This is a genomic window from Rhodoferax sp. MLSD5-FHT05B10 (assembly GCF_058793415.1).
Map to the genome: position 1 here is coordinate 445,920 of NZ_JBXAFT010000002.1, position 55,635 is coordinate 501,554.

Consider the following 55,635-nt stretch of genomic DNA (forward strand, 5'->3'; position numbering starts at 1 on the left):
GGCTTCTCGTAGAACTCGCGGGCGCGCAGGTCGGTCAGCAAGCCCAGTTTTTCGATGGTGCGCTTGAAGCGACGCAGGGCTACGTCAAACGGCTCGTTTTCTTTTACACGGATGGTTGTCATTACGTAATGTTGTCCAAAATGTGCTGATCAAGATTCACGGGGGGAGATCGGGCCCCACATGCCTCGCTCAGCGGTGTTCCCCGTCTTAACTAGTATTGGCCGACGGGGTATTGCCAGAAAAGCCTTGGATTATAACGTTTTTGGGGCAACATTCAAACGCGCCCGCCCGGCCAGACGCTAAACGCGGTCGGCGGCTGCGGGCGCCCCCAACTTGGCCGCCAGGCCCTGCGCGCAGGCGTAGCCGCTGGCCCAGGCCCACTGGAAGTTGTAGCCGCCCAGCCAGCCGGTCACATCCACCACCTCGCCAATGAAATACAGACCGTTCTGGCGCGACTCCAGGGTCTGGCTGGACAGCGCGGTGGTGTCCACGCCGCCGGCCGTGACCTCGGCCTTCTTGTAGCCCTCCGTGCCGGTGGGGGTGAGCTCCCAGCGGTTCAGGCGTTCGGCCAGTGCGGCCAGCGCCTTGTCGGAGGCTTCGTTGACCGGGCGTTGCCAGTTGTGCCCCAGGGCCGCGCCCTGGGCCACCCAGGCGTCGGCCAGCCGCGCGGGCACCAGGGCCGCCAGTTCGTTGGCGATCAGCTTGCGCGAGCGGGCTTTGGCCTGCTGCAGCCACTGGGCGGCATCCTGTCCGGGCGCCAGGTTCAGGCGGATGGGCGTGCCCTCCCGCCAGTAGCTCGATATCTGCAGCACGCCGGGGCCGCTCAGGCCGCGGTGGGTGAACAGCAGGTCTTCCAGGAAGGCCACTTTGTCCTTCTTGCTGCCGGTTTCAATCTGTACCGGCAGGGACAGGCCCGACAGCTGGGCGAACGGGGCCCAGGCGTCGGCATCAAAGGTGAGCGGCACCAGTGCCGGGCGGGGGGGAACGACGGGCAGGTCGAATTGCCGGGCAATGCGCCAGCCGAAGTCGGTGGCGCCAATCTTGGGAATCGACAGGCCGCCAGTGGCCACCACGACGGCGGCGCACTGGATGGTCCCGTGGCTACTATCAATTTCATAGCTACCTGCGCTGTTTCCATGAGGGTTTGTGGCCAGATAGCGTATGGATTTCACGCTGCACGGCTGCCAGCGCGTGACGCCACCGGCGGCACACTCGGCCAGCAGCATCTGCACGATGTCTTCGGCCGAACGGTCGCAGAACAGCTGGCCCTTGTGCTTTTCGTGGAACGGGATGTGGTGGCGTTGCAGCAGGGCGGTGAAGTCGCCCGGGGTGTAGCGCGACAGGGCCGAGCGGCAAAAGCGCGGGTTCTCGCCGAGGAAGTTGGCCGCCGTGGTGTCCTTGTTGGTGAAGTTGCAGCGCCCGCCGCCCGAGATGCGGATCTTCTCCGCCACCTGGTCGCTGTGGTCCAGCACCAGCACCTTCAGACCCAGCTGGCCCGCCACACCGGCACAGAACAGGCCGGCGGCACCAGCGCCCACGATCACCACGTCAAACTTTTGCATGGGCTGCAGTGTAGGGGCATCCGATGGCCTGAATGTTGCTTGGAAGGAGTTGTTCGAACCCCGAGATTGCCGCCATGCATGAGACCCCTTCCGTTTACCTGAGCCAGCAAAGGCCGGCACACCAAGCCGACATGGCGCCGCAACTGCGGCCCCTGCTGGGCCGCGCGCTGTGCCTGGACGCCGTGGAGAAGGCGGCGGCGTTCGGCCGCTGGTGGCTGGATGTGCAGAGCGCGCAAATGGTGCTGTCCGTGGTGGCGGCGGATTTCCTGGATGTTGAAAGCGGTTGGCACGGCACGTTGGAGAGTGGTTTTGCGCAGGTCGTGCCCGAGGATGTGCGGGTGCTGATGGCGGCGCTGGCGCAGGCGGGTGTGGTGGGGCAGCAGGTCGATTGCACGTTCCGCATCCTCAACGCGGAAACGGGTTTGCGCTGGCTGCGCATTGCCTCGTTGTCGCCCTGCGTTTCGGCGCAGGCCGTGCAGACGGGGGTGCTGATCGACGTCACAGCGTCCCGGCACGCCGCGATGCGCGAACGCTTCAGTTTCGAGTCCACGCAATTTCTGGTCGCCACCCACACTGTGGACGATGCTGTCAACAGGACCATCCGGCTGGTGTGTGAAAACCTGGGTTGGGAGTGGGGCGCCTACTGGTCGCTGGAGCAGGACCCGGCGGGCGGACACCAGCTGGTGTGCAGCCATTTCTGGCATGACCCGGCGTACGCGCTGCAGGCATTCACCCAAGACAGCCGCGCACTGCGCGTGGTGCCCGGGCAGGGGCTGGTGGGTGATGTCTGGGCCACGGGCCGTGCGGCCTGGGTTGATGGCATGGCGCACGACCGCAATTTTCTGCGTGCTGCCAGTGCGTTGGAGAGCGGTTTGCAGTCAGGGTATGCGTTTCCGGTTTCGTACGTGATGCCCGATGGTCGCCGTCACAGCCCCGGTGTGCTGGAGTTCTTCAGCAGCCTCGCACGCCAGCGGGAGGCGCAATTGCCCAGCCTGGCGGGCGCGATTGGTGGCCTGGTGGCGCAGACGGTGCAGCGTCTGGAGCAGCAGGAGACCATGCGCCTGCTGGCGCAGGCGGACGACCTGACCGGCCTGAACAACCGCAGCTATCTGCACCAGCTGCTGGATGCCACCTGCCTGAACGCGCGGGCGACTCAACAGTCGTTTGGCGTGATGTACATCGACCTGGACCGCTTCAAGCTGATCAACGATGCGTTTGGTCACGACGCGGGCAATGCGGTCTTGCGCGAATTTGCCCGGCGCCTGCAAAAGCTGGTGGCAAAGGGCTGCCACGCGGGGCGGCTGGGTGGCGACGAGTTTGCGGTGGTGACGACACCGATGGCCCCGGCCAGCCTGATGGCCCGGTTGCGTACGCTGGCCGATGACGTGCTGCTGGCCGCGCGCGCGCCGTTTCATTTTGGCAACCATGCGCTGACGGTGTCGGCCAGCATCGGCATCAGCGTGTATCCCGACCACGGTCTGACGACGCAAGCGCTGCTGCGCGGCTCTGATGCGGCGATGTACCGGGTCAAGCGAAGCGGGCGCAACGCCATGGGGTTCCTGGAAAGCGCCTCCACGGTGCTGGAGGCCCAGCAGTCGTCTCTGGTGCAGCAACTGACCATGGAAGCGGAGTTGCATCAGGCGCTGGTGGAAGAGGAGTTTTTCCTTGAGTACCAGCCGGTGTTCGATAGCCTTCAGGAGCGGGTTGTGGCCGTGGAGGCCCTGATTCGCTGGCGCCGGGCCGATGGCGAGGTGGTGCGGCCGGACGTTTTTATTCCGATCGCCGAGCAGAGCCGGCTGATCGTGCAGATCGGGCGCTGGGTGGTGGAGCGCGCGTGCCGCGATCTGGCGCAGTTGCACCGCTCGGGTTTCCCGTCGTTGCAACTCAACGTCAACATGGCGGCTTCCGAGTTTGTCAGTGCCAGCCTGCCGGGAGAGCTCGCTGCGGTGGCCGAGGCCCACGGTATTGCCACGCACCACCTGTGTCTGGAGTTGACGGAGAACATGGTGATGACGCAAGCCGACAAGGTGATTCCGGTGATGCGCGCGCTGCGCCAGCGGGGCTTCAAGATCAGCCTGGACGACTTCGGCATTGAGCACTCGTCCCTGTCGCGGCTGAAGAACCTGCCGATTTCTTCCGTGAAGATTGACCGCTCATTTGTCAACGGTTTGCCACAGGATAGGGGTGATGCCGCCATCGTCCGCACCATTCTCGATCTGGGGCGGAACATGAAATTGCAGGTGATTGCCGAAGGCGTGGAAACCGATGGCCAGCTGAACTTTCTGCGGCAATTCGGCTGCGGCTACATCCAGGGCTTTGTGTTCAGCCGACCCCTGCCACTGGAGACCCTGGTGTCTGTGCATGGGCCCCAGGGGCCGGCGCGCCACAGCGGGCCTTGACGGCCCTCCTGGCCTCGGGGTCAGGCGGCCTGCTTGTTGCGCGCTGCCAGGTCCACCGCCTTGCGCGACAGGCCATCGATCTCCGTGGTGATGCCCGACAGCACCTGGGCGACCACCGCGAACTCCCGCCCCTGCTGGCCGGCCCGCGCGGCGATGACCTGCGCATTGAAGCTCACGACCTTGGCTTCGCGGGCCACGGTCTGGATGTCAGAGACGATGCCGGTCAATTCCCGCATCAGCACCTCAGCCTTGCCCTTGCTGATGGAGTCAAACGCGGTGGTGGCGGTATTGAGGGCCTCCAGCACCGTGTCCCGGCTGTCCACCAGGGCGTTCAGGGCGCGCCGGGTGTGCGCGTCCTGGGTGGCCAGGCATTCCAGGGCGGTGCGCATCAGTTGCACAAACTGGTCAATGGTGGCGCCCACCCCGCGGGGGCCCTGGTAGGTCTCGCGCAGCCGCTGTGCGCTGTGGCCGTCGAGCTGGCTGGCCATGACCTGCAGACGGTCCTGGCTGTCGCAAAACAGCTGGAACGATTGCTGTGCTGTCTGCAGCCGGGTGCTGTCGCCCGAGGCGGCGAGCACGGTCTGCAGGATCATGCGCTGCGAGAGCATGCGCTGGCGGGCCGCCAGATTCACCAGGGACAGGGGTTCGTTGGCGGGTGTGGTGCGGTCGGGGGCAGAGTGAGAAGTCATGCGCAATGCCAAGCAAGAGGCAGGCCAGTTCGGGCCGCTGCCGCGCGTGCCCTGCAGCGGGGCGCGCCACTCAGGCGCTGCGCTGTCCGGCTTGCGGCTGCTGCAGCGCCAGCAGGCCTTGCAGCACGTCACCCACCACGATGATGCTGGGGCTGGCCAGTTGCTCGCGCGCAATCGTGGCCTGCAGCTGATCCAAGGTGCACACGGCGTGGCGTTGGTGGGGCAGGCTGGCGTTCTGGATGATGGCCACCGGCGTGCTGGCCGGCAGTCCGTGCAGCAGTTCGTCCTGGATGCGGGCCGCGCCGCTGACGCCCATGTAAATCATCAGCGTGAGCCGGGCTTGGCGGGCCGTGGCGGCCAGGGCCCGCCAGTCGGTTCCGGCATCGCCCGGCTTGGCATGGCCGGTGACGAACACCACGCCGTGGGCATGTTTGCGGTGGGTCAGTGGCACGCCCAGGGACGTGGCAGCCGCCAGCCCGGAGGTGATGCCGTTGATGACGTGCACCCGCACACCGGCGGCCTGCAGGTGCTCCACCTCTTCGCCACCGCGGCCAAACAGGAAGGGGTCGCCGCCCTTGAGGCGCACCACGGTCTCGCCTTCCTGCGCGGCGGTGAGCATGAGCTTTTCGATGAAGGACTGCGGGGTCGACTGGCAGCCGCCGCGCTTGCCCACGTACACCACACGTGCCGTGGGTGCGGCAAAGGCCACGATGGCCTCGTTCACCAGGTCATCGACCAGCAGCACGGTCGCCGCCTGGATGGCCTTGAGGGCCTTGACGGTGAGCAGATCGGGGTCGCCGGGGCCGGCACCCACGAGGGTGACCTGGCCGGAGCACGAAGGGGATGCAAGGTGGTGTGTCATGGTGACTGCACCAGACGCAAGATGTGGGCCACTTGCTGGGCAATGGGGGCCGGCACCGGCTGCGCACCGCTGAGCACGCTGCGGATGTAGGCCGCGGTGCTGGGTGCATCGATGGTGGCGGGCAGCGTGGGCAGTTCGGCCAGGCTGCCGCTTTGGTGGCTCTGCAACTCCACGCTGTGGCCGCCCACGAAGCCCTGCATCCGGGGTGTGCGCCGCGGGTCGGCCACGGCTTCGCCTTCGGTGCCGCGCAGCAGCAGGGCATTGGTGCCTGTCAGGGCCAGCGTGGCGGCCATGGACTCGGCGTACTCGGGGTGCGTGTAGCTGCTCACCAGCAGGCTCGGGCCGGCGCAGGGAATCATCAGCTTGACCAGGCTGTGGGCTGGGTTGCGCAGGCCCACCACCCGGCGCACGTCCAGCAGGCGCTGCAGGCCCGGGTTCAGCAGCGCCGTGGGCACGTAGGCCACGCTGCCGGGTGCTATGGATTCGATAGCTGTCTGCGCAGGGATGCCAAGCTCCAGCAGCACTTCGGAGGCGAGAATGCGCTGGGACTCGGTGGCCGTGCCATGCACCAGAACCGCCAGGCCCTCGCGTGCCAGCAGCAGCGCCAGCAGTGGGGTGAGCACCGGCAGCTTGCGGGCGCCGTTGTAGCTGGGAATGACGACGGTGGGCGTGGCGCCCGCCGGCACCCGGTGCAGGCGCTGGTGGGTGGCGTCCAGAAAGCCGGCCATCTCCTCGGGGGTTTCGCCCTTGATGCGCATGGCGATGCAGAAGGCGCCCACTTCCAGATCGGTGACGGTGCCGTCGAGCACCTGGCCGAACAGGTCGGCGGCCTGCTCGCGCGTCAGGTTGCGCGCTCCGTCTTTGCCGCGCCCGATTTCCTTGATGTATTTTCCAATGCCCATGGTTGCATTGTGCGGGATATCAGGCCGCCGGCACGGGCTGCATGGAGACGCGCACCATGCGCTTGACTTCGGGCAGGCAGGAGCCGCAGTTGGTGCCGCATTGCAGGGCACTCTGCAGTTGCGCCAGGCGCTCGTCGGCGTACCCTCGGCACTGGCCCAGCTGTGCGGTGATGGCCGTATCGGTCACGTTGAAGCAGGTGCACACCGGCTTACCGCGTGATTGCACGGCCACCGGTGCGGTGGCGCCTGGCGACAGCAGCAGGCGACCATAGGCCTGCGCCGGCAGGGCGTCCAGCAGCAGGGTGGTGATCCAGTGCTGGGCGCTGGTGTCGCCGGCCAGCACAAAGGCGTTGAGCTGGACCGTGGCCGCCGGGTCTGCGGCCTGTTCGGGGCGCACCAACTGCACCGTGCGGCGCTGGCCGCGCTTTCTGTCGGCGTAGCGCAGCACATCGGTGCCCGCCAGGCCCAGCAGGGCTTCGATGCTGGCCAGCACCCCGTCCGGGGGTGCTTCGTGGCCGGCAGCCCGAAACAGCACGCCGGTGCGGTCGCGGCCAAAGGGGGTGCAGCTGGCAAAGGGAAACAGCGCCATCAAGCCCTTGAGCTGCTCGCGGACCTGCAAGACCTGCGCCTGCGGCAGCCACGCCACGCCCAGCAGCGCCCAGGGCAGCTCGGCCTTGAGGATCTTGACCGGCGTGTGCTTGAACTCGGGCTGGTGGGACGTGGGGCAGCATGCCGGGGTGGTGAGGGCGTTCACGCCGGCCAGAACCCGCCCGGTGCTGCTGGAGCCACTGAGGTATTCCTCGCCCCAGTGCATGGCCATGAAGGCCTGGCCCAGGCCCAGCCCGCTGTCGGCCTGGACCGGCACGACGATGGAGCCCTGCGGGCTGGTGACGTGCACCAGGTCGCCGTCGTGCAGCTGGCGCTGCTGCATGTCCTTCGGGTGCATCTGGACGGCTGGCTCGGCTACATGGCCAAAGAGGCGACCCAGCGTGCCGGTGCGGCTCATGCCATGCCACTGGTCGCGCAGGCGCCCGGTGGTCAGCGCGATCGGGTAGCGGGCGGTGCGCGGCTGCGCCACCGGCTGGTAGGTGGTGGCCACGAAGCGGGCCCGGCCGTCGGGGGTGGGGAAGCGGGCGTCGGTGTACAGCCGCGCGGTGCCGTGGGCTGCGCCCAGCGGCAGGGGCCACTGCTGGGGGCCTTGCGCGTCGAGCTGGGCGTAGGACAGGCCGGTGATGTCCAGGTCGCGCCCCTGGGTGGAGGCGCGGTGTTCTTTCCAGATGGATTCGGGTGTGGTGTAGGGAAACAGCCCCCGCGGGGCTCCGGGCAGGCGCTGCTCCAGCCGCCGGGCAAAGTCGACGGCGATGGACCAGTCGTGGCGCGGTCCTTGTGTCTGCCCTTGAGTCGATGCCTGCGGCGTGGGGGGCGGGACGGCTGCGCGCACGCGGGAAATCCGCCGCTCGCTGTTGGTCACCGTGCCGTCCTTTTCGCCCCAGGTGGTGGCGGGCAGCAGCAGGTCGGCATAGGCGGCGGTGGCGGTGGTGGCAAAAGCTTCCTGCACCACCACCAGCTCGGCGCGTTCCAGCGCGCGGCGCACCGTGGCCTGGTCGGGCATGCTGTGGGCCGGGTTGGTGCAGGCAATCCACAGGGCTTTGATCTCGCCGTCGGCGGCGGCCTGGAACATCTCCACCGCCGTCTTGCCGGGGGCCTCGGGCACGCTTGGCACGCCCCACAGCGCAGCCACCTCGGCGCGGTGCGCGGGGTTGGCCAGGTCGCGGTGGGCGCTGAGCAGATTGGCCATGCCGCCCACTTCACGCCCCCCCATGGCGTTGGGTTGGCCGGTCAGTGAGAAGGGCCCGGCGCCGGGCTTGCCGATCTGTCCGGTGGCCAGGTGCAGGTTGATCAGGGCCGCATTCTTGGCCGTGCCGCTGCTGGACTGGTTCAGGCCCTGGCAGTACAGGCTCAGGGTCGGCGTGCGCGCGGTGGCACGGCCCGCCGGCCCGCCGGCAAACAGGCGTGCCGCCTCCAGCACGGCCTCGCGGGAAACGCCGCACACCTGCGACACGCGTTCGGGCGTGCAGTCGCGCACGGACGCCTTGAGGTCCTCGAAGCCACTTGTGTGTTCGGCCACGTAGGCGGCGTCTAGCCAGCCCTGCTGCAGCATGGCGTTCAGCATGCCGTTGAACAGCATCACGTCGGTACCGGGCTGCAGCGGCAGGAACAGGTCGGCGATCTCGGCGGTGTCGGTGGTGCGCGGGTCGCAGACGATGACCTTCAGGTGCGGGTTGGCCTTCTTGGTGTCTTCCACGCGGCGAAACAGGATGGGGTGCGCGTAGGCCAGGTTCGAGCCGGCGATGAAGATGCACTGCGCGTGGTGGATGTCGTCGTAGCAGGCCGGTGGCGCATCGGCGCCCAGCGTCTGCTTGTAGCCGGCAACTGCGCTGCTCATGCACAGGCGCGAGTTGGTGTCGATGTTGTTGGTGCCCACCAGGCCCTTGGCGAGCTTGTTGAAGACGTAATAGTCTTCGGTGAGCAGCTGGCCGCTGACGTAAAACCCCACGGCGTCGGGGCCGTGCGTCTGGATGATGCGGGCGAACTGGGTGCTGGCGTGGTCCAGCGCCTGCTCCCAGCTTACCGGGGTGGCGGCGCCACCGCGCTGCAGGCGCTGCAGGGGCTGCAGCAACCGGGTCTGCTGTGCGATGGGGGCGCTGGCCGTCAGGGCCAGGGTGGAGCCCTTGGTGCACAGGCGGCCGAAGTTGGCCGGGTGGTCGGGGTCGCCGCGCACGCCGGTGATCTGCCCGTCTTGCGATGCAATGATGACACCGCAACCCACCCCGCAGTAGGGGCAGGTGGATCGGGTTTCGGTGCTCATGCGCCAGCGGTCTGGCGGCAGGCGGGACCGGCCAGGGGGCGGGTCAGATCGGTGGCGTGGTGCGCCAGTTCGGCGGTGTTGAGCAGGACTTGGCCATCGACCACCTGCACGGCAAAGCGCGGGGTGCAGCCTTCGTCGGGTGCGGCGGCCTCTCCGGTGTGCAGGCTGATGGTCCAGTTGTGCAGCGGGCAGGCCACACTGGTGCCGAACACAATGCCTTGCGATAGCGGGCCGCCCTTGTGGGGGCAGCGGTCCAGCAGAGCAAAAATGTCCCCCGCGTCGTTGCGGAATACGGCCACATCCAGCCCCTGGGGGCGGGCGACCCGGCGGGCGCCGAGTACGGGGATATCTTCAACGCGGCAGACGGGGGTCCATTCACTCATTTTGCTATTCCTTTTATAGCTGCATGGGCCCCACGAATGGGGTTCCATGCGGTTGGTGTGAGGCCATCATGTCTTGATGGCCGAATACAAACTGGTGACACGGTCCATCATGGCCAGCATCTTTTCGCTGGCCACGAAGACATCACTCATGTGCTTGACGGGGTAGTTGCTGGGCACATTCACTTTTTGCAGCGCGGCATCGAACAGGACCCATTGCAGCTCGGCTTGCTGCAATTCGTCCTTGATGCGGGCAGTCGTCTGCGGCGCGTCGCGCAACACGGGCATGGCGCGCACGAACTCGGCGCGGGCCTTGTCGATTTCGCCCATGGCGGTGGTGGCGTCCACGGGCAGCTTGGCCGCCAGGTAGTACATGGCCATGCGCTGGCTCAGCATGCGCTGGCGTCCAGCGATGTTCACCAGCTTGCCCAGCGGTTTCTCCGTGGCAGACTCGAACTGTGTGGTGCCCTGGTGGGCCAGTGCCAGCACCTTGGCCTCGTACTGCAGCAGGGTTGCCGCACCTTCCTTGGCCGGCGCGGCGCCCGTGAGCGCGGTCTTGTAGGACCCCCATGCTCCTTCCAGCTTGGCGTAGGTGTCGCGGACGTCCGGCGTTGCGGCATAGGTCTTGAGCTCGACCAGCTGGCGGTCGAACAGGGCAGCGGACTTGTCCAGCACCTGCTGGGCATTGCTGCTTTCGATGCCCTGCGCCAGCGCCAGCCAAGCCTTGCCCAGGCGCTCGCTGAGCATGCGCAGGCTCCCGGCCTTGTTGATGGCGTCATTCAGGTCGGCGACCTGGGCCAGAGCGCCCGACAGGGGCAGGCTCGCGGCGGCAGCGAGGATAACGGTTCTACGGGTCAGTGTGCTTGGTTTCATGGTGGGTCCGGCGGGTGTCAGTGGAGGGTGTTACGAGCGGGGCTGTGGTGTCGGCAATCGGACCGTTCAGGTCTTGATGGACGAATACAGGCTGGTGACACGATCCATGACAGTCAGCAGGTTTTCGCTGGCCATGAATACTTCGGCGAGGGGCTTGGTCGAGTTGTTGCTGGTGACGTTGACCTTTTGCAGGGCAGAGTTGAAGAACACCCACTGTCCGTCGGCCAGCTCCAGCTCGCTGCGGATGCGTTCGTTGGTTTGCGGAGCGTTGCGCAGCTGGGCCATGGCGTTCACGAACTCGGCGCGGGATTTCTCGACTTCGGCCGCGGCGACGGCGGTGTTGACCTGCAGGCGGGCCGCGAGGAAATACATGGCCATGCGCTGACTCAGCATGCGCTGGCGTCCGGCGATGTTGACCAACTTGCCCAGCGGCTTGCCCTGCACGGCCTCGTACTGCAACGTGCCCTGGTTGGCCAGCGCGAGCACCCGCTCGTCGAGCTGCAGCAGGGCCGCGGCGCCTTCGCGGGCCGGGGCGGTCCCTACCAGGGCGGCCTTGTAGGCACTCCAGGCGGTGTCGAGCTTGCCGTAGGTGCCCTGGATGTCGGGGGTCGAGGCATAGGCCTTGAGCTCGACCAGCTGGCGGTCGAACAGGGCCATGGATTTGTCCAGCACCTGCTGCGCGCTGGTGACCTCAACGCCATGCACCAACGCCAACCATGCTTTTCCCATGCGCTGGCTCAGCATACGCTGGCGTCCGGCCTTGTTGATGGCGTCGCTCAGGTCGCTGACCTGGGCGTGCACGCTCAACAATGGCAGGCCAATGGCGGCGGAAATAAAGACGCGGCGTTTCAAGGTATTTGGTTGCATGGCAGTCTCACGTGGAAAAATAAGTAGTATCCCTTATGCCTCTTTCCATTTGGTGAGATTGCAGAAAAATTGTTACAGGATGTTTCAGGTCGTCAGGGCGTCAAACTGGCGCAGGTCCACGCCGGCGGCCTTGAAGTCAAACCAGGGGTCGGGCTCGCCCGCCAGGGCAGACTGCAGCTGGCCCCACAAGGCCTGGCGCCCGGCGGCGTCTTCCAGGACGCGTTTCTTCACATAGTCCAGGCCGACCCGGGCCACGAAATGCACGGTGCGCTCCAGGTACCAGCCCTCCTGGCGGTACAGCTCGCAGAACGCGCCGGTGTACTCCAGCACTTCGGCGGCGGTCTTGAGCTTGACCAGGAAGTGGGCCACCTCGGTCTTGATGCCGCCGTTGCCGGCCACGTACATCTCCCAGCCGCTGTCCACGCCGATGATGCCCACGTCCTTGATGCCGGCCTCGGCGCAGTTGCGCGGGCAACCCGACACGGCGAACTTGACCTTGTGCGGGGCGTACATGCCCACAAAGGCGCGTTCCAGGTCCTTGCCCATCTGGGTGCTGTCCTGCGTGCCCATGCGGCACCACTCGGAGCCCACGCAGGTCTTCACGGTGCGCAGGGCCTTGGCATAGGCGTGGCCGCTGGGCATGCCGATGTCTTTCCACACGGCGGGCAGGTCTTCCTTCTTCACGCCCAGCAGGTCGATGCGCTGGCCGCCTGTCACCTTCACGGTGGGGATCTGGTACTTGTCCACCACGTCGGCGATGCGGCGCAGCTCGGCGGCCGTGGTTTCGCCGCCCCACATGCGCGGGATCACGCTGTAGGTGCCGTCTTTCTGGATGTTGGCGTGGCTGCGCTCGTTGATGGCGCGGCTCTGCGGGTCATCCTTGGCCTCTTTCGGCCAGGTGCTGATGAGGTAGTAGTTGACGGCGGGCCTGCAGCTGGCGCAGCCGTTGGGCGTCTTCCACTCCAGGAACTGGAACACGCTGGCAATGGTGATGAGCCGGTTGGCGCGGATGGCGTCGCGCACGGCCTGGTGGCCGTACTCGGTGCAGCCGCACAGGGCCTTGGTCTTGGGTGTGGCCGAATAGTCGCCACCGGCGGTGGCCATCAGGATCTGCTCCACCAGGCCGGTGCACGAGCCGCACGACGCGCTGGCCTTGGTGTGCTTGCGCACCTCGTCCAGGGTGAACAGGCCTTTCTCCTTGATGGCCTTGCAGATGGCGCCCTTGGTCACGCCGTTGCAGCCGCAGACCTCGTCCGTGTCCCGCATGGCGGCGGCCTTGCTGTGACCCTCGTGGCCGGCGTCGCCGATGTTGGACTCGCCGAACATCAGCCGGTCGCGGATGTCGGCCACGCTGCGACCGTCGCGCAGCAGCTTGAAATAGTAGCTGCCGTCCACGGTGTCGCCGTACAGGCAGGCCCCGATCAGCTTGTCGTCCTGGATGACCAGTTTCTTGTAGACGCCGCCGTAGGGGTCGCTCATGACGATTTCCTCGGCGCTGGCGTCTTCCGGGCGCCCGGAGGAGGCGCCCATGAAGTTGCCGGCGGAAAACAGGTCAATGCCGGTGACCTTGAGCTTGGTGGAAGTCAGCGACCCCTGGTAGCGGCCGATGCCGAACTCCGCCAGGTGGTTGGCCAGCACCTTGCCCTGCTCGAACAGCGGCGCCACCAGGCCGTAGGCAATGCCGCGGTGCGCCGCGCATTCGCCCACGGCGTAGATGCGCGCGTCGGTCACGGTCTGCAGGGTGTCGCTCACCACGATGCCGCGGTTCACGTGCAGGTGCATGCTTTCGGCCAGCGCGGTGTTGGGGCGGATGCCCACGGCCATCACCACCAGGTCGGCGGGCACCTCGGTGCCGTCCTTGAAGCGGACCGCCCGGACCCGGCCGTCGTCACCGCCGAGCAACTCCTGCGTCTGGGCGCCCATCAGGAATTGCATGCCGCGCTCTTCCAGCGACTTGCGCAGCAGGTTGGCTGCCACGTCGTCGAGCTGGCGCTCCATGAGCCAGGGCGCCACGTGCACCACATGCACGTGCATGCCGCGCTTCATCAGGCCGTTGGCGGCCTCCAGACCCAGCAGGCCGCCGCCGATGACGACGGCGTGCCGGTAACGTGCGGCGGCATCGATCATGGCCTGTGTGTCCGCAATGTCGCGGTAGGCCAGCACGCCTTCCAGCTCCTTGCCGGGAATGGGCAGCATGAAGGGCTGGGAGCCGGTGGCCAGCAGCAGGCGGTCGTAGGCGGTGCTGATGGTTTCACCGGCCGGGTTGGTGGCATGCACCACGCGGCGCACGCGGTCCACGGCGGTCACGGTCCAGCCGGCGTGCAGGGTGATGTGGTTCTCGGCGTACCACTCGAACGGGTTGAGCACGATTTCGTCCAGCGTCTGCTCGCCGGCCAGAACCGGCGAGAGCAGGATGCGGTTGTAGTTGGGGTGCGGCTCGGCACCGAAGACGGTGATGTCGTACAGGTCGGGTGCAATTTTCAGCAGCTCTTCGAGCGTGCGCACGCCGGCCATGCCGTTGCCGACCATGACGAGCTTGAGTTTGGTGGGGGTGGTTACGCGCATGTCCATGGTGCTCTCCTCAGGCGGCCTTTTCAACGTGGGCCTGGCGGGTGTACAGAAAGTCGATCACCGCCTTGCGGTAACCCAGGTACTCGGTGCTGTCGGCCAGTTCCACGCGCCGGCGCGGGCGCGGCAGGTCCACGCGCAGCACCTCGCCGACGGTGGCAGCCGGGCCGTTGGTCATCATCACGATCCGGTCGCTCAGTAGCACGGCTTCGTCCACGTCGTGCGTCACCATCACCACCGTGCTTTTGGTGCGCGCCACGATGTCGAGCAGCTCGTCCTGCAGCTTGGCGCGGGTGAGGGCATCCAGCGCGCCGAAGGGCTCGTCCATCAGCAGCACCTTGGGCTCCATGGCCAGGGCCCGGGCAATGCCCACGCGCTGCTTCATGCCGCCGGAGATCTCGCCGGGGCGCTTGTGCGCGGCGGCGCTCAGCCCCACCAGCGCCAATGCGGCGTCGGTGCGCTGCGCGAGCTGGGCCTTGTTCTCGCTGGGAGCGCCGTCGTTCCTGGAGGCCGCGCCAAATACGCGCTCCACGCCCAGGTACACGTTCTCGAAGCAGGTGAGCCAGGGCAGCAGCGAATGGTTCTGGAACACCACGGCACGCTCCGGGCCGGGGCCGGCGATTTCGCGGTTGGCGCAGATCAGGGTGCCGGCGCTGGGCAGAGTCAGGCCGGCAATCAGGTTCAGCAGCGTGGACTTGCCGCAGCCGGAGTGGCCGATCAGCGCCACGAACTCGCCCTTGGCAATGGTTAGGTTGATGTCGCACAGAGCGGGGAACGGCCCTTTGCGGGTCTTGAAGGTCTGGGCGACGTTCTGGATTTCGATGTACTTGCTGCTCATGACTTGACCTCGTCAAACGTAAAGGCGGTGGCGATGCGGATGAGGGCGTACTCCAGCACCAGCCCCACGATGCCGATCACGAAGATGGCGATGATGATGTTCTTGACGTTGAGGTTGTTCCACTCGTCCCACACCCAGAAGCCGATGCCCACACCGCCGGTCAGCATCTCGGCGGCCACGATCACCAGCCACGCCGTGCCCACCGCCAGGCGCACGCCGGTCAGCATGTAGGGCAGCACCGAGGGGAACAGGATCTTGGTGACGATCTTCCACTCCGACAGGTTGAGCACGCGGGCCACGTTCATGTAGTCCTGCGGCACGCGCTGCACGCCCACGGCGGTGTTGATGACCATGGGCCAGATCGAGCAGATGAAGATGGTCCAGATGGCCGCCGGGTTGGCGCCCTTGAACACCAAGAGGCCAATGGGCAGCCAGGCCAGCGGTGACACCGGGCGCAGCAGGCTGATGAGCGGGTTGAACATGCGGCTCAAGAACTCGAAGCGTCCGATCAGGAAGCCGGCCGGGATGCCCACCGCCGCCGCCAGGCCAAAGCCCAGCGCCACGCGCTCCAGCGAGGCCAGCACGTTCCAGCCCACGCCCTGGTCGTTGGGGCCCTTGCGGTAGAACGGATCGCTGAACAGCTCCACGGCCTGTTTCCAGGTTTCCAGGGGGCTGGGGATGCTGCTGGCGGTGCTGATGCTGACCAACGCCCAGATGCCAATGAGCAGGCCCAGGCCCAGCAACGGCGGCAGCACCGCCAATGCCAGACCACGCCAGTCGCGCGGTACGGTGGCGGGTGCCGGGTTTTTAGGCTCTTTTGTGCCTGCAACCGACGTGGGTTGTGCGTGTGTCGCTTCTGTTTTGATAGCGGAGCTGGTGTCGGCAACCGCCAACGGGGAGTGGAATACAGCGCTGACCATGGGGTGTTCCTTACGCTTTGATCTTGAAACCGTCGGCATATTTGCGGGGGTCCTTGCCGTCCCACACCACGCCGTCGATCAGCTTGGCGCTGCGCAGGGCGTCCTTCGGCACCGGCGCCTTGGCGGCGGTGGCGGCCTGCTTGTAGAGATCGGTCTGGTTGATCTGCCTGGCAACGGCCAGATAGTCCGGGTGGTCCTTGAGCAGGCCCCAGCGCTTGTGCTGCGTGAGGAACCACATGCCGTCACTCAGGTAGGGAAAGTTCACCGTACCGTCGTTGTAGAACTTCATGTGGTTGGGGTCGTCCCAGGTCTTGCCCAGGCCGTTCTGGTAGCGGCCCAGGATGCGCTGGTTGATGGCGTCCACGCTGGTGTTCACGTAGCTCTTGTCGGCAATGGTCTCGGCCATCCTGGACTTGTTGGACAGGCTGGCGTCGATCCACTGGCCGGCCTCGATGATGGCGGCCGTCACGGCGCGCGCCGTGTTGGGGTACTTCTTGACGAACTCGGCCGTGGTGCCCAGCACCTTCTCCGGGTGGTCCTTCCAGATGTCCTGCGTGGTGGCGGCGGTGACGCCGATGCCGTCGATGATGGCGCGGTGGTTCCAGGGCTCGCCCACGCAGAAGCCGTCCATGTTGCCCACGCGCATGTTGGCCACCATCTGGGGTGGTGGCACGGTGATGGCCTTGGCGTCCTGCATCGGGTTGATGCCGTTGGCCGCCAGCCAGTAGTACAGCCACATGGCGTGCGTGCCGGTGGGGAAGGTCTGGGCAAAGGTGTACTCGCGCTTTTCGGCGCGCATGAGCCGGGCCAGGCCGGCGCCATCCACGGCGCCCTTGTCGGCCAGCTTCTTGGACAGGGTGATGGCCTGGCCGTTCTGGTTGAGCGTCATGAGCACGGCCATGTCTTTTTTGGGGCCGCTGACCCCCAGGTGCACGCCGTAGACCAGCCCGTAGAGCACATGGGCGAAGTCCAGTTCGCCGTTGACCAGCTTGTCGCGCACGCCGGCCCAGCTGGCTTCCTTGCTCGGGACGATTTTCACGCCGTGCTTCTTGTCAAAACCCAGCACCGAGGCCATGACCACGCTGGCGCAGTCGGTCAGCGGGATGAAGCCGATGCGGACCTCGGTTTTCTCGGGTGCATCCGAGCCCGCGGCGTACACGGCGGCGCGCAGGGCCGGGGTGATGCCAACGGCACCCACGGTGGCGGTTTGCAGTACCGCACGGCGGCTGAGTCTGGCTTTCAGAAGATCGGTCATGGCAAAGCTCCCAACGAATAGACAACAAAAAAGGCGTCCGCACGCTGCACGGTGCTTGCAGCAAGCCGTGTGCAGGTGGGGACGCCTTTGTCCGGATGGACAGGCACTGCCCGCCGTTAGGTAGTGCCTGTCGCGTGACCCCCAGGGGTCTTGGTAGGAGTAATGCAATGAGCGTGCCAACTTCCTTTGGCCGCGGCCTGGCAGGCGACGTAGCGGCTGTTGCTCTGTTTTTGATAGCTGTCTGCGCAGACTTTACGGACGTTGCAAGGTGTTTTGATGTGTAAATTGCATCCTGGTGGCCGGCATGGCACTGAAAGTGTGCAGTGCACCAAATGCAGGATCGGCCATGCAACGGCGCGGCGCCGCCTGCGGCGCTCGGGCGGGGTCTTGCCGTGCCGCTTGGCGGGTTTGCAGGTTTTTACCTATCCTTGCATCTTCAGGGTGGGCAGTGTGCGGCCCGTGCGCCAGAATCAGCCCTCCGGAACACCAAGAAATGGAGTCATCAATGATGCGTTGCCGATACATTGCCGCGATGGGCCTGGTTGTCGCGATCGCCGGTGGGGTCTCCGCTGGCGCGCAGGAAGCGGCGGAGCCTGCCAAGACGTCGGAGCCGGGTGTGGTCACCAAGGTGGAGAACGCCACGGTGCATGCCGCCAAGGCCGCTGCCAGCGGCATCGAGCGCGGCGCGCACGCTGCCGCCAAGGGCATCAAGCGCGGAGCCGAGGCGGTTGCCCACGGCGTGGAGCGTGGCGCCACCGCCACCGGAAATGCGGCCAAGACCGTTGCCAAGAAAATCAAGGGCTCCGACGAGCCCGCGCCCGAAGAGGGCAAATGAGCGTCTGCCCGCCGGGCGCTGACCGACGCGCCTAGCCCAGCAGGTCGGCCACGTCCAGCATGCGCTGGGCCACTTCCACGATCCTGAGGTTCTTGTCCATGGCCGTCTTGCGCAGCCTGGCGTAGGCGACGTCTTCGGGGAGCTGCTGGCGCTGCATCAGCAGGGCCTTGGCGCGGTCGATGGTCTTGCGGTCCTGGACGGCACTGTTGAGCTCGTGGAGTTCGCTGCGCGTATCGGCCAGCTCCTGGCGCAGGGCCTGCTCGTGCTCGAAGCGTGCCAGCGCCACGTCCAGGATGGGCCGTATGCGCTCGCTGGACAGGCCCGCCACGATGTAGGCCGACACCCCTGCCGCCACGGCGGCCCGGGCCGCGGCGCTGTCGTTGTCGTTGGTGAACATGACGATTGGGCGGCGCGCATCGCGGGTGGCCATGACCACGTGCTCCAGCGCGTCGCGGGCTTCGCTCTCGGCGTCCACAATGATCAGGTCGGGTTGCAGCTGGGCCAGGCGCTCGGTCAGGAACACGTCGGCGGGCAGGGACGCCACCAGGTTGAAGCCGTTTTCCAGCAGCCCGATGCGCAGGCTGCGCGAGCGTTCGGCCTGGTCCAGGGCGTGGGTGTCTGCGGGGTCCTGGATCGCCAGGTCCGCTGTGATTACTACGATACGCAGTGCTTCGGTCATGTGGAGTGGGCACGCAAAAAACGCGCCAGCCTGCGGCTCGCCCGCCGCTGCGCAGCGGGGCTCAGGGCTGACGCCAGTAGTGGTAGCGCCAGGCGGTGGCCAGACCGGCCCGCTGGTACAGCGCCAAGGCGGTCTGGTTGCCTTCTTCCACTTGCAGAAAGACACGCGTCAGCCCGCGCGCCAGCGCCGCATCGGCCAGGCCGCCCAGAATGCGGGTCGCCAGGCCGCGCCCGCGGGCCGACGGCACGGTGCGCATGCCGTGGATGCTGGCCCAGCCCTGGCTGAAGGCCGCTGTACCGGCTGCCAGCGGCAGATGGTTTTCCGACAGGCTGGCGTATACCGTGTGGTGGCTGCGGCTCAGGGCCTGCACGCGGTGGGCGCCGTCCACCGGGTCAAAGCCGGGTGCCGTGTAGACCGCGGCCCAGGCGGCGTCCGGGGCGGGCGTCACCGGCGCGGGCGCTGCGGTGCAGGCCGCACGCAGCGCCGCCACACTGCCGGTTTGCACCAGGGTGGGTTGCTCGGCGCGAAAGCCCAGCCGCTGCAGCGCGGCCTGCACGGGGGCCAGGCCCGGCACATCCGCCACCCGAAAGGCGGGGCGCAGCTGGCGCTGGGCGTATTGCCGGGCAATGGCGGCCACCGCAGCCGCGTCCAGCCCATGGTGGCGCAGGGGCACGGCGCTGGTGGCGCGGCCGATGGTGGAGGTGTCAAAGGGCAGCAGCCAGCCCTCCCATTCCCGCCATGCCTGCGGGGCCACCGCGTCCAGCGTGGCACGCTCCAGGCTGGCGACGTCGTCGTCGTTCCAGCACAGGTTCGGGGGTGTCAGTGGGGCGTGCATGGCCGGCATTGTGCCCGGGGTCCGCGGCCGCTTCCCCTAAACTCGGCACCCTATGGGTACAAACATGCTGGTGCTGGGGATTGAGTCGTCGTGTGACGAAACGGGGGTGGCCATGGTGCAGGGGCGCGGCCAGGGCGTGCCTACGCTGCTGGCGCATGCGTTGTACAGCCAGATCGAGATGCACCAGGCCTTTGGCGGCGTGGTCCCTGAACTGGCCAGCCGCGACCATATCCGTCGGGTGCTGCCGCTCACGCAGGAGGTGTTGACCGCCTGCGGGCGCACGCTGGCCGAGGTGGATGTGGTGGCCTACACCCGTGGACCCGGGCTGGCCGGGGCGCTGCTGGTGGGAGCCGGTGTGGCCTGCGCACTGGGTGCAGCGCTGGGCAAGCCGGTGCTGGGCGTGCACCATCTGGAGGGGCATTTGCTGTCGCCGTTCCTGAGTGCCGATCCGCCCGAGTTTCCGTTCGTGGCCCTGCTGGTGTCCGGCGGCCACACCCAGCTGATGCGGGTCGATGGCGTGGGGCGCTACGAACTGCTGGGCGAGACGATTGATGACGCCGCGGGCGAGGCGTTTGACAAGTCCGCCAAGCTCATGGGCCTGGGTTACCCCGGCGGGCCGGCACTGGCCCGGATGGCGGAGCAGGGCAACCCGGCAGCCTTCAAGCTGCCGCGGCCCCTGCTGCACAGTGGAAACCTGGATTTTTCGTTTGCGGGGCTGAAGACGGCGGTGCTGGTGCAGGCGCAGCGCATGGTGGCTGCGGCCGGCGTGGCGCATTTTGAGGCGCTGCCCGAGCAGGCGCGCCGCGATCTGGCGGCCTCCGCGCAGGCGGCCATTGTGGAGGTGCTGCTGAAGAAGTCGGTTGCGGCACTCCAGCAGACGGGCCTGCGCCGCCTGGTGGTGGCCGGCGGCGTCGGGGCCAACCGCAACCTGCGCGAACAACTCAACGCCGAGTGCGCCAAGCGCGGCGTGCGGGTGCATTACCCCGAGCTGCACCTGTGCACCGACAACGGCGCCATGATCGCCATGGCTGCGGCCATGCGGCTGCAGGGTGGCCTGCAGCAACCCAGCACGGCCTACGCCTTCGACGTCAAACCGCGCTGGCCGCTGGACAGCCTGCCACAGCTATAGGGAGCTCAGTGCACCACCAGTTCGGTGGCGGTGCTGACCGGTACTTTCTTGGCCAGCTTGAGGGTGAGCACGCCGTTTTCCAGCTTGGCGGTGCTTTGCGCCGTGTCAATGTCCTGCGGCAGTTCGTAGGCGACGTTGTAGCGGCGGGCTGCGCCTTCCTTGCTGCTGATGCGCACGACGGTGCCCTCGATGGCAATGGCCAGCTGGTCCTTGGCGATGCCGGGTACGTCCAGTGTCAGGTTGAAGGCGGTTTCATCCTGCGTGTAGGCACAGGTCTGGCGGGTGCTCGCGCGCAGCGCATCGTCCATGAAACGCTCCAGCGTGCGACCGGCATTGGCATAGGCCTGACGGCGGACCTGGGGCTGGGCGGTGGTGGCAAAAAACATGGTGAAACTCCTAGTACACTGCGCGGCACTCACCATGAGCGCCGCATGAACCTAAGCTGCGCTCCATCCCTCTCATTTCAAGAGAAATTTCCCATGTTTATTCTTTCGCGTTGGGCCTTGAAAACATGTGCTGCGGCATTATTTGCCGCGCCTGCGCTGTCGGTCAGTGTGGCGGCGCCGGCTCCCGTGACGCCCATCAAGCTGGCCATGATCGAAGGTCTGAGCGGGCCTACCGCCAACGCCGGTGAGGCGGTGTACCGCAACCTGGTCTGGGCGGTGGAGCGCGTGAACGCGCGCGGCGGCGTGAAGCGCCCCGTGGTGGCGGGCGGCCACCAGTTGCTGGCGCTGGAACGGTTTGACAGCAAGGGCCAGAACGAGGAGGCTTTGTCGGTGTTGCGCTCGGCCATCGACGGTGGCGCCCGCATCATCCTGCAGGGCAACTCGTCGGCCAATGCCGCGGCGCTGATCGACGCCATCAACAAGCACAACGAGCGCGACCCGGCGCGCCGCGTGCTCTTTCTCAACTATTCCGCGGTCGATCCCGCGCTGACCAACGAGAAATGCAGCTTCTGGCATTTCCGCTTCGATGCCCATGCCGACATGCGCATGGCCGCACTCATGAGCGCCATCCAGGACGACAAGGCGCTCCGGAGCGTGTACCTGATCGGGCAGGATTACAGCTTTGGCCAGGCGGTGCTGCGCGAGGCCCGGCGCCAGCTGGCCGTGCAGCGCCCGGACGTGGAAATCGTGGGCGAGGAATTGCACCCCATGGCGCGCGTGAAGGACTTCCTGCCCTATGCCGCCAAGATCAAGGCCAGCGGGGCGCAGGCTGTCATCACCGGCAACTGGGGCAATGACCTGACGCTGCTGGTGAAGGCGGCGAAGGACGCCGGCTTTGAGGGCAAGTTCTACACCTTCTACGGCAACGCGCTGGGCGCGCCGGCGGCCATTGGTGAGGCCGGCATAGGCAAGGTGGTGGCCGTGGCCGACTGGCTGCCCAACGTGCAGACCGGCGGCAGCGCGGCGTTCTACCGCGCTTTCAAGGCGCGCTATCCCTTGCCGGCCGACGATTACGTGCACATGCGCATGCAGCTGATGGTCGAGTCGCTGGCCCAGGCGATCGAGGCGGCGGACCGCAAGGGCGGTGCCAAGGCGGGGGCGGCGCTGGACGTGGTGGCCGTGGGGACGCAGCTGGAGCATGCCAAGGTGGCCCTGGGCGGACAATCCGGCACCATGCGGGCGGCCGACCACCAGTTCCAGCAACCGCTGGTGGTGGGGGTGATGGACCGTCTGGGCACGCCGGGCGTCAAGTTTGACGTGGAGGGATCGGGTTACGGTTTTCGCGTGGTGAAAACCATTGCACCTGCCGCAGCCGAGCAGCCCACGAGCTGCCGGATGCAGCGCCCCTGAGCACGGCGGGGTCCCCGGTTTGGCAGGGACGCCCAATCAGGCTATAATCGAGCGGCTTTGCATCCGGCAAGGCGCACGCCTATTGCAGTTCCAGCGTTAGGCGCAAGTTCAGAAACCGGGACCCGCACGTGGTGCGCCAGTCCCCAGATACAGGAAATTGAAATGATCGCATCCAGCATCAAAGCCGCTGTTGTCAAAGACAACGCCCGCAAGCCCGGTGACACCGGTAGCCCCGAAGTGCAAGTTGCACTGTTGACCGCCCGCATCAACGAACTGATGCCCCACTTCAAGACCCACGCCAAGGACCACCACGGTCGCCGCGGTCTGGTGCGCATGGTCAACACCCGCAAGAGCCTGTTGGCCTATCTGAACAAGAAGGACCACGACCGTTACACCGCGCTGATCGCCAAGCTGGGTCTGCGCAAGTAAGCATTGCAGTGAATGACAGACGCCTGAGTTAGGTTACTAGCTCAGGCGTTTTTTACTTCGGAGACGACAAAAACAGAGCGAAGCTGTGTCATTCCAGAGAAATTTGCCCTCTTAAACAGGGCAATTGCGCAAGTTTCTCTGGAATGGCATCGTGTTCTGGGATGTTGACTCCGGGCTTCGGCAGGTGGCCTTTACCTGCCAGCGGGTTTCCGCAAAAAAACCAGGAGAGAAACATGAGCATGTTCAACAAAGTTACCAAGACGTTCCAGTGGGGCCAACACACGGTCACCATGGAAACCGGCGAAATTGCCCGCCAATCCACCGGCGCCGTGCTGCTGGACATGGACGGCACCGTGGTGCTGGCCACCGTGGTTGCCAAGACCGAAGGCAAGCCCGGCCAGGACTTCTTCCCCCTGACGGTGGATTACCTGGAAAAGACCTACGCCGCCGGCAAGATCCCTGGCAGCTTCTTCAAGCGTGAAGGCCGCCCCAGCGAGTTCGAGACGCTGACCAGCCGCCTGATCGACCGCCCGATCCGTCCGCTGTTCCCCGAAGGCTTCTTCAACGAAGTGCACGTGGTCATCCACACCGTGTCCCTGAACCCCGAAGTGGACGCCGACATCGCGGCCATGATCGCGGTCAGCGCGGCACTGTCCGTCTCCGGCATTCCGTTCAATGGCCCCATCGGTGCCGCCCGCGTGGGTTACATCAACGGTGAATACGTGTTGAACCCCGGCCAGACCCAGCGCAAGGACTCGGTCATGGACCTGGTCGTTGCCGGTACCGAAGCCGCCGTGCTGATGGTCGAGTCCGAAGCCCAGCAACTGTCCGAAGAAATCATGCTCGGCGCCGTGGTCTACGGCCACGAGCAGGGCAACATTGCCATCAACGCCATCCACGAACTGGTGCGCGAAGCCGGCAAGCCGGTGTGGGACTGGAAGGCTCCCGCCAAGGATGAAGTGCTGATCGCCAAGGTTGATGCATTGGCCAAGGACAAGCTGGTTGCGGCCTACCAGATCCGCAACAAGCAGGCGCGCACCAAGGCGACGCGTGAAGTAACAACCTGGACCAAAGCCGGTCTGAAGGCCGAGGGCGTGGAGTTTGACAGCGTGGCGGTTGACGGCCTGCTGTTCGACATCGAAGCCAAGATCGTGCGCGGCCAGATTCTGGCTGGCGAGCCCCGTATCGACGGCCGCGACACCCGCACCGTGCGCGCCATCGAAATCCGCAACAGCGTGCTGCCCCGTACCCACGGCTCGGCCCTGTTCACCCGTGGCGAAACCCAGGCGCTGGTCGTGACCACGCTGGGCACCGAGCGCGATGCCCAGCGCATTGACGCCCTGAGCGGCGAGTACGAAGACCGCTTCATGTTGCACTACAACATGCCTCCCTTCGCCACCGGCGAAACCGGCCGCGTGGGCACGCCCAAGCGCCGCGAAATCGGCCACGGCCGTTTGGCCAAGCGTGCTCTGGTTGCCGTGCTGCCGAGCAAGGAAGACTTCCCCTACACCATGCGTGTGGTGTCGGAAATCACCGAGTCCAACGGTTCGTCCTCCATGGCGTCGGTCTGCGGCGGCTGCCTGTCCCTAATGGATGCTGGTGTGCCCATGAAGGCGCACGTGGCCGGTATCGCCATGGGCCTGATCAAGGAAGACAACCGCTTCGCCGTGCTGACCGACATCCTGGGTGACGAAGACCACCTGGGTGACATGGACTTCAAGGTGGCCGGTACCACCAACGGTATTACTGCGCTGCAGATGGACATCAAGATCCAGGGCATCACCAAGGAAATCATGCAGGTCGCATTGGCCCAAGCCAAGGAAGCCCGCATGCACATCCTGGGCAAGATGCAGGAAGCCATGGGCGAGGCCAAGACCGAGATCTCCAGCTTCGCACCCAAGCTCTACACCATGAAGATCAACCCCGAGAAGATCCGCGACGTGATCGGCAAGGGCGGCGCCGTGATCCGTGCGCTGACCGAAGAGACCGGTTGCCAGATCAACATCGAGGAAGACGGCACCATCACCATTGCCGCCACCGACGGTGCCAAGGCGGATGAAGCCAAGCGTCGCATAACCGAGATCACGGCTGAAGTCGAAATCGGCAAGGTCTACGAAGGCCCGATCACCAAGATCCTGGACTTCGGCGCCCTGGTGAACCTGCTGCCCGGCAAGGACGGCCTGCTGCACATCAGCCAGATCGCCCACGAGCGCGTCGAGAAAGTGACGGACTACCTGTCCGAAGGCCAGATCGTCAAGGTCAAGGTTCTGGAAACCGACGAAAAGGGCCGCATCAAGCTGTCCATGAAGGCCTTGCTGGACCGTCCGGCCCAGTCTTCCGAACAGGGTTGATTGGCGCTTGCTAGCAAATCGATAGCTGTCTGCGCAGTAGCGAAGCCGGCTATCGGTTCATTTGGCCATGAAAGTAATCGAAATTGCATCCTTCGGCGGCCCGGACGTTCTGCGTCCGGGGCAGCGTCCTGTGCCCGTGGCGGGCGTGGGGGAGGTGTGCATCCGCGTCAGTGCCAGCGGCATCAACCGCCCTGATGTGCTGCAGCGGGCGGGGCACTATCCGGCGCCGCCCGGCGCGTCTGACATACCCGGACTGGAAGTGGCCGGTACGGTGGTGGAGGGCGACGCCCAGGCGCTGCAGAGCGCTGGCCTGAAGATTGGTGACCGGGTCTGCGCCCTGGTTGCCGGCGGTGGCTATGCCGAGTATTGCGTGGCACCGGCAGCCCAATGCCTGCCGATACCCGCAGGGTGGAGCGACGTTGAGGCTGCCAGCCTGCCGGAAACGGTTTTCACGGTCTGGAGCAATGTGTTTGACCGCGGGCGGCTGCAGGCGGGGGAAACCCTGCTGGTGCAGGGTGGCTCCAGCGGCATTGGCGTGACGGCCATCCAGCTGGCCAAGGCGTTTGGCGCCAGGGTGATTGTCACTGCGGGCAGCGACGCCAAGTGTGCAGCGTGCCTGGCCTTGGGGGCAGACCACGCCGTCAACTACAAGACCCACGATTTCCAGGCCGAGGTGCTGCGCCTGACCGACGGGCGGGGTGTGGACGTGGTGCTCGACATGGTGGCGGGTGATTACATCGCCAAGGAGCTGGCCTGCATGGCGGCGGATGCGCGTCTGGTCATCATCGCGGTACAGGGCGGCGTGCGCAGCGAGATCAACGCCGGTCTGGTGCTGCGCAAGCGGCTGACCATCACGGGCTCGACTTTGCGGCCGCAGCCGGTGGCTTTCAAGCAAGCCATTGCGCAGGCCTGCCTGCAGCAGGTCTGGCCGCTGCTGGCAGCCGGGCGCATCAAGCCGGTGGTGCACAGTGTGTTTCCCGCGGAACAGGCCTCGCGCGCGCATGCGCTGATGGAGTCCAACCAGCATGTGGGAAAGATTGTTTTGACTTGGGGTACAGCATGAAGAAGAAACTCATTGCAGGTAACTGGAAGATGAATGGCTCCAGTGCTTCCAACGAAGCGCTGTTGCAGGCCTTGCTGGCGGGTTCGGCCAACTGGCAGTGCCAGGTGGCGGTCTGCGTACCGGCACCGTACCTGGCCCAGGTGCAGCGCCTGGTTGCCGGAAGCGGCATTGAACTGGGTGCGCAGGATGTGTCCCAGCACGGGGCCGGAGCGTTCACCGGCGAGGTCTCGGCGGACATGCTCAAGGACTTTGGCACGCGGTATTGCCTGGTCGGCCACTCTGAGCGCCGCCAGTACCATGGCGAAACCGATGCCGTGGTGGTGGCCAAGGCGCAGCGCGCGCTGGCGGCCGGCATCACGCCGGTGGTGTGTGTGGGCGAGACACTGGCGGAGCGGGAAGAGGGGCGGACGGAGGAAGTGGTCAAGCGCCAGCTGGCAGCCGCCATCCATACCATTGGCCACTGCATCAGCGAGATTGTTGTGGCGTATGAGCCGGTGTGGGCCATCGGCACAGGCAAGACCGCCAGTCCCGAGGAGGCGCAGCAGGTGCATGCCGTTTTGCGCGCTCAATTGCGGGCAGCAACCGAGCATGCCGATCGCGTTCACATTCTGTACGGCGGCAGCATGAATGCCGCCAATGCCGCCCAGTTGCTGGCGCAGGCCGACATCGACGGCGGGCTGGTGGGCGGAGCGTCCCTCAAGGCGGCCGACTTTTTATCCATCATCGCAGCCGCCCACTGAGCGGATTGCGGCTAGTTATCTATTTAGGAGTTGAGTATGAACATTGTGTTGACGGTTATTCTGACGGTGCAAATGCTGTCCGCCCTGGCCATGATCGGCCTGATTCTGGTGCAGCATGGCAAGGGCGCGGACATGGGCGCGGCATTTGGCAGCGGCAGCTCCGGCAGCCTGTTTGGTGCCAGCGGCAGCGCGAACTTCCTGTCGCGCACCACTGCGGTGCTGGCCTCCGTGTTTTTTGTCTGCACCCTGGCGCTGGCGTATTTCGGCAACCTGCGTCCGGCAAGTTCCGGCAGCGTCCTGGAAGGTGCTGCCGTGGTGGCTCCTGCAGCGGCTGACGCAGCGCCGGCACCGACCGTGGCTGCATCGGGTGCCGCCCAGATTCCTGCAAAATAATTGCCCCTTTTATTGCGGGTTCCCTCCTGAAAGGAGGGAAAATCAGGGTAAACTCCTATGGTTCTGGAGGGCGCAAATAAACCGCAAGGTCCCTCACGCAATCCAGGCATTTGAGAGCCGCCGTCGTGGTGAAATTGGTAGACACGCTATCTTGAGGGGGTAGTGGCGAAAGCTGTGCGAGTTCGAGTCTCGCCGACGGCACCAACAATTCTGTTTGCCCAGGTCAATACCTGGGCATGTATTAACGGTGATCAGAATTTCAAGATGAACCTCGATCAATATCTTCCCGTCCTCCTGTTCATCTTGGTCGGCCTCGCCATCGGCGTGGTCCCGCAGGTTCTTGGTTACATCCTGGGTCCCAATCGGCCGGACCCGGCAAAAAATTCCCCCTACGAGTGTGGCTTCGAGGCGTTTGAAGATGCCCGGATGAAGTTCGACGTCCGCTACTACCTCGTCGCCATCCTGTTCATCTTGTTCGATCTGGAAACGGCCTTTTTGTTTCCCTGGGCGGTGACGCTCAAGGAGATCGGGACATTCGGGTTTTTGGTGGGTATTGAGTTTGTGACTGTTTTGACCATTGGCTTTGTGTACATGTGGCAAAAAGGCGCCCTGGACTGGGAGTGAGTGATGATTGAAGGTGTTCTGAAAGAGGGCTTTATCACCACCAGTTACGACTCGGTGGTGAATTGGGCCAAGACCGGTTCCGTGTGGCCCATGACCTTCGGTCTGGCCTGCTGTGCGGTGGAGATGATGCATGCCGCGGCGGCCCGCTACGACCTGAGTCGTTTTGGCTCCGAAGTATTTCGTGCCAGCCCCCGCCAGTCCGACTTGATGATTGTTGCCGGCACGTTGTGCAACAAGATGGCGCCTGCCCTGCGCAAGGTGTACGACCAGATGTCGGAGCCGCGCTGGGTTATCAGCATGGGGTCGTGTGCCAATGGCGGTGGCTACTACCACTACAGCTATTCCGTGGTCCGTGGCTGCGACCGCATCGTGCCGGTGGACGTGTATGTGCCGGGTTGCCCGCCGACCGCAGAGGCGCTGGTCTACGGCATTTTGCAATTGCAGCAAAAGATTCGCCGTACCGAAACCATTGCCCGGGCCTGAAGGAGAGATATGACTGCTTTTTCCATCTCCCCCGAAGCACTGCGCGACGCGGTGACCGCTGCGCTGGGCGACAAGATCAAACACATTGCCATCGACCGGGGGGAGCTCACCGTGGTGGTCGCGGCGGCCGATTACCGTGCGGCTGCCCTGGTGCTGCGCGATGCGCCATCCTGCCGCTTTGAGCAGCTGATGGACCTGTGCGGCGTGGACTATTCCGATTACAAGGCAGGCGCGTACGAAGGTCCGCGCTTTTGTGCCGTCAGCCATCTGCTGTCGATCAGCTTGAACCAGCGCGTGCGCCTGAAGGTGTTTGCGCCTGACGACGACATGCCGGTGCTGCCCTCGGTGACCGACATCTGGAACTCCGCCGACTGGTTCGAACGCGAGGCCTTCGACCTGTTTGGCATCGTGTTCGAGGGTCATGCGGATTTGCGCCGCATTCTGACGGACTATGGTTTCATCGGCCATCCCTTCCGCAAGGATTTTCCGACCACCGGGCATGTGGAAATGCGGTACGACGCCGAGCAGGCGCGCGTCATTTACCAGCCCGTCACGATTGAAACGCGCGAAATCACGCCGCGCATCATCCGTGAAGATAACTACGGGGGCTTGCAGTAAGCGGTTCGATCCATGGCTGAAATAAAGAACTACACCCTCAACTTCGGGCCGCAGCACCCTGCGGCGCACGGCGTTCTGCGTTTGGTGCTGGAGCTCGACGGCGAAGTCATCCAGCGCGCAGATCCGCACATCGGACTGCTGCACCGGGCTACTGAAAAGCTGGCCGAGAGCAAGACCTACATACAGGCCTTGCCGTACATGGACCGGCTCGACTACGTCTCCATGATGTGCAACGAGCACGCCTACTGTCTGGCCGTCGAAAAACTGCTCGGTATCGATGTGCCGGTGCGGGCGCAGTACATCCGTGTCATGTTTGCCGAAATCACCCGCCTGCTCAACCACCTGATGTGGCTGGGCTCGCACGGCAACGACTGCGGCAGTTCCACCATCCTGATCTACACCTTCCGCGAGCGCGAAGACCTGTTCGACATGTACGAAGCGGCCAGTGGTGCGCGCATGCATGCGGCTTATTTCCGTCCGGGCGGCGTCTATCGCGATTTGCCCGACACCATGCCGCAGCTCAAGGCCAGCAAGGTGCGCAGCGCCAAGGGTGTGGCGGAGTTCAACCGCAACCGCCAGGGTTCGCTGCTGGACTTCATCGACGACTTCACCCAGCGCTTCCCGAAGTGCATGGAGGAGTACCACACGCTGCTCACGGAGAACCGCATCTGGAAGCAGCGTACGGTCAATATCGGCGTGGTCGCACCCGAGCGCGCCCTGAACATGGGTTTCTCCGGTCCCATGCTGCGCGGCTCCGGCATTGCCTGGGATCTGCGCAAGAAGCAGCCCTACGACGTCTACGACCAACTGGATTTCGACATTCCGGTCGGCAAGACGGGCGACGTGTACGACCGCTACTTGGTCCGCATGGAAGAGATGAAGCAGTCCAACCGCATCATCAAGCAGTGCGTGGACTGGTTGCGTGCCAACCCCGGCCCGGTCATCACCGACAACCACAAGGTGGCGGCGCCCTCGCGGGAAGCCATGAAGACCAACATGGAAGAGCTGATCCACCACTTCAAGCTGTTCTCCGAAGGCTTCCATGTACCCGAAGGCGAGGCTTACGCGGCGGTCGAGCACCCCAAGGGCGAGTTCGGCATTTACCTCGTCAGCGACGGCGCCAACAAGCCGTACCGCATGAAGATCCGTCCACCAGGATTTGCCCATCTGGCCGGCCTCAATGAGATGGCCAGTGGTCACATGATTGCCGATGCGGTGTCGATTATCGGCACCATGGATATTGTTTTTGGAGAGATTGATCGATGATCTCTGAAGCCACCCAAGCGCGCTTCGCCAAAGAAGTCGCCAAGTACCCCGCAGACCAGAAACAGTCTGCGGTGATGGCCTGCCTGTCCATCGTCCAGCAAGAGCTGGGCTATGTCAGTGCAGACAGTGAGAAGGCGGTTGCGGAATACCTGGGCATGCCACCCATGGCGGTCCACGAAGTCACCACCTTCTACAACATGTACAACCAGAAGCCGGTTGGCAAGTACAAGCTCAACGTGTGCACCAATCTGCCGTGCCAGCTGCGCGATGGCGTCAAGACGCTCCAGTACCTGGAGCAGAAGCTGGGCATTTCCATGGGTGAAACCACGGCCGATGGCCTGTTCACCTTGCAGCAGAGCGAGTGCCTGGGCGCCTGTGCCGACTCGCCAGTGCTGCTGGTGAATGACCGTTCCATGTGCAGCTTCATGACATCCGAGAAGATCGACCAGCTGGTGGACGGTCTGCGTGCGGCGGGAGACAAGCCATGAGCGCACAAAACATCCTGTCGCAATTCCGGGCTACCGGTGTCCAGACCTGCTTCCACGACCGGCACATCAACCCGCAAATCTATGCGGGGCTGGACGGCTCCAATTGGCGGCTCAAGGATTACGAAGCACGCGGAGGCTACCAGGCCCTGCGCAAGATTCTGGGCAAGGACGGTGGCGAGGGTTTGACCCAGGACCAGGTCATTGCCACGGTGAAGGAATCTTCGTTGCGCGGGCGCGGTGGCGCGGGTTTCCCGACCGGTCTGAAGTGGAGCTTCATGCCGCGTCAGTTTCCTGGCCAGAAATACCTGGTCTGCAACTCGGACGAGGGCGAGCCCGGCACCTGCAAGGACCGGGACATCCTGCAGTTCAACCCGCATATCGTGATCGAAGGCATGGCCATTGCGGCGTATGCGATGGGCATCACGGTGGGGTACAACTACATCCACGGCGAAATCTTCTCCGCTTACGAGCGTTTTGAAGAGGCCCTGGAAGAAGCCCGTGCTGCTGGCCTGCTCGGCAATAACATCCTTGGCAGCAATTTCAGCTTTCAGCTGCATGCAGCCCACGGTTTCGGCGCCTACATCTGTGGCGAAGAAACGGCACTGCTGGAGTCGCTGGAAGGCAAGAAGGGGCAGCCCCGTTTCAAGCCACCATTTCCGGCCAGCTTCGGCCTGTATGGCAAGCCCACCACGATCAACAACACCGAGACGTTTGCTGCGGTGCCGTGGATCATCCGGAATGGCGGCCAGGCGTACCTGGAATGTGGCAAGCCCAACAATGGCGGCACCAAGATCTATTCCATCAGCGGGGATGTGGAGCGTCCGGGTAATTACGAGATTCCCATGGGTACGCCCTTTGCCAAGCTGCTGGAGCTCGCGGGTGGTGTGCGCGGGGGCCGGCAGCTCAAGGCTGTGATCCCGGGCGGGTCTTCTTCTCCTGTACTGCCGGCTTCCATCATCATGGAATGCACCATGGATTACGACTCCATCGCCAAGGCGGGGTCCATGCTGGGTTCGGGTGCCGTGATCGTCATGGACGATACGCGTTGCATGGTCAAGGCCCTGCAGCGGCTGAGCTACTTCTACATGCACGAGTCCTGCGGGCAGTGCACGCCTTGCCGCGAAGGCACGGGCTGGCTGTCGCGCATGGTGGACCGGGTTGAAAACGGCCAGGGCCGCGCCAGCGACATGGACCTGCTGGACAACGTGGCGGAAAACATCCAGGGGCGCACGATCTGTGCGCTGGGCGATGCGGCCGCCATGCCCGTGCGCGCCATGATCAAGCATTTCCGGCACGAATTTGAGTACCACGTTGAGCACAAGACCTGCATGGTCCCGGCTTACGTTTGAGCGAGTCCCAAGATGATTGAAATCGAACTCGACGGCAAAAAGGTTGAAATCACCGAAGGCAGCATGGTCATGCATGCGGCTGAAAAGGCGGGCACCTACATTCCCCATTTTTGCTACCACAAGAAACTCAGCATCGCGGCGAGTTGCCGCATGTGCCTGGTCGACGTGGAAAAAATGCCCAAGCCCATGCCCGCCTGCGCGACGCCGGTCACCCAGGGCATGGTGGTGCGTACCAAGAGCGACAAAGCCATCAAGGCCCAGAAGTCGGTCATGGAGTTTCTGCTGATCAACCATCCGCTGGACTGCCCCATTTGCGACCAGGGCGGCGAATGCCAGCTGCAGGACCTGGCCGTGGGCTACGGCGCTTCGGCCTCCCGTTACGAGGAAGAAAAGCGCGTCGTGACCCACAAGGACGTTGGGCCCCTGATTTCCATGGAGGAAATGAGCCGCTGCATCCACTGCACACGGTGCGTGCGTTTCGGGCAGGAAGTGGCTGGCGTGATGGAGCTGGGCATGTCCAACCGCGGTGAGCATGCCGAGATCGAGACCTTTGTCGGCAATTCGGTGGACTCGGAGTTGTCGGGCAACATGATCGATATCTGCCCCGTCGGCGCGTTGACCAGCAAGCCGTTCCGCTACAGCGCCCGGACCTGGGAGTTGTCGCGCCGCAAGTCGGTCAGCCCCCACGATTCCGCTGGCGCCAATTTGATTGTTCAAGTCAAGAACAACAAGGTCATGCGCGTGGTGCCACTGGAGAATGAGGCCGTCAACGAGTGCTGGATTGCAGACCGTGACCGGTTCTCCTACGAGGCGCTCAACAGCGACGAACGTCTTACCCAGCCGATGCTCAAGCAGGATGGGAAATGGACTACGGTGGACTGGCAGACCGCACTGGAATATGTGGCCAACGGACTGCAGCACATCAAGGCCGACCACGGCGCCGGCGCCATCGGTGCGCTGGTGAGCCCCCACAGTACGCTGGAGGAGCTGTACCTGACGGGCGCGCTGGTGCGCGGCCTGGGCAGCGAGAATATCGATTACCGTCTGCGCAATGCGGAGTTTGACGTCGCTTCCGGCGCGCGGTACCTCGGCACGTCCATTGCGGCCCTGTCGCAGCTGCAGCGCGTGTTGGTGGTGGGTTCGAATTTGCGCAAGGATCACCCCCTGTTTGCCCAGCGTATTCGCCAGGCTGCCCGGGTGGGTTGCGCCGTCAGCGTCGTGGGTGCTGCCCAGGTGGACTGGGCCATGCCGGTCGCGCATACATCGGTGGCTCCTGCCGCTCGCTGGGTGCAGGCGCTGGCCGATATCGCTGCGGCGGTGGCGGCCGAAAAGGGCGTTGCCGCTCCTGCTGCCGGAACTGCAACCCCGGTGGCGCAGGCCATTGCCAAGTCACTGCTGGGCGGTGAGCGCAAGGCGGTTCTGCTGGGCAATGCGGCCGCGCACCATGCACAGGCTTCCAGTCTGCTGTCGCTGGCCAACTGGATTGGCGAACAGACGGGCGCGACGGTGGGCTTCCTGACCGAAGCTGCCAATACCGTGGGCGCCCAGCTGGTTGGTGCAACACCGGGTCAAGGTGGTCTCCACGCCGGGCAGATGCTGGCGGGCGGCCTGAAGGCTGCGTTCTTGTTGAACAACGAACCCGAGCTCGACTCGGCAGCAGGGGCTGCTGCGGCCAAGACTTTGGGGCAGTGCGAGATGGTCGTGACCCTGAGTCCGTTCAAGGCCAACATGGCGTTCAGCGACGTCCTGTTGCCGATCGCGCCATTTACCGAGACATCAGGTACTTTTGTGAACGCCGAAGGGCGCTTGCAGGGCTTCCATGCCGTTGTCAAGCCGCTGGGCGAGACCCGTCCGGCCTGGAAGGTGCTGCGTGTGCTGGCCAACCTCCTGGACTTGCCCGGGTTTGCATTCGAATCGTCGCAGGATGTGCTGGTCCACATGCATGCCGATAACGGGGGCGTGCCCGCCCAGGTTCCGGCCGAACGCCTGAGCAATGCCTGCCAGGTGGCTGCCGACCTGTCGGTGTCCGCCGTGGAGCCTGCTGTGGCTGGCATTTATCAACTTGACGGCATCGTGCGACGCGCGACATCGCTGCAGCTGACGGCTGATGGGCGTGCCGCTGCGCAAACGCAGATTGCTCAGGAGACGCTGGCATGATTGACACGTGGTACAACGCCGGCATGGGACTGGTTCCCGCGGCATGGTGGACGGGCATTGCCTGGCCCATCATCTGGACGCTCATCAAGATCGTGGCCGTGGTGCTGCCGCTGATGGGTGCAGTTGCTTACACAACACTGTGGGAGCGCAAACTGCTGGGCTGGATGCAGGTTCGCATCGGCCCCAACCGGGTCGGTCCCTGGGGCTTGCTGCAGCCCATTGCGGACGCGCTGAAGCTGCTGGTCAAGGAGATTCTGGTTCCGACGGCCGCCAGCAAGGGGCTGTTCTTCATTGGCCCCATCTTGACCATCATGCCGGCAATGGCCGCCTGGGCCGTCATTCCGTTCGGCCCCGAAGTCGCGCTGGCCAACGTGAACGCCGGTCTGCTGCTGGTGATGGCCATCACGTCGATGGAAGTGTATGGTGTGGTGATTTCCGGCTGGGCAGCCAATTCCAAGTACTCCTTCTTGGGTGCCATGCGTGCGTCGGCCCAGATGGTCAGTTATGAAATCGCCATGGGTTTTTGCCTGGTGGTGGTCCTGATGGTGTCGGCCAGCATGAACATGACGGACATCGTCACCAGCCAGGGCAAGGGGCAATTCGCACAGATGGGCCTGGGTTTCCTGTCGTGGAACTGGCTCTCCCTGCTGCCGATCTTTGTGGTGTACGTGATTTCCGGTCTGGCTGAAACCAACCGCCACCCCTTTGACGTGGTCGAAGGCGAAGCCGAAATCGTTGCGGGCCACATGGTGGAGTACTCTGGCATGTCCTATGCCATGTTCTACCTGGCCGAGTACGCCAACATGTGGCTGGTGTCCATTCTGGCCAGCACCATGTTCCTGGGCGGCTGGCTGTCTCCCGTTGCTGCGCTGGACTGGATTCCAGGCTGGATCTGGCTCGGTATCAAGACGTTCGCCATTGTGAGCCTGTTCATCTGGGTTCGGGCAACGTTCCCCCGTTTCCGTTACGACCAGATCATGCGTCTGGGTTGGAAGGTGTTCATCCCCGTCACACTGGTGTGGCTGGTGGTCGTGGGCACTTGGATGCAAACCTCCTTCAATATCTGGAAGTAAGAGGTCCCAACCATGTCTTCAAACAACGCAGTCCGTATGCCCTCTGCTTTCTCGCTCAAGGATTTCCTCTACAGCTTTCTGCTGGTGGAATTGTTCAAGGGTCTTGCGCTGACCGGCCGGTATACGTTTCGTCGCAAGGTAACCGTCCAGTTCCCCGAGGAAAAGACGCCTCTGTCGCCCCGTTTCCGTGGGCTGCACGCCTTGCGCCGCTATGAAAACGGTGAAGAACGTTGCATTGCCTGCAAGCTGTGCGAGGCCGTGTGCCCGGCCATGGCGATCACCATCGAGTCGGACAAGCGCGCAGACGGTTCCCGCCGCACCACGCGCTACGACATCGATTTGACCAAGTGCATTTTCTGCGGTTTCTGTGAAGAGAGCTGCCCGGTGGATTCCATCGTGGAGACGCACATTCTGGAATACCACGGAGAGAAGCGCGGAGATCTGTATTTCACCAAGGACATGCTGCTGGCCGTGGGCGATCGCTACGAAAGTGAAATCGCTGCCAACAAGCAGGCAGACGCCAAATACCGCTGATCCGTCGCAAGAAAGAGTTTGAATCATGAGTATTACGGCAGGTTTGTTTTATCTGTTTTCGGCGGTGCTGCTGTTCGCGGCCTTCCGCGTCATCACGGCGCGCAATCCGGTTCACGCAGCCCTGTTTCTGGTGTTGACCTTTTTCCAGGCGGCCATGATCTGGATGCTGCTGAAGGCGGAGTTCCTGTCCATCACGCTGGTGCTGGTGTACGTGGGGGCGGTGATGGTGCTGTTCCTGTTTGTGGTGATGATGCTGGATATCGACGTGGAAGACATGCGCGTTGGTTTCTGGAAACATTTTCCGCTGGCGGCTCTTGTCGGCGTGGTGATTGCGCTGGAGATGGCGGCGGTGCTGATGGGAGGCTTCCGCGTGGTCGACGAGCCCTCCGTTGCGGCCGCTGCGGTGCCTGGAGCGGCCCAGCTTTCCAATACCAAGCTGCTGGGCAAGTTGCTGTACACCCAGTACCTCTATCCACTTGAAGTGGCTGCTGCCATCTTGTTGGTGGCCATGTTCGCCGCAATTGCCCTGACCCTGCGTGCACGCAAGGACAGCAAGTACGTGAGCCCCGGCGATCAGGTGCGGGTCAAGGCGCGGGATCGCATGACCGTCGTGAAAATGGCTGCAACCCAGCCGGCCGTTGCCGAGCCGGTTGCAGCTCCCACCCAAGCGGAGACAAAAGCATGACGCTGACACTTGGACATTTCCTCTCGCTGGGCGCCATGCTGTTTGCGCTGTCAGTGGTTGGTATCTTTTTGAATCGTCGCAACCTGATCGTGCTGTTGATGGCCATTGAGCTCATGTTGCTGGCAGTCAACACCAATTTCGTCGCATTTTCCTACTACCTGCATGACATGCACGGTCAGATCTTCGTGTTTTTCATACTGACGGTTGCCGCCGCCGAGTCCGCCATCGGGCTCGCGATACTGGTGCTGTTGTTCCGGAACAAGTCCGGCATCAGTGTGGATGAACTCAATACGCTCAAGGGTTAATCAAGATGAGTCAAACCCTGTCTGCTTCTACGTTGCTGGCGGTGCCTCTCGCGCCGCTGCTGGGCTCGGTGCTGGCCGGCGTCTTCGGTACCCGCTTTGGCGGCAACCGGATCGGTCGCGGTACCAGCCATTCCCTGACTATTCTGGGTGTGCTGGTGGCGTTCGTCATTTCAGCTTTGACCTTGAAGTCCGTCGTGCTGGATGGCGCGCGCTTTAACGAAACCCTCTACACCTGGATGGTGGTAGGGGGGCTCAAAATGGAGATCGGTTTCCTGGTGGACGGCCTGACCGCCATGATGATGTGCGTGGTGACCTTCGTGTCCCTGATGGTGCACCTGTACACCATCGGCTACATGCATGAGGACAAGGGGTACAACCGTTTCTTCTCCTACATCTCGTTGTTTACCTTCTCCATGTTGATGCTGGTGATGAGCAACAACATGCTCCAGCTGTTCTTCGGCTGGGAAGCGGTGGGCCTGGTGTCTTATTTGCTGATCGGTTTCTGGTTCAACAAACCCACGGCCATTTTTGCGAACATGAAGGCGTTCCTGGTTAACCGGGTCGGCGATTTCGGTTTCATCCTGGGCATTGGTCTGATCGCGGCATTCGCCGGGACACTGAATTACACCGAGACTTTTGCTAAGTCGGCGGAACTGGCGGCATTGAGCTTCCCGGGAACCAGCTGGATGCTGATTACGGTGATCTGCATCTGCCTGTTCATCGGTGCCATGGGCAAGTCGGCGCAGTTCCCCCTGCACGTCTGGCTGCCGGATTCCATGGAAGGTCCCACACCCATTTCCGCGCTGATCCACGCTGCGACGATGGTGACAGCAGGCATTTTCATGGTGGCGCGGATGTCGCCGTTGTTCGAGCTCAGTGAAACTGCCTTGAACTTCATCATGGTCATTGGCGCCATCACCGCACTGTTCATGGGGTTCCTGGGCATCATCCAGAACGACATCAAACGGGTGGTTGCGTACTCCACCCTGTCGCAGCTGGGGTACATGACCGTTGCCCTTGGCGCCTCGGCCTATTCGGTGGCGGTATTCCACCTGATGACCCACGCTTTCTTCAAGGCCCTGTTGTTCCTTGCTGCCGGTTCGGTGATCATGGGCGTGCACCACAATCAGGACATCCGCTGGATGGGGGGCCTGCGCAAGTACATGCCCATCACCTGGATCACTTCGCTGCTGGGTTCGCTGGCCCTGATCGGAACGCCGTTTTTCGCCGGTTTTTACTCCAAGGACAGCATCATCGAAGCCGTCCTGGAGAGCCACTTGCCTGCGGCGGGTTTCGCATCGTTTGCCGTGCTGGCTGGCGTTTTCGTGACCGCTTTCTATTCTTTCCGGATGTACTTCCTGGTGTTCCACGGCAAAGAGCGCTTTGACCAGAACCCGGACGCCCACCATGGCCACGATGACCACCACGACGACCATGGCGCACACCACGGCCCGCATGAGTCCCCTTGGGTGGTGACGGTTCCCCTGATCCTCCTGGCCATTCCGTCGGTGGTGATCGGCTTCCTGACCATCACCCCCATGCTGTACGGCGACTTTTTCAAGGACGCCATCTTCATCAACCTGGAGAAACATCCCGCGATGGAGGAGATGGCCCATGCATTCCACGGCCCGGTGCAGATGGCGCTGCATGCCGTGTCCACCTTGCCCCTGTGGCTTGCTCTGGGCGGAGTAGCACTGGCGTACTACATGTACATGGTCAACCCGGCCCTGCCGGCGGCGATCAAGCGCAAGGCCATACCGATTTTCAACCTGCTTGAAAACAAGTATTACCTGGACTGGATCAATGAAAACATCCTGGCCCGGGGTGCACGCCTGGTCGGCACCGGCCTGTGGAAGGTGGGCGACCAGACTGTCATCGACGGTGCGCTGGTGAACGGCTCGTGGAAACTGGTTGGACTGGTTTCGGGCGCCGTGCGCAAGGTACAGACCGGATACCTGTACCACTACGCACTGGCCATGATCTTGGGCATCTTTGTGCTCATGACGTATTTTGTCTGGCTCAAGTAGGAGAAAAAGAACATGGGATTGTTGAGCCTTGCGATCTGGACGCCTATCGCGTTCGGTGTGGTGTTGTTGGCACTGGGTCGTGATGACCAGGCCCCGGCGGTGCGTCGGGTGGCGCTGATTGGCGCGCTGGTCAGCTTTCTGGTGACCTTGCCGCTGTACGGCCAGTTCGATACCACGACAGCCGCCCTGCAGTATGTTGAAAAGACGTCCTGGATTGAGCGCTTCAATGTGAACTACCACCTGGGTATTGATGGCATTTCCTTCTGGTTCGTGCTGTTGACGGCCTTCATCAATGTGGTGGTGGTTATCGCTGGCTGGGAGGTCATTACCCGGCGCGTCAACCAGTACATGGGTGCCTTTCTCATTCTCAGCGGGCTGATGATCGGCGTGTTTTGCGCGCAGGACGGGTTGCTGTTCTACGTGTTCTTCGAAGCCACGCTGATTCCGATGTACCTGATCATCGGCATCTGGGGCGGTCCCAACAAGATTTACGCAGCGTTCAAGTTTTTCCTGTACACCTTGCTGGGCTCCTTGCTGATGCTGGTTGCCCTGATCTACCTGTACACCAAGTCCGGCGGCAGCTTCGACCTGTCCGTCTGGCACGCATTGCCGCTGGATCGCACGGCGCAGACCATGCTGTTCTTTGCCTTCTTCGCCGCCTTCGCAGTCAAGGTGCCCATGTGGCCGGTGCACACTTGGCTGCCCGACGTGCACGTGGAGGCGCCCACCGGTGGATCGGCCGTGCTGGCGGCCATCATGCTCAAGCTGGGTGCCTATGGCTTCCTGCGATTCTCCCTGCCTATCGCCCCCGATGCCGCGCACGAGTGGGCCTGGCTGATGATTGCGCTGTCGCTGATTGCCGTGGTCTATGTGGGCCTGGTCGCCATGGTCCAGCAGGACATGAAGAAGCTGGTGGCGTATTCGTCCGTGGCCCACATGGGTTTCGTGACTCTGGGCTTCTTTATTTTCAATGATGTCGGCGTGGCTGGTGGTGTGGTGCAGATGATTGCCCACGGTTTTGTGTCGGCTGCCATGTTCCTGTCCATCGGGGTGCTGTACGACCGCGTGCACTCCCGCGAGATTGCCAGCTACGGTGGCGTGGTCAACACCATGCCCAAATTCGCGGCGTTTGCCCTGTTCTTCTCCATGGCCAATTGCGGCTTGCCAGGAACGGCCGGCTTCGTGGGCGAATGGATGGTCATCCTGGGTGCGGTCAAGTTCAACTTCTGGATTGGTTTTGGTGCCGCCAGTGCGCTGATCTTTGGCGCTGCCTACACGCTGTGGATGTTCAAGCGCGTCTACCTGGGACCGGTGACCAACGACCACGTGAAATCGCTCATCGACATCAATGGTCGCGAGTTCCTGATGCTGGCCCTGCTGGCGGTGGCCGTTCTGTGGATGGGTATTTATCCGAAGCCCTTCACGGATGTCATGGATGTTTCGGTCGCGCAGCTGCTCAAGCACGTTGCGGTTTCCAAGTTGTACTGATCAAACTGAACTGAGAGACGAAAGATGATTGACAAAATCAGTTGGATCACGGCTTACCCCGAGTTCGTATTGCTGGTGATGACCTGCGTCATTGCGCTGCTGGATCTCGGCGTCAAGAGCCCCATGCGCGGGACAACCTACCTGATCACGTTGCTGACGCTGGCCGTCGTGGCCTACATGCAGGCGGATCTGGCCCTCACGGGCTCCACCCTGTACGGCTTTGGCAATATGGTGGTCAGCGACACCATGGGTAGCTGGCTCAAGTGCTTTGCCACCCTGGCGGTGATGGTTACGCTGGTGTATGGCCGGACCTACGCGGGACACCGGAGCATGCTGCGCGGCGGTGAGTTGTTCACGCTGAGCATGTTCGCCCTGTTGGGCATGTCCGTCATGATCTCCGGGAACAACTTCCTGGTGATTTACCTCGGTCTGGAATTGCTGACACTGTCCAGCTACGCTCTGGTGGCGCTGCGCCGCGACAATGCGACTGCAACCGAGGCAGCCATGAAGTATTTTGTGCTGGGTGCCATGGCTTCGGGTTTCCTGTTGTACGGCATGTCCATGATGTATGGTGCCACCGGAACCCTGGACGTCAACGCGGTGTTCAAGGCCATTGCTTCCGGCCAGATCCGGCACCAGGTGCTGGTGTTCGGCCTCGTCTTTGTGGTGGCTGGTCTGGCGTTCAAGCTGGGTGTCGTGCCGTTCCATATGTGGATCCCGGACGTCTACCAAGGCGCCCCGACGGCGATTACCCTGATGATTGGCGGTGCGCCCAAGTTGGCAGCCTTCGCGATTGTCATCCGGCTGCTGGTGGAAGGGATGTTGCCGCTGGCCCTTGACTGGCAGCAAATGCTGCTGGTGCTGGCGGTTGGATCGCTGCTGATTGGTAACCTGGCCGCCATTGCGCAGACCAATGTCAAGCGCATGCTGGCCTTCTCCACCATTTCCCAGATGGGCTTCGTGCTGCTGGGTCTGGTGTCCGGTGTGGTCAATGGTGATGCCTTGTCCTTCGCGGCGAACGCCTACAGCTCGGCCATGTTCTACGTCATCACCTATGTGTTGACCACACTGGCAAGCTTTGGTGTGTTGCTGCTCCTGTCGCAGGAAGGTTTTGAGAGCGAAGAAATCGCCGATCTGGCCGGCCTGAATCAGCGCAGTCCCCTGTATGCTGGTGTGATGGCCGTATGCCTGCTTTCCTTGGCCGGTATTCCTCCGCTGGTGGGGTTCTACGCAAAGCTGGCCGTCTTGCAGGCTCTGGTGGCTTCCGGACAGGCGTTCGGGCTGGCCATTGCGGTGTTTGCCGTCATGATGTCGCTGATCGGTGCGTTCTACTACCTGCGGGTCATCAAGGTGATGTACTTTGATGCCCCCATAACGGCCAGCAGTGTGGTGGCGCCCCTGGACGTGCGCGTGGTGCTGTGCATCAATGCCGCACTGGTACTCGGCCTGGGCCTGTTCCCCAGCGGCTTGCTGGCACTGTGCGGAAACGCCATCCGGCAGATGCTGGGTACCTGAGCGCACACCCGCACGCAGGTTTTTTGCGCCCCCCTATTTAGCGCCTCAACATGTCCACGTCTTTTGCTGTCTGGTGTGTCGTGATCCTGGCCCTGGCGGCCGCCAACTACCCCTTTGTCACACAGCGGGTGCTGGGGCTGGTGGCGTTGCAGAAACCCAAGACGCTTGGTGCGCGGTTGCTGGAGTTGGTCGCCTGTTACCTGCTGGTGGGTGGCGTGGCGCTGCTGCTGGAGAAGCGAGCCGGAGAGATCGCTCCACAGACTTGGGAGTTTTACGCCATCACGGTGTTTCTGTTTCTGACCTTTGCGTTTCCGGGTTTCGTCTACCGGTATCTGGTCATGCGCAAATCCTGACCCTGGCGGGGCAGCATGGATGATCGGCATCTCGTCGAGCGCAGGCTCTCCAGCGAGGAACTCTTCAAAGGCCGGTTCCTGCACGCGTTTGCCGACTCGGTAGCCTTGCCAGATGGCAAGACTGCCGTCCGGGAGTACGTGGTGCATCCGGGGGCGGTGATGGTGATCCCGCTCCTGCAGGACGAGGCAGGGCACTGGCGTGTCGTGCTCGAGCGGCAATTCCGCTATCCCGTTGACCAGGTGATGATCGAGTTTCCTGCGGGCAAGCTCGATGCCGGCGAGACCGTGTTGGCCTGTGCCCAGCGAGAGCTCCAGGAAGAGACCGGCTACCGTGCCCGCGAATGGGCGCGTGCCGGCGTCCTGCACCCGGTGATTGCGTATTCCACCGAGTTCATCGACATCTGGTTCGCCCGGGGGCTCACCTTGGGCGAGCGCCATCTGGATAGCGGGGAATTCCTGGATGTCTTCACGGCGACGCCCGCCGAGCTGCTGCAATGGTGCCAACACGGCAAGGTCACTGACGCCAAGACCCTTACCGGTGCCCTCTGGTTGCAGAACGTGCTCAATGGTACTTGGACATTGGACTGGCACGCCGCCACGGTTGAGCCGGATCGCTGACAATGGCGCCATGAAAGTACTGGACCTGCAATGCACGCACGGGCACGTCTTCGAGGGCTGGTTTGCCTCGGAAGATGATTTTGTGGCCCAGTGCGGGCGGTCCCTGGTGCAGTGCCCCGTGTGCGGTGACCCATCGGTGGCCAAGAAACTGAGCGCACCCCGGTTGAACCTGGCAGGTGGCCGTGACGGCGGGGCGGTGCAGCAGGCCACCACCACGCCTGCCAGCACGGACCAGGCACTGACCGCAATGTGGCTTGCCGTGGCGCGGCAGATTGTGGCCCGCACGACCGATGTGGGTGACCGGTTCGCCGAAGAGGCCCGCAAGATGCACTACCGCGAGACCGAGGAGCGCAGCATACGTGGCACGGCCACAGCCGAAGAGGCCAGTGCACTGCTGGACGAGGGCATTGAAGTCCTGCCGTTGGTGCTGCCGGCCGCTCTGAAGGAGCCCCTGCAATAGGGGCTCCGGCCATACGGGTCAGGGGTAGAGGCCGCGCAGCTCGCGGGCGTGCAGTATGCGCTTGCAGGCCACAATGAAGGTCGCTGTGCGCAGGCTCACCTTGTGGTCTTGCGCGACCTGCCACACACCGGCAAAGGCCTCTTTCATGATGCGCACCAGCCGGGCGTTGATCTCGTCTTCGCTCCAGAAGTAGCTGGAGAAATCCTGCACCCATTCAAAGTAGCTCACGGTCACGCCGCCGGCGTTGGCAATCACGTCGGGCAGTACCAGGATGCCGCGCTCCTGCAGGATGTCGTCGGCCGCCGGCGTGGTCGGCCCATTGGCGCCTTCAATGATCATCCGGGCCTTGATCCGTCCGGCATTGGCGGCCGTGATCTGCTGCTCCAGCGCGGCGGGAATCAGGATGTCGCAATCCACCTCCCAGAACGTGTCGTTGGCGATCACTTCGGCCTGTGGGAAACCGGCCACCGAGCCGGTCGCCGCCACGTGGGCCTGCAGGGCAGGAACATCCAGCCCCGATGCCTGGTAGATGGTTCCGCCATGGTCTTGCACCGCCACCACGCGGGCGCCCGTTTGCGCAAACAGGCGCGCCGCCACGCCGCCTACGTTGCCAAACCCCTGCACTGCGACCCGAGCCGATACAACGTCCAGCCCTATGTGCTGCGCTGCTTCCATGCCCACCGTAAACACGCCACGTCCGGTGGCGTCACGGCGCCCCAGGGACCCACCCAGGTCCACCGGCTTGCCGGTGACAACGCCGGTGGCCGTGGCGCCCTGGTTCATGGAGTAGGTATCCATCATCCAGGCCATGACCTGTTCGTTGGTGTTGACATCCGGCGCAGGAATGTCTTTGGTGGGGCCGATGATGATGCCGATTTCGCTGGTGTAGCGGCGGGTCATGCGCTCCAACTCGCCACGTGACAGGGTCTTGGGGTCCACCCGGATGCCGCCTTTGGCGCCACCGTAGGGCACGTTGACGGCGGCGTTCTTGATGGACATCCAGGCCGACAGCGCCATCACTTCCGACAGGGTCACATCCTGGTGGAAGCGCACGCCGCCCTTGCCGGGGCCGCGCGAGGTGTTGTGTTGCACCCGGTAACCCTCGAAGTGGGCGACGGTGCCGTTGTCCAGTTGGATGGGCACGTCCACCACCAGGGCGCGTTTGGGGCGCTTGAGGGTTTCCGCCCAGCGGGCGAGATGCCCCAGATACGGGATCACCCGATCGACTTGCTGCAGATAAATGCCCCAGGGCCCCAAGTTGTCGGCTTGCAGGTAAGAGGGAAGGGCGTGCCCCGATGGGGACGTGATCAGGGACGAGGCGCTGGAGGGTGTGGCGTTGGCTGACATGGGTTTCCTTGTGGGAGAAGTGATGTCCCGCACTGTAGGTGTGCCCACGGTCCCTGTCTAAGGCCAAGTTTTTTGCAAACTATGCAAAAAATTAATAATCGTGCGTTGACCCGATTTTTCGCATCTTGCCGTCCACGGCGTGCTCAGGCATTGAACTGCAGGGCTGCCAGTCCGGCATAAACCCCGCCGCGTGCCACCAGCTCGGCGTGGGTGCCTTGTTCCACCAAGCGGCCATGGTCCAGCACCACAATGCGGTCGGCCTTTTGCACGGTGGCCAGCCGGTGGGCAATGACCAGGGTGGTGCGGTCCCGCATGGCCGACTCCAGGGCCGCTTGCACCATGCGTTCGCTTTCGGCATCCAGCGCGCTGGTGGCTTCGTCCAGCAGCAGTAGCGGTGGGTTTTTCAGCATGGCGCGGGCGATGGCAATGCGCTGGCGCTGTCCGCCCGATAGGCGCAGCCCGCGCTCGCCCAGAAAGGTGTTGTAGCCCTCGGGCAGGGCAGTGATGAATTCGTGTGCAAACGCTGCCTTGGCCGCCACCAGCACCTCGGCATCGCTGGCGTCGGGCTTGCCGTAACGGATATTGTCCAGGGCGCTGCTGGAAAAAATGACGGCGTCCTGCGGCACGATGCCGATACGCTGGCGCAGGGCACCCAGCGACATCTCGCGCGTGCTCACGCCGTCCAGAACCATGCGGCCGCTGGTGGGATCGTAGAAGCGCAGCAAGAGCTGGAACACGGTGCTCTTGCCGGCACCGCTGGGCCCCACAATGGCCACGGTCTGGCCCGGCTGGATGTCCAGCGAGAAATCCGACAAGGCGGGTTGCAGCGGGCGCGAGGGGTAGTGGAACTGGATGGCTTCGAACGTGACGGCGCTTCCGGCTGCCGGCATGGGTGCTGCAACCGGGTTGGGAGGCGAGGCAATGGGCGATTGGGTATTGAGCAACTCCATCAATCGCTCGGTGGCGCCGGCGGCGCGCAGCAAGTCACCGTAGACCTCGCCCAGAATGGCAAAGGCGCTGGCCAGAATGATGACGTACACCACGGTCTGCCCCAGATGCCCGGCCGAGATGCGCCCGGCCATGACGGCCTGTGTTCCCTGGTACAGACCCCACAGCAAGGCAGCCGAGGTGGCGATGATGATGAACGCCACCAGCACCGAACGCGCCCGGGAGCGTCGGATGGCGGTGTCAAAGGCGTTGTTGGTCGAGGCGGTGAAGCGCTGGGCTTCCCGCGCCTCGGCGGTATAGCTCTGCACGACTGGGATGGCGTTGAGGACTTCGGCCGCGATCGAACTGGAGTCGGCAATGCGGTCCTGGCTGGCGCGGGATAGCTTGCGCACCCGCCGGCCGAACCACAGGCTGGGTAGTACCACCAGCACCAGCACCCCCAGCACCTGGAACATCACGTACGGGTTGGTCCACACCAGGATACCCAGTGCACCGATTCCCATCACCAGGTTGCGCAGGCCCATGCTCAGGGACGAGCCCACCACGGTCTGCACCAGCGTGGTATCGGCCGACAGGCGCGACAGCACTTCGCCCGTCTGGGTGGTTTCGAAAAATTCGGGGCTCTGCTCCAGCACATGGCTATACACCGCGTTGCGCAGGTCGGCGGTGACACGCTCGCCCAGCCAGCTCACCATGTAAAAGCGTGCGGCAGAAAACAACCCCAGCGCCACGGCCACGGCAAACAGGGCTGCAAAGTGCTCGCGCAGGGCCATGACCTGCTCGCCCTTGTCGGTGTGGACCAGTCCGCCGTCGATCAGGCTGCGCAGGGCCAGCGGAAAGGCCAAAGTGGCCATGGCCGCCAGCACCAGAAACACCAGTGCCAGCCCGATGCGCCCGCGGTAGGGGCGCAAAAATGGCAGCAAGCCGGAGAGGGATTTGGGGTTTTGGGCTTTGGCGCGTTCAGAGGTCATGGCTATGCAGGTGGGGGCGGTAGGGCGGCACAACAAGCGGCACCGGAAAATGGGCATGATACAGGCCGTTAGACCTTGTGGTTATTGCGCAAACAGCTTCCAAATTGATAGCAGATGTGTCGCTGCGAGCCCTTGCCTGGCCGTGCGGGGCTCCGCTGTGGCCCTGCGTTTCCATGGTGTTGCGTCAGCGCATCAAGGCAAACATATAACATAGATCAATGATTAAGCGGGTCGGGTCTGCTATTCTTGGAAAGCGGTGTGGGTCAACCACAGTCGCTACAATCCGTTAAGGGGTTGCGGGTTATCCGCGATGGCCCTAAACACTCAACCCACGAGGAAAAATATGAAACGTATCCATTTGGCTTCCTTGGCAGTTCTCGCCGGTGTTACGCTGGCCGCGCCCGCATTTGCTGATCAGGCGTTGGCTACCTCCAAAAACTGCATGGCTTGCCACGCAGTTGATAAAAAAGTGGTCGGCCCTGCTTACAAGGATGTTGCCAAGAAATATGCTGGCGACGCCAAGGCGGCTGACATGCTGGCTGCAAAGATCATCAAGGGCGGTGCTGGTGTGTGGGGTCCTGTTCCCATGCCCGCCAATGCCCAGGTGAATGAAGCCGAAGCCAAGAAGCTGGCTGCTTGGGTGCTGTCGCTGAAGTAAACCGGCGTGCCTGACAGGCCCTTTGGGGCTGCAACAAAAAACCCGCCTTTGGCGGGTTTTTTGTTGCCCGGATGGGCCTTGTGTACCGATGACCTTGTCGCGCTGCTGCAGAAAATTGCAGACCAAGAGAAAAGGGGCCCCGAGGGGCCCCTTTGTTCGTCACGCTGACACGGATCAATAAATGTCGTGCTGCGTGTTGTTGATGTTGAAGTGACCCGTGGGGGTGATGATCCGCGGATCCTTGATCACGGTCTTGAGCTTGAGGGTCTTGTCGTCTACGACAACCAGAGCCGACTGCTTGTTCTTGGCAGACCAGACCGCAAACCACACCTCATCGCCCGCCTTGTTGTACTCAGGCTGCACGACGCGCTTGGCACCACCGTCGTCAGGGAGTCCGGCCCATTCTGCGATTGGCAGCACGGTGTAACCCTTGTCGAGGTTCTTGATGTCATAAACGACGACCGACTGGGACACCTTGGGATCGGGGTTCAGAGGAGCGTCCGAGTATAGGTGGTTGGACTTGGGGTGGCTCTTGATGAACAACGCACCGCCGCCTGGGCCCTTCAGCTTGGCAACTTCCTTGAAGGCGAATTGCTTGTGCTTGACCGGGTCGGTACCGATGAGCGAAAGGGTATCGTCACCCAGGTGGCCGGTGGACCACACAGGACCGAACTTCGGATGCACAAAGTTGGCGCCACGGCCGGGGTGGGGGATCTTGCCCACGTCGACGATCGCTGCCAGTTTGTCTTCCTTGGCATCAATCACGCCAACCTTGTTGCTGTTGTTGGCCGCCACCATGAAGTAGCGCTTGGTGGAGTCCCAGCCGCCGTCATGCAGGAAGCGGGCCGAACCCAGCTCGGTGATCTTCAGCGCGTTCACGTCGGCGTAATTGACCATCAGGGTCTTGCCGGTTTCCTTCACGTTGACGATGAACTCGGGCTTGAAGTGCGAAGCCACGATGGAAGCCACACGGGGTTCGGGGTGGTATTCCTGGGTGTCAACCGTCATGCCGCGGGTTCCCACGATCTTGAGCGGCTCCAGGGTGTCACCCTTCATGATCACGAACTGGGGCGGCCAGTAGGCACCAGCGATGACCAGCTTGTCGGTGAAGTCGCCGTCCTTGCCTTTGTACTTGGACGTGTCGACCGAGCGGGCTTCCAGGCCAATGCGGATTTCAGCGACGTTGTCGGGCTTGGGCATCCACAGGTCGATCATGTTGACGCGGCCGTCACGACCGATCACGAACAGGTAGCGTCCCGATGCCGACGTGCGGGAAATGTGCACGGCGTAGCCGGTCTTGACAATGTTGATGATCTGCTTGGTATCGCCGTCGATCAGCGCCACTTCGCCGGTGTCACGCAGCGTGGTGGAGAAGATGTTGGAGATGTTGTAGTTGTTCATCTTCTTGGTAGGACGGTCCTTGGGGGCAACCGTAACCTTCCAGGTCGACTTCATGTCGGCCATGCTCCACTCGGGCGGCTGGGGAGGGTCTTGCTGAACGTAGCGCGCCATCAGGTCCACTTGGGTCTCGCTCAATTCACCGGAGGTTTGCCAGTTGGGCATGCCAGCGGGAGAGCCGTACGCGATGAACACTTTCAGGTAGTCCGTGCCCTTGCCGATGGTGATATCGGGTGTGAGGGGCTTGCCGGTCGCGCCTTTGCGCAACACGCCGTGGCAACCCGCGCAACGTTCAAAATAGATCTTGCGTGCCGCATCGAATTCGGCCTGCGTCATGGGCGGAGCCTTGGGGTTGGTGCTCTGGAGCATAGGCTCGGCCACCAGTGGCGAGGTGCCAGCCTGGTAATTCTTTTCGGGCTCCGATACGCTCTTCTTGTCCTGCGCAAATGCAGTGAGGGCCAGTGTGGTCAGCGCCAAGGCCGCTACGCGCGACAGCTTTCGGGTTCTCATGTAAGGACTCCTATGTAGCCGAAACCCCGGTTTTAACGCTCTGCCGGGCAGGGCGTGCGCGCTGTGGGTCGCGGCAATTCAATGTCAGCGGGCCTCGTTATATTCTGGCATAACCCGCCTTTCAATATTGATTTAGATCATTGATGCATTGCGTAAGTATCTTTGTGCCTAGGTTTACTACTTAATAATTGACTCGAAGCATGATCAAGATACATATGGCAGTCCTCCTCCGTTCCAGGTTTCGCGCGCTGCCTGTCTGCGCCGCGGGCGTGGCGCTGGCCTGCATGACCTGTGGCCCGGCATGGGCCCAGGCTCCTTCCGGGACGCTGAAGGACGTGGTTGTCAGCGGCTCCCGCAATGAAGCGGTGCGCGACGACCTGCCACTGTCCATGGACGTTGTGACCCCCACGGATCTGGAGCAGAAGCAGATAGTCGACATCAAGGACCTGGTCGCCGACCTGCCCAACGTCTCCGTTAAGCACGCGCCCGCGCGGTTTGGCGTCGCCGGTCGCCCCAACACCACCGGGCGCGACGGCAACGCCGGCTTCAATATCCGTGGCCTGGGCGGCAACCGGGTGCTCATGCTGGTGGACGGCATCCGTCTGCCACGCAGTTATGTGAATGGCAACAGCGCCTTTGGCCGGGACACCATCTCGCTGGACCTGCTCAAGCGCATCGAACTGGTGCGCGGTCCCAGTTCGGTGCTCTATGGATCCGACGGCATCGCCGGCCTGGTGAATTTCATCACCTACGAGCCGTCCGACTTCCTGACGGGGACCGGCGCGGAGCCGAAAAACCTGGGTGGGCGGGTGGCGGCCGGCTGGAGTGGTGACGACGACGGCTTGCGGGTGGCGACTACCGTGGCCGGGCGTGCCAGCGAAACCGTGCAATGGATGCTCACCGGCACGACGCAGACAGCCAACGGTCTGCACACGCTGGGCTCCAATGACGCGGCCAACGTGACCCGGACCACGGCCAACCCGCAGACCAACCGCAATGATTCCCTGCTGGCCAAGCTGGTGATCCAGCCGGATGCCAGCCAAAAGCATGTGCTGACGCTGGAGCATGTGGACAAGAAGTCCGACACGGAGCTGCTGTCCAGCCGGGCCAAGCCCCCGCTGACGGTGTCCTCATCGACCGTGCTGTCCGAAAACGCCAACCAGGACCAGCGGCGTGACCGGCTGACCTGGGACGCCCGTTACCAGCCACGCACGGCCTGGGCGGACCAGTTGCAGACCGTGGTCAGCCTGCAGAATTCGGATGCCCAGGACAACGGCCAGACGCTAGTCAACACGGCCCCCAATGCCCTGCGCACCCGCAACACCCTGTACAGCGAGCACGCCCGCCAGGCCAGCGTGCAGGCCAGCAAGACGCTGCCCATCTCGGCCGACTGGACCGCCCGCAACACCTACGGGCTGGACCTTGCCAGCACCGACATCACCAGCTGGTTCGGGGGCGCCGATGCGGCCCCTCTGCCAGCCTATGTGCCCAAGAAATACTTTCCGGATTCCCGTGACAGCACGGCCGCGCTGTATGCCCAGTCCGAGCTGGGAAGCGAGCGCTGGAGCGTGACACCGGGCGTCCGGCTGGAGCGCTTTGTGCTCGACGTGACCAGCCTGGACGGTTACGGGCAGCCCGCGACGTCCCTGTCGGGGACGCAGTGGACACCGAAAATTGGAACGGTCTTTCGGGCCGCTCCCGAATGGAGCGTGTTTGCCAATTACGCCACCGGCTTTCGCGCCCCCAATGCCACACAGCTCAACGGTTTTTCCGAGTCCACCTCCAGCGGCTATGCGACCTATCTGTCCAATCCCGATCTGAAGCCGGAAACCAGCAAGAACATCGAGTTCGGCGTGCGCGGTCGCATGGACCGGCTCACGGTGGACGTGGCGGCCTTCACCGGCGACTACAACCAGCTGATCGTGGACAAGAAGCTGCTGTCGGGAAACCCTGCCGCCTGTGGCGCGCTGGCGCCGGGCTGTGTCTACCAGTCGGTCAACGTGGATAACGCGACGATCTGGGGGCTTGAGCTGAGTGGCAACATGGACTGGGGCTATTGGGCCGGCGGTCGCTGGTCCACCCCGTTCGCGTATGGCCAGACACGCGGCCGCGACAACGGCACCGGACGGCCCCTGAATTCCATTGACCCGGCCTTGCTGGCCCTGGGCTTGGGCTATGCCAACGGCACCTGGTCCGTGCGCGTGGACTGGCGCTACCACGCAGCCAAGAATGCGTCGGACGTGGACCCGACGGCCGGGCTGAGCAGCGGTACCCAGTACGCTGACATGCCGGAGGCAACCACGCTGGATGTGTCCGGCCAATGGCGCATCCGCAAGGACGTGCGCCTGACTGCGGCCATCATCAACCTCACCGACCGCAAATACTGGTTGTGGTCCGACGTGCAGGGGCTGACGACGGCCAGCGCCGCCACCCTGATCGACGCCTATTCCCAGCCGGGACGTCACGTGAACCTCTCGCTGGTGGTCGATTTCTGAGGGCATACCCCCCTCTGCGGGCTACAGGCGCAGCGGGGTGGCGTAGCCGGTCATTTCCAGGTAGCCGCGTCCCACCAGCCGGTTGTTGCTGTCCATCACCTCGCACAGGCCTTCCCAGTAGATGGCACCGGTGGAGTTGCGGCTGTCGAGTTCCTGATTGTCCACCACGGCACGCACCGTGTAGTGGTCGGCCGGCGTGCGCACGATCCACTCCACCGGATAGCGGGCACGGCTCAAGGGGCTTTGCCAGGTGCGCAGGGGCCGAAACAGCACCTCGCCGCGCCGGAAGGTGAACAGCGTGCCTCCCGAGCGAAACGAGCCGCCGTCCCACAGGGCCTGGCCGCTGGGGTCGCGCAGGCGAAAGGCGGTCAGCGCGCTGCCATCGAGCAAATTGATGCCGATCCAGTCCCAGCCCACCGCCTGCGGGTGCAGCATTTCCTGACTCCACTCATGGTCCAGCCAGGCCATGCTGCCCGCGGCCACGCGGTGGCGCCGGCCCTGCAAGGCCAGCGTGCCGGCGACCTGCAGCTGGGGCACGCTGTAGTAGTAGCTCGTCTGGGCGGTATCCGGCCCCTTGCGCGAGAGACCCTGGTCCCCCTGCAGCAGCACCGGCTGGCTGGGAGTCAGGATGAGCTCCAGCGAAAAATCGGTGCCGTGCACCAGGGTCATGAAGTGGTCGCCCTCGCGTTGCAGGGACCAGTCGCGCAACTGCACGGCGGTGTTGCGGGTGCTGGCCCACGCGCTGTCGGCCGGGTTCTGGCCGCCCTCGGCGCCGGACCAGCGGGCCACGCGCTGGTCGTGCCAGTGTGTGCGGCCCTGCACATCGGTCAGTGCCGCATGCGCAAAAATCAGCTGCCTGGCTGCAAAGCGTGACTGCAGGGCCTGGGTCCGCGCCACCCGCTTGCGAAAGAACGTGACCTGAAAGCCAAAGGTTGCCGGGGTGTCTTCGGCAACGGCGTAGCCGGTGACGTACCACCACTCGGTGGCGTAGTCGGGGTGCGCACCGGCGTCTTTTGGAAACTGCAGCTGCGCGCGCGGCCGGGCCATGGCGGGCGCACCCAGCACCAGACCCGCACCCAACAGGCAGCGTCGACTCAATGGAAAGGACAGCGGTTTCAAAATCAGAGGTCCAGTGGTGGGTGGCAGGTGCCAGCCCGCCCAACTTTACAAGACTTAACCTGCCTCCTTGCCCTGCGACACGTAGCCCGTTCACAATGGCACCGTGAAACTACCGCGCAATGTGACTTGATGACTGCTTACAAACCGGATCGTTCCCCTGTGCACTCCGTCGGCCGGCTCCCGGCGCGGGCTGCCTGGGTGTTGGTGGTGGCCCTTGCCGGCTGCAGCACGCTGTCATCCCAGCGCCCGGCACTGCCGCCAACGCCCGTTCCGGCCGCCTGGTCCGCCACGTCCGGTGCGCCCGCGCCGGCGGCGGTATCGCTGGGACAGTGGTGGCAGCGTTTCAACGACCCCCAGCTCAGCGCCCTGGTCACACAGACCTTGCAGGCCAATACCGATGTGCGCACGGCGCAGGCCGCCTTGCAGCAGTCCCGCGCCTTGCGCGATGTCCGGGCGGCGGGCCTGGGGCCAACGGTCAAGGCGTCCGCGTCGGCGCAGAGCAACCAGACCAACAGCAACACCCCGGCCAATACCTTCCAGGCCGGGTTTGATGCGAGCTGGGAGCCCGATGTCTTCGGCGGCCTGCGCAGCACCCTGAGCGCTGCCGAAGCCGACGCGCAGGCGGCGCAGGCCAACTTGGCCAACGTGCAGGTCTCCATGGCGGCCGAGGTGGCGGTGACCTACATCGATCTGCGCGGATTGCAGGAACGCCTGGCCATTGCCCGCAGCAACCTGGCGGCACAGACCGAAACCTTGCAGATCACGCGCTGGCGTGCCCAGGCCGGTCTGGCCTCGTCGCTGGACGTGGAGCAGGCCGTTGCGGCCAGCGAACAGACCGGCGCCCAGATTCCCGCCCTGCAGACCAGCGTGGCGCAAGACCTGAGCAGCCTGGCCGTGCTGACGGGGCAGGCGCCCGGCGCTCTGCGGGACACGGTTGGCGCCGTGTTGACGCCCCCGGCAGCCGTGCCCCAGCCGCCACCCGACCTGGCACTGAGCATTCCCGCGCAAACCCTGCGCCAGCGCCCCGACGTGCGCGCGGCCGAGCACCGCATCAGCGCCGCGCTGGACCGCGTGGCGCAGGCCGACGCCGCACGCTACCCCGGGTTCCAGATCAGCGGCTCGGTGGGCTTGAGCGCGCTGACGCTGAGCACCCTGACCAACGGCGCTACCGTGCTCAATTCCCTTCTGGCTAGTGTGTCGGTGCCGCTGTTTGACGGCGGGGCCGCCCGTGCCCAGGTGCGTGCGCAGGAGGCGGCGCTGGAGCAGGCCCGCGTGGCGTACCAGGCTGCCGTGCTCACGGCCCTGAAGGACGTGGAGGACGCACTGGTGGCCCTGCAGGGCGACCGCGAGCGCCTGGCGCGCCTGCAGGCCGCCACCGAGGCGGCGGCCAACGCCGACCTGCTGGCGCGCCAGCGCTACGCCAGCGGACTGATCGATTTCCGTACCGTGCTCGACACCCAGCGCACCCTGCTGTCCACCCAGGACAGCGTGGCCACTACGCGCGCCAGCCTGAGTTCCGACCACGTGCGCCTGTACAAGGCGCTGGGCGGCGGCTGGACGCCCGCACAGGAGATGGCAGGCCCCTGAGGAGCCGTCTGACCCCGCAGCAACCCTTTTCCTGTTGACCGACACCATGAACACTCCTAACCCCGCGGCCGAGCCCGCTGCCCCCGAAGCCTCCGACCTGCAGACCCTGCTGGGCGACGAACCGCCACGCCACTGGTGGCAACGCCGCGCGCTCTGGGCCGCTGCCGCCGCCGTGCTGGTCGTGGGGGGCGGGTTGGCGTACTGGCAGGCCAGACGCAATACCAGCACCCAGCCCAGCTATGTGACCGAGGCCGTGCACAAGGGCAACCTGACGCTGACGGTCTCAGCCAACGGCACCCTGCAGCCCACGCGTGCCGTGAACATCGGCAGCGAGCTATCGGGTACGGTCACCCGGGTATTCGTCGACGTGAATGACCGGGTCAAGAAAGGGCAGATCCTGGTGGAACTCGACACCTCCAAGCTGTCGGACCAGGTGCTGCGCTCGCGCGCCGCGCTGGCCGCTGCGCTGGCGCAGCAGGCGCAGAGCACGGCCACGGTCAAGGAAACCCAGGCCAGCCTGGCCCGGTTTGAAGAAGTGGCGCGCCTCTCCGGCGGCAAGGTGCCGTCGGCCACCGAGCTGGACACCGCCCGCGCCACCGTGGACCGCGCCGTGGCGGCCGATGACAGCGCCCGCGCCAGCGTCGCCCAGGCCCGCGCCACTTTGTCTACTGATGAGACCAACCTGTCCAAGGCGTCCATCCGTTCCCCCATCGACGGCGTGGTGCTGTCCCGTTCGGTGGACCCCGGCAACGCCGTGGCGGCATCGCTGCAGGCGGTGACGCTGTTTTCCATCGCCGAAGACATTGCCCGCCTGCGGCTGGAGGTGAGTGTGGACGAAGCCGACGTGGGCTCGGTTGAGGTGGGACAGAAAGCCAGCTTCACCGTCAGCGCCTATCCGTCACGCCGCTATCCGGCCAAGATCACCCGCGTGGCTTACGGCTCCACCAAGACCGACAACGTGGTCACCTACACCACCTACCTGGATGTGGACAACACCGACCTGAGCCTGCGCCCCGGCATGACGGCGGCAGCCACCATTGTGTCGACCGAGCGCACCGGCGTGCTGCTGGTTCCCAACACGGCGCTGCGGTTTGTGCCGTCAAACGCCAGCGGCAAAGGCGTGGCGGCCGATGCGGGTGGCGGTGGCGTCATGTCCAAGCTCCTGCCGCGCATGCCCCGCACTGCATCGCGCAAGGCCGGGGACGCCAAGGGCGCCACGGCCAGTGCCAAGCAGGTCTGGGTGCTCAAGGATGGTCAGGCCATGGCGGTGACTGTGATGCCCGGCATTTCGGACGGCCGCATGACCGAGGTGAGTGGCGAGGGCC

The 55,635-nt window shown here is 64.0% G+C and carries 51 protein-coding genes and 1 tRNA gene (2 of these 52 running past the window's edge); 31 read left to right on the plus strand and 21 right to left on the minus strand.

All coding sequences use genetic code 11. The annotated features are described in order from the left end of the window. Window positions 1-122: the 5' portion of a 30S ribosomal protein S21 gene (gene rpsU / locus AC1Q5W_RS04755; protein WP_006296472.1), read on the minus strand. The gene continues 91 nt to the left of window position 1, outside the view; the window shows 122 of its 213 coding nt (coding positions 1-122); its start codon is at window positions 120-122; its stop codon lies off the left edge, out of view. A gap of 177 nt (window positions 123-299) precedes the next feature. Beyond that, a complete protein-coding gene (locus AC1Q5W_RS04760) occupies window positions 300-1,562 on the minus strand; it encodes a BaiN/RdsA family NAD(P)/FAD-dependent oxidoreductase (protein ID WP_492643601.1) in 1,263 nt (420 codons plus the stop codon). A 74-nt stretch (window positions 1,563-1,636) separates the two neighbouring features. Between AC1Q5W_RS04760 and AC1Q5W_RS04765 the strand changes: the two genes are divergently transcribed. Further along, entirely contained in the window at window positions 1,637-3,961 is a 2,325-nt protein-coding gene (locus AC1Q5W_RS04765; protein ID WP_492643600.1) for a putative bifunctional diguanylate cyclase/phosphodiesterase, read from the plus strand. A gap of 20 nt (window positions 3,962-3,981) precedes the next feature. Here the strand turns inward: AC1Q5W_RS04765 and AC1Q5W_RS04770 are convergent, their stop codons facing one another. From AC1Q5W_RS04770 to AC1Q5W_RS04820, 11 genes are all read right to left on the minus strand, one after another. Then, window positions 3,982-4,650, minus strand: coding sequence for a methyl-accepting chemotaxis protein (locus tag AC1Q5W_RS04770; RefSeq protein ID WP_492643599.1), 669 nt, complete (start codon window positions 4,648-4,650; stop codon window positions 3,982-3,984). Between the two features lie 70 nt (window positions 4,651-4,720). Then, window positions 4,721-5,512, minus strand: a complete 792-nt coding sequence (gene cobA, locus AC1Q5W_RS04775) for a uroporphyrinogen-III C-methyltransferase (protein WP_492643598.1) — start codon at window positions 5,510-5,512, stop codon at window positions 4,721-4,723. Continuing rightward, window positions 5,509-6,414, minus strand: coding sequence for a DNA-binding protein YbiB (gene ybiB / locus AC1Q5W_RS04780; RefSeq protein WP_492643597.1), 906 nt, complete (start codon window positions 6,412-6,414; stop codon window positions 5,509-5,511). The genes cobA and ybiB overlap by 4 nt, the downstream gene beginning before the upstream one ends. Before the next feature lie 19 nt (window positions 6,415-6,433). After that, on the minus strand, window positions 6,434-9,283 hold the full coding sequence (locus tag AC1Q5W_RS04785) for a nitrate reductase (protein ID WP_492643596.1): 2,850 nt from the start codon (window positions 9,281-9,283) through the stop codon (window positions 6,434-6,436). Beyond that, entirely contained in the window at window positions 9,280-9,666 is a 387-nt protein-coding gene (nirD, locus tag AC1Q5W_RS04790; protein ID WP_492643595.1) for a nitrite reductase small subunit NirD, read from the minus strand. Before nirD ends, AC1Q5W_RS04785 begins: the two co-directional genes overlap by 4 nt. A gap of 66 nt (window positions 9,667-9,732) precedes the next feature. Continuing rightward, window positions 9,733-10,536, minus strand: a complete 804-nt coding sequence (locus AC1Q5W_RS04795; RefSeq protein WP_492643594.1) for a type IV pili methyl-accepting chemotaxis transducer N-terminal domain-containing protein — start codon at window positions 10,534-10,536, stop codon at window positions 9,733-9,735. Between the two features lie 66 nt (window positions 10,537-10,602). Further along, entirely contained in the window at window positions 10,603-11,403 is an 801-nt protein-coding gene (locus AC1Q5W_RS04800) for a type IV pili methyl-accepting chemotaxis transducer N-terminal domain-containing protein (protein WP_492643593.1), read from the minus strand. A gap of 84 nt (window positions 11,404-11,487) precedes the next feature. Further along, complete coding sequence (gene nirB / locus AC1Q5W_RS04805; RefSeq protein WP_492643592.1) at window positions 11,488-13,974, minus strand: nitrite reductase large subunit NirB; 2,487 nt, start codon at window positions 13,972-13,974, stop codon at window positions 11,488-11,490. A gap of 10 nt (window positions 13,975-13,984) precedes the next feature. Further along, on the minus strand, window positions 13,985-14,809 hold the full coding sequence (locus AC1Q5W_RS04810) for an ABC transporter ATP-binding protein (protein ID WP_492643591.1): 825 nt from the start codon (window positions 14,807-14,809) through the stop codon (window positions 13,985-13,987). Further along, entirely contained in the window at window positions 14,806-15,729 is a 924-nt protein-coding gene (gene ntrB / locus AC1Q5W_RS04815) for a nitrate ABC transporter permease (protein WP_492643590.1), read from the minus strand. The genes AC1Q5W_RS04810 and ntrB overlap by 4 nt, the downstream gene beginning before the upstream one ends. Before the next feature lie 10 nt (window positions 15,730-15,739). Further along, on the minus strand, window positions 15,740-16,984 hold the full coding sequence (locus AC1Q5W_RS04820; protein ID WP_492643589.1) for a CmpA/NrtA family ABC transporter substrate-binding protein: 1,245 nt from the start codon (window positions 16,982-16,984) through the stop codon (window positions 15,740-15,742). A gap of 505 nt (window positions 16,985-17,489) precedes the next feature. Between AC1Q5W_RS04820 and AC1Q5W_RS04825 the strand changes: the two genes are divergently transcribed. After that, complete coding sequence (locus AC1Q5W_RS04825) at window positions 17,490-17,819, plus strand: hypothetical protein (RefSeq protein WP_492643588.1); 330 nt, start codon at window positions 17,490-17,492, stop codon at window positions 17,817-17,819. Window positions 17,820-17,850: 31 nt separating this feature from the next. Here the strand turns inward: AC1Q5W_RS04825 and AC1Q5W_RS04830 are convergent, their stop codons facing one another. Together AC1Q5W_RS04830 and AC1Q5W_RS04835 are read right to left on the minus strand one after the other, a co-directional pair. Next, window positions 17,851-18,498, minus strand: coding sequence for an ANTAR domain-containing response regulator (locus AC1Q5W_RS04830; protein WP_492643587.1), 648 nt, complete (start codon window positions 18,496-18,498; stop codon window positions 17,851-17,853). A gap of 61 nt (window positions 18,499-18,559) precedes the next feature. Then, window positions 18,560-19,333 (minus strand): GNAT family N-acetyltransferase, encoded by a 774-nt coding sequence (locus AC1Q5W_RS04835; RefSeq protein ID WP_492643586.1) that lies wholly within the window; start codon window positions 19,331-19,333, stop codon window positions 18,560-18,562. Between the two features lie 64 nt (window positions 19,334-19,397). Between AC1Q5W_RS04835 and tsaD the strand changes: the two genes are divergently transcribed. Next, window positions 19,398-20,462: a tRNA (adenosine(37)-N6)-threonylcarbamoyltransferase complex transferase subunit TsaD gene (gene tsaD, locus AC1Q5W_RS04840; protein ID WP_492646114.1), complete on the plus strand. Its 1,065-nt coding sequence runs from the start codon at window positions 19,398-19,400 to the stop codon at window positions 20,460-20,462. A gap of 5 nt (window positions 20,463-20,467) precedes the next feature. Here tsaD and AC1Q5W_RS04845 read toward each other — a convergent pair whose 3' ends face one another. Then, a complete protein-coding gene (locus AC1Q5W_RS04845; RefSeq protein WP_492643585.1) occupies window positions 20,468-20,848 on the minus strand; it encodes an Hsp20/alpha crystallin family protein in 381 nt (126 codons plus the stop codon). A gap of 93 nt (window positions 20,849-20,941) precedes the next feature. On the opposite strand from AC1Q5W_RS04845, the gene AC1Q5W_RS04850 reads away from it, so the two are divergent. Both AC1Q5W_RS04850 and rpsO read left to right on the plus strand, forming a co-directional pair. Further along, the gene (locus AC1Q5W_RS04850) at window positions 20,942-22,258 is read left to right on the plus strand and encodes a branched-chain amino acid ABC transporter substrate-binding protein (RefSeq protein ID WP_492643584.1); all 1,317 of its coding nucleotides are present in this window, start codon (window positions 20,942-20,944) and stop codon (window positions 22,256-22,258) included. A gap of 162 nt (window positions 22,259-22,420) precedes the next feature. Next, on the plus strand, window positions 22,421-22,687 hold the full coding sequence (gene rpsO, locus AC1Q5W_RS04855; RefSeq protein WP_492643583.1) for a 30S ribosomal protein S15: 267 nt from the start codon (window positions 22,421-22,423) through the stop codon (window positions 22,685-22,687). 88 nt (window positions 22,688-22,775) lie between these two features. Here rpsO and AC1Q5W_RS04860 read toward each other — a convergent pair whose 3' ends face one another. After that, window positions 22,776-22,922 (minus strand): hypothetical protein, encoded by a 147-nt coding sequence (locus AC1Q5W_RS04860; RefSeq protein WP_492643582.1) that lies wholly within the window; start codon window positions 22,920-22,922, stop codon window positions 22,776-22,778. Between AC1Q5W_RS04860 and pnp the strand changes: the two genes are divergently transcribed. From pnp to AC1Q5W_RS04970, 22 genes are all read left to right on the plus strand, one after another. After that, complete coding sequence (gene pnp, locus AC1Q5W_RS04865) at window positions 22,921-25,038, plus strand: polyribonucleotide nucleotidyltransferase (protein WP_492643581.1); 2,118 nt, start codon at window positions 22,921-22,923, stop codon at window positions 25,036-25,038. The two genes, AC1Q5W_RS04860 and pnp, sit on opposite strands and share 2 nt — an antisense overlap. Window positions 25,039-25,105: 67 nt before the next feature. Next, window positions 25,106-26,101: an NAD(P)H-quinone oxidoreductase gene (locus AC1Q5W_RS04870; protein ID WP_492643580.1), complete on the plus strand. Its 996-nt coding sequence runs from the start codon at window positions 25,106-25,108 to the stop codon at window positions 26,099-26,101. Next, window positions 26,098-26,841 (plus strand): triose-phosphate isomerase, encoded by a 744-nt coding sequence (gene tpiA / locus AC1Q5W_RS04875; RefSeq protein WP_492643579.1) that lies wholly within the window; start codon window positions 26,098-26,100, stop codon window positions 26,839-26,841. The genes AC1Q5W_RS04870 and tpiA overlap by 4 nt, the downstream gene beginning before the upstream one ends. Window positions 26,842-26,877: 36 nt before the next feature. Then, window positions 26,878-27,234 (plus strand): preprotein translocase subunit SecG, encoded by a 357-nt coding sequence (gene secG / locus AC1Q5W_RS04880; RefSeq protein WP_492643578.1) that lies wholly within the window; start codon window positions 26,878-26,880, stop codon window positions 27,232-27,234. A gap of 119 nt (window positions 27,235-27,353) precedes the next feature. Then, window positions 27,354-27,438: transfer RNA gene (locus AC1Q5W_RS04885), tRNA-Leu, on the plus strand. A 60-nt stretch (window positions 27,439-27,498) separates the two neighbouring features. Beyond that, entirely contained in the window at window positions 27,499-27,858 is a 360-nt protein-coding gene (locus AC1Q5W_RS04890) for an NADH-quinone oxidoreductase subunit A (RefSeq protein ID WP_492643577.1), read from the plus strand. Continuing rightward, window positions 27,859-28,341, plus strand: coding sequence for a NuoB/complex I 20 kDa subunit family protein (locus AC1Q5W_RS04895; RefSeq protein ID WP_492643576.1), 483 nt, complete (start codon window positions 27,859-27,861; stop codon window positions 28,339-28,341). 9 nt (window positions 28,342-28,350) lie between these two features. Continuing rightward, on the plus strand, window positions 28,351-28,959 hold the full coding sequence (locus tag AC1Q5W_RS04900) for an NADH-quinone oxidoreductase subunit C (RefSeq protein WP_492643575.1): 609 nt from the start codon (window positions 28,351-28,353) through the stop codon (window positions 28,957-28,959). 12 nt (window positions 28,960-28,971) lie between these two features. Beyond that, window positions 28,972-30,225: an NADH-quinone oxidoreductase subunit D gene (locus AC1Q5W_RS04905; protein WP_492643574.1), complete on the plus strand. Its 1,254-nt coding sequence runs from the start codon at window positions 28,972-28,974 to the stop codon at window positions 30,223-30,225. Beyond that, window positions 30,222-30,713, plus strand: coding sequence for an NADH-quinone oxidoreductase subunit NuoE (gene nuoE / locus AC1Q5W_RS04910; protein WP_492643573.1), 492 nt, complete (start codon window positions 30,222-30,224; stop codon window positions 30,711-30,713). The genes AC1Q5W_RS04905 and nuoE overlap by 4 nt, the downstream gene beginning before the upstream one ends. After that, a complete protein-coding gene (nuoF, locus tag AC1Q5W_RS04915) occupies window positions 30,710-32,062 on the plus strand; it encodes an NADH-quinone oxidoreductase subunit NuoF (protein WP_492643572.1) in 1,353 nt (450 codons plus the stop codon). The genes nuoE and nuoF overlap by 4 nt, the downstream gene beginning before the upstream one ends. A gap of 12 nt (window positions 32,063-32,074) precedes the next feature. Then, on the plus strand, window positions 32,075-34,219 hold the full coding sequence (gene nuoG / locus AC1Q5W_RS04920) for an NADH-quinone oxidoreductase subunit NuoG (RefSeq protein WP_492643571.1): 2,145 nt from the start codon (window positions 32,075-32,077) through the stop codon (window positions 34,217-34,219). Beyond that, the gene (gene nuoH / locus AC1Q5W_RS04925) at window positions 34,216-35,292 is read left to right on the plus strand and encodes an NADH-quinone oxidoreductase subunit NuoH (RefSeq protein WP_492643570.1); all 1,077 of its coding nucleotides are present in this window, start codon (window positions 34,216-34,218) and stop codon (window positions 35,290-35,292) included. Before nuoG ends, nuoH begins: the two co-directional genes overlap by 4 nt. Window positions 35,293-35,328: 36 nt before the next feature. Continuing rightward, window positions 35,329-35,826 carry an NADH-quinone oxidoreductase subunit NuoI gene (gene nuoI / locus AC1Q5W_RS04930; protein WP_492643569.1) on the plus strand — a complete coding sequence of 166 codons (498 nt, stop codon included), beginning with the start codon at window positions 35,329-35,331 and terminating at the stop codon, window positions 35,824-35,826. A gap of 25 nt (window positions 35,827-35,851) precedes the next feature. Further along, on the plus strand, window positions 35,852-36,511 hold the full coding sequence (locus AC1Q5W_RS04935) for an NADH-quinone oxidoreductase subunit J (RefSeq protein ID WP_492643568.1): 660 nt from the start codon (window positions 35,852-35,854) through the stop codon (window positions 36,509-36,511). After that, window positions 36,508-36,816, plus strand: coding sequence for an NADH-quinone oxidoreductase subunit NuoK (gene nuoK / locus AC1Q5W_RS04940; RefSeq protein WP_492643567.1), 309 nt, complete (start codon window positions 36,508-36,510; stop codon window positions 36,814-36,816). The genes AC1Q5W_RS04935 and nuoK overlap by 4 nt, the downstream gene beginning before the upstream one ends. 5 nt (window positions 36,817-36,821) lie before the next feature. Beyond that, window positions 36,822-38,843, plus strand: coding sequence for an NADH-quinone oxidoreductase subunit L (gene nuoL, locus AC1Q5W_RS04945; RefSeq protein WP_492643566.1), 2,022 nt, complete (start codon window positions 36,822-36,824; stop codon window positions 38,841-38,843). A gap of 12 nt (window positions 38,844-38,855) precedes the next feature. Next, window positions 38,856-40,331, plus strand: coding sequence for an NADH-quinone oxidoreductase subunit M (locus AC1Q5W_RS04950; RefSeq protein WP_492643565.1), 1,476 nt, complete (start codon window positions 38,856-38,858; stop codon window positions 40,329-40,331). Window positions 40,332-40,355: 24 nt separating this feature from the next. Next, the gene (gene nuoN, locus AC1Q5W_RS04955; RefSeq protein ID WP_492643564.1) at window positions 40,356-41,846 is read left to right on the plus strand and encodes an NADH-quinone oxidoreductase subunit NuoN; all 1,491 of its coding nucleotides are present in this window, start codon (window positions 40,356-40,358) and stop codon (window positions 41,844-41,846) included. A 50-nt stretch (window positions 41,847-41,896) separates the two neighbouring features. Continuing rightward, window positions 41,897-42,199: a DUF2818 family protein gene (locus tag AC1Q5W_RS04960; protein WP_492643563.1), complete on the plus strand. Its 303-nt coding sequence runs from the start codon at window positions 41,897-41,899 to the stop codon at window positions 42,197-42,199. 15 nt (window positions 42,200-42,214) lie between these two features. After that, window positions 42,215-42,817 (plus strand): NUDIX domain-containing protein, encoded by a 603-nt coding sequence (locus AC1Q5W_RS04965; RefSeq protein WP_492643562.1) that lies wholly within the window; start codon window positions 42,215-42,217, stop codon window positions 42,815-42,817. A gap of 10 nt (window positions 42,818-42,827) precedes the next feature. After that, entirely contained in the window at window positions 42,828-43,277 is a 450-nt protein-coding gene (locus AC1Q5W_RS04970; protein WP_492643561.1) for a DUF1178 family protein, read from the plus strand. Between the two features lie 18 nt (window positions 43,278-43,295). Here AC1Q5W_RS04970 and AC1Q5W_RS04975 read toward each other — a convergent pair whose 3' ends face one another. Both AC1Q5W_RS04975 and AC1Q5W_RS04980 read right to left on the minus strand, forming a co-directional pair. Continuing rightward, window positions 43,296-44,624, minus strand: coding sequence for a Glu/Leu/Phe/Val family dehydrogenase (locus AC1Q5W_RS04975; protein WP_492643560.1), 1,329 nt, complete (start codon window positions 44,622-44,624; stop codon window positions 43,296-43,298). 143 nt (window positions 44,625-44,767) lie between these two features. Further along, window positions 44,768-46,543, minus strand: a complete 1,776-nt coding sequence (locus AC1Q5W_RS04980) for an ABC transporter transmembrane domain-containing protein (RefSeq protein WP_492643559.1) — start codon at window positions 46,541-46,543, stop codon at window positions 44,768-44,770. Window positions 46,544-46,886: 343 nt separating this feature from the next. Here AC1Q5W_RS04980 and AC1Q5W_RS04985 point away from each other — a divergent pair, with 343 nt between their 5' ends. Next, window positions 46,887-47,201 carry a c-type cytochrome gene (locus AC1Q5W_RS04985; RefSeq protein ID WP_492643558.1) on the plus strand — a complete coding sequence of 105 codons (315 nt, stop codon included), beginning with the start codon at window positions 46,887-46,889 and terminating at the stop codon, window positions 47,199-47,201. A 174-nt stretch (window positions 47,202-47,375) separates the two neighbouring features. Here AC1Q5W_RS04985 and AC1Q5W_RS04990 read toward each other — a convergent pair whose 3' ends face one another. Further along, entirely contained in the window at window positions 47,376-49,109 is a 1,734-nt protein-coding gene (locus AC1Q5W_RS04990; RefSeq protein WP_492643557.1) for a cytochrome D1 domain-containing protein, read from the minus strand. Between the two features lie 215 nt (window positions 49,110-49,324). Between AC1Q5W_RS04990 and AC1Q5W_RS04995 the strand changes: the two genes are divergently transcribed. After that, on the plus strand, window positions 49,325-51,604 hold the full coding sequence (locus AC1Q5W_RS04995; RefSeq protein ID WP_492643556.1) for a TonB-dependent hemoglobin/transferrin/lactoferrin family receptor: 2,280 nt from the start codon (window positions 49,325-49,327) through the stop codon (window positions 51,602-51,604). A gap of 21 nt (window positions 51,605-51,625) precedes the next feature. Here AC1Q5W_RS04995 and AC1Q5W_RS05000 read toward each other — a convergent pair whose 3' ends face one another. Further along, window positions 51,626-52,723, minus strand: a complete 1,098-nt coding sequence (locus AC1Q5W_RS05000) for a lipocalin-like domain-containing protein (protein ID WP_492643555.1) — start codon at window positions 52,721-52,723, stop codon at window positions 51,626-51,628. A gap of 129 nt (window positions 52,724-52,852) precedes the next feature. Here AC1Q5W_RS05000 and AC1Q5W_RS05005 point away from each other — a divergent pair, with 129 nt between their 5' ends. Continuing rightward, window positions 52,853-54,310: an efflux transporter outer membrane subunit gene (locus AC1Q5W_RS05005; RefSeq protein ID WP_492643554.1), complete on the plus strand. Its 1,458-nt coding sequence runs from the start codon at window positions 52,853-52,855 to the stop codon at window positions 54,308-54,310. Between the two features lie 46 nt (window positions 54,311-54,356). Then, window positions 54,357-55,635: the 5' portion of an efflux RND transporter periplasmic adaptor subunit gene (locus tag AC1Q5W_RS05010; RefSeq protein ID WP_492643553.1), read on the plus strand. It continues 56 nt past the right edge of the window; 1,279 of the gene's 1,335 nt are visible here — the first part of the coding sequence; the start codon lies at window positions 54,357-54,359; its stop codon lies beyond the right edge, outside the window.

What these genes read in the sequence shown, in the direction of transcription:
- rpsO (WP_492643583.1), top strand. Translation starts at nt 22,421, where the DNA reads ATGATCGCATCCAGCATCAAAGCCGCTGTTGTCAAAGACAACGCCCGC.
- AC1Q5W_RS04795 (WP_492643594.1), bottom strand. Translation starts at nt 10,536, where the DNA reads ATGAAACCAAGCACACTGACCCGTAGAACCGTTATCCTCGCTGCCGCC.
- AC1Q5W_RS04860 (WP_492643582.1), bottom strand. Translation starts at nt 22,922, where the DNA reads ATGTTTCTCTCCTGGTTTTTTTGCGGAAACCCGCTGGCAGGTAAAGGC.
- AC1Q5W_RS04835 (WP_492643586.1), bottom strand. Translation starts at nt 19,333, where the DNA reads ATGCACGCCCCACTGACACCCCCGAACCTGTGCTGGAACGACGACGAC.
- nuoL (WP_492643566.1), top strand. Translation starts at nt 36,822, where the DNA reads ATGAGTCAAACCCTGTCTGCTTCTACGTTGCTGGCGGTGCCTCTCGCG.
- tpiA (WP_492643579.1), top strand. Translation starts at nt 26,098, where the DNA reads ATGAAGAAGAAACTCATTGCAGGTAACTGGAAGATGAATGGCTCCAGT.
- AC1Q5W_RS04810 (WP_492643591.1), bottom strand. Translation starts at nt 14,809, where the DNA reads ATGAGCAGCAAGTACATCGAAATCCAGAACGTCGCCCAGACCTTCAAG.
- AC1Q5W_RS04985 (WP_492643558.1), top strand. Translation starts at nt 46,887, where the DNA reads ATGAAACGTATCCATTTGGCTTCCTTGGCAGTTCTCGCCGGTGTTACG.
- AC1Q5W_RS04970 (WP_492643561.1), top strand. Translation starts at nt 42,828, where the DNA reads ATGAAAGTACTGGACCTGCAATGCACGCACGGGCACGTCTTCGAGGGC.
- AC1Q5W_RS04800 (WP_492643593.1), bottom strand. Translation starts at nt 11,403, where the DNA reads ATGCAACCAAATACCTTGAAACGCCGCGTCTTTATTTCCGCCGCCATT.
- ybiB (WP_492643597.1), bottom strand. Translation starts at nt 6,414, where the DNA reads ATGGGCATTGGAAAATACATCAAGGAAATCGGGCGCGGCAAAGACGGA.
- AC1Q5W_RS04760 (WP_492643601.1), bottom strand. Translation starts at nt 1,562, where the DNA reads ATGCAAAAGTTTGACGTGGTGATCGTGGGCGCTGGTGCCGCCGGCCTG.
- AC1Q5W_RS04975 (WP_492643560.1), bottom strand. Translation starts at nt 44,624, where the DNA reads ATGTCAGCCAACGCCACACCCTCCAGCGCCTCGTCCCTGATCACGTCC.
- nuoH (WP_492643570.1), top strand. Translation starts at nt 34,216, where the DNA reads ATGATTGACACGTGGTACAACGCCGGCATGGGACTGGTTCCCGCGGCA.
- AC1Q5W_RS04980 (WP_492643559.1), bottom strand. Translation starts at nt 46,543, where the DNA reads ATGACCTCTGAACGCGCCAAAGCCCAAAACCCCAAATCCCTCTCCGGC.
- AC1Q5W_RS04905 (WP_492643574.1), top strand. Translation starts at nt 28,972, where the DNA reads ATGGCTGAAATAAAGAACTACACCCTCAACTTCGGGCCGCAGCACCCT.
- AC1Q5W_RS04990 (WP_492643557.1), bottom strand. Translation starts at nt 49,109, where the DNA reads ATGAGAACCCGAAAGCTGTCGCGCGTAGCGGCCTTGGCGCTGACCACA.
- AC1Q5W_RS04965 (WP_492643562.1), top strand. Translation starts at nt 42,215, where the DNA reads ATGGATGATCGGCATCTCGTCGAGCGCAGGCTCTCCAGCGAGGAACTC.
- AC1Q5W_RS05005 (WP_492643554.1), top strand. Translation starts at nt 52,853, where the DNA reads ATGACTGCTTACAAACCGGATCGTTCCCCTGTGCACTCCGTCGGCCGG.
- AC1Q5W_RS04765 (WP_492643600.1), top strand. Translation starts at nt 1,637, where the DNA reads ATGCATGAGACCCCTTCCGTTTACCTGAGCCAGCAAAGGCCGGCACAC.
- AC1Q5W_RS04995 (WP_492643556.1), top strand. Translation starts at nt 49,325, where the DNA reads ATGGCAGTCCTCCTCCGTTCCAGGTTTCGCGCGCTGCCTGTCTGCGCC.
- AC1Q5W_RS04935 (WP_492643568.1), top strand. Translation starts at nt 35,852, where the DNA reads ATGAGTATTACGGCAGGTTTGTTTTATCTGTTTTCGGCGGTGCTGCTG.
- AC1Q5W_RS04825 (WP_492643588.1), top strand. Translation starts at nt 17,490, where the DNA reads ATGATGCGTTGCCGATACATTGCCGCGATGGGCCTGGTTGTCGCGATC.
- secG (WP_492643578.1), top strand. Translation starts at nt 26,878, where the DNA reads ATGAACATTGTGTTGACGGTTATTCTGACGGTGCAAATGCTGTCCGCC.
- cobA (WP_492643598.1), bottom strand. Translation starts at nt 5,512, where the DNA reads ATGACACACCACCTTGCATCCCCTTCGTGCTCCGGCCAGGTCACCCTC.
- ntrB (WP_492643590.1), bottom strand. Translation starts at nt 15,729, where the DNA reads ATGGTCAGCGCTGTATTCCACTCCCCGTTGGCGGTTGCCGACACCAGC.
- pnp (WP_492643581.1), top strand. Translation starts at nt 22,921, where the DNA reads ATGAGCATGTTCAACAAAGTTACCAAGACGTTCCAGTGGGGCCAACAC.
- nuoK (WP_492643567.1), top strand. Translation starts at nt 36,508, where the DNA reads ATGACGCTGACACTTGGACATTTCCTCTCGCTGGGCGCCATGCTGTTT.
- nuoF (WP_492643572.1), top strand. Translation starts at nt 30,710, where the DNA reads ATGAGCGCACAAAACATCCTGTCGCAATTCCGGGCTACCGGTGTCCAG.
- nuoI (WP_492643569.1), top strand. Translation starts at nt 35,329, where the DNA reads ATGCCCTCTGCTTTCTCGCTCAAGGATTTCCTCTACAGCTTTCTGCTG.
- nirD (WP_492643595.1), bottom strand. Translation starts at nt 9,666, where the DNA reads ATGAGTGAATGGACCCCCGTCTGCCGCGTTGAAGATATCCCCGTACTC.
- AC1Q5W_RS04785 (WP_492643596.1), bottom strand. Translation starts at nt 9,283, where the DNA reads ATGAGCACCGAAACCCGATCCACCTGCCCCTACTGCGGGGTGGGTTGC.
- AC1Q5W_RS04870 (WP_492643580.1), top strand. Translation starts at nt 25,106, where the DNA reads ATGAAAGTAATCGAAATTGCATCCTTCGGCGGCCCGGACGTTCTGCGT.
- AC1Q5W_RS04850 (WP_492643584.1), top strand. Translation starts at nt 20,942, where the DNA reads ATGTTTATTCTTTCGCGTTGGGCCTTGAAAACATGTGCTGCGGCATTA.
- AC1Q5W_RS04770 (WP_492643599.1), bottom strand. Translation starts at nt 4,650, where the DNA reads ATGACTTCTCACTCTGCCCCCGACCGCACCACACCCGCCAACGAACCC.
- nuoN (WP_492643564.1), top strand. Translation starts at nt 40,356, where the DNA reads ATGATTGACAAAATCAGTTGGATCACGGCTTACCCCGAGTTCGTATTG.
- nuoG (WP_492643571.1), top strand. Translation starts at nt 32,075, where the DNA reads ATGATTGAAATCGAACTCGACGGCAAAAAGGTTGAAATCACCGAAGGC.
- AC1Q5W_RS04960 (WP_492643563.1), top strand. Translation starts at nt 41,897, where the DNA reads ATGTCCACGTCTTTTGCTGTCTGGTGTGTCGTGATCCTGGCCCTGGCG.
- AC1Q5W_RS04890 (WP_492643577.1), top strand. Translation starts at nt 27,499, where the DNA reads ATGAACCTCGATCAATATCTTCCCGTCCTCCTGTTCATCTTGGTCGGC.
- nuoE (WP_492643573.1), top strand. Translation starts at nt 30,222, where the DNA reads ATGATCTCTGAAGCCACCCAAGCGCGCTTCGCCAAAGAAGTCGCCAAG.
- AC1Q5W_RS04830 (WP_492643587.1), bottom strand. Translation starts at nt 18,498, where the DNA reads ATGACCGAAGCACTGCGTATCGTAGTAATCACAGCGGACCTGGCGATC.
- AC1Q5W_RS04950 (WP_492643565.1), top strand. Translation starts at nt 38,856, where the DNA reads ATGGGATTGTTGAGCCTTGCGATCTGGACGCCTATCGCGTTCGGTGTG.
- nirB (WP_492643592.1), bottom strand. Translation starts at nt 13,974, where the DNA reads ATGGACATGCGCGTAACCACCCCCACCAAACTCAAGCTCGTCATGGTC.
- AC1Q5W_RS04845 (WP_492643585.1), bottom strand. Translation starts at nt 20,848, where the DNA reads ATGTTTTTTGCCACCACCGCCCAGCCCCAGGTCCGCCGTCAGGCCTAT.
- AC1Q5W_RS04900 (WP_492643575.1), top strand. Translation starts at nt 28,351, where the DNA reads ATGACTGCTTTTTCCATCTCCCCCGAAGCACTGCGCGACGCGGTGACC.
- tsaD (WP_492646114.1), top strand. Translation starts at nt 19,398, where the DNA reads ATGCTGGTGCTGGGGATTGAGTCGTCGTGTGACGAAACGGGGGTGGCC.
- AC1Q5W_RS04820 (WP_492643589.1), bottom strand. Translation starts at nt 16,984, where the DNA reads ATGACCGATCTTCTGAAAGCCAGACTCAGCCGCCGTGCGGTACTGCAA.